This window comes from Pseudomonas sp. B21-056 (genome assembly GCF_026016325.1).
GTDB lineage: Bacteria > Pseudomonadota > Gammaproteobacteria > Pseudomonadales > Pseudomonadaceae > Aquipseudomonas.
Genome location: NZ_CP087203.1, coordinates 805167 through 862837, shown reverse-complemented (window position 1 = coordinate 862837; position 57671 = coordinate 805167). Strand labels below are relative to the sequence as shown.

Here is a 57671-nt window from a genome sequence, read left to right as displayed (position 1 = left end):
CAGCAGCAACGTCAACACATCGTCGACGGCATACACCAAGCGCTGATAGAGAGCATCGGCATGCCTGAGGATGAGCTGTTCAACCTGGTCACTGACTATGACCCGGAGCAGTTTTTCTACAGCCGCACCTTCAATGGTGTCGCCCGTTCAAACAAGCTCGTCGTGATTGAAATCACGATGCGCAGAGGTCGCAGTGACGCCATGAAACGGGAGTTGTACAAAAAAATCGCTGACAATCTCGGCGCTCAAGCCCAGGTTCGTCCGCAGGATATTTTCATCTTCATGCATGAGAACGACTATTCGGATTGGTCGGTGGGCCTGGGCAAGTTTGCAATGGCGTTGGTGCAACAAACCGGTGATGTCTCTGCCGTGTAGGGGCCAGGTTTCGGTAGCCCCTGACTCAGGTTGTGCGACCAGGACAATGTCGCACCGGTGGTGCGACTTTTTCCTCGGTGCGAGAGTCAGATCCCAGGCCCTCTCACCCGCGCCGACAACCGCGCCAATCGATCCCACCCCTCTCCACTGATCTCCGAGCCATTACGCAACGACAACCTCTCCAACGGCAGCCGCTCCAGCACCGACACCATAGCTGACGTAAGCCGCGACTCCCCCGGCCCCGCCTCAAGCGTCAAATCCCGCAACGGCAACCCCGCAAGATGGGCGACGCCGGCGTCGGTCAGCCAGGGGCTTTCATACAAGCCGAGACGTTGCAGCGGCAAGTCACGCAGACAAGCCAGGTCGGCATCGCGCAGGTCCAACCCACTGATTTCAAGTTGCTCCAACGGCAGGCCCAGTTCTGTCAGCTTACGCAACGTCTTGCCATCAACGCCCTCGCAGAAACTGAGATTCAGCCGTTTCAGCGGCAGGCAGGCCAGTTGTTTCAGCGTTTTCCAGCTCACCGCGTTCAACGACAGGTCCAGCGACTCCAAGCCCAGCCCTTCAAGATCACGCAACGTCTGCGCGTCGATGCCTTGCACATCGGAGAGCCCCAGGTGTTTGAGTGGAAACGCGTGCAGCACGTCCAGGCGCTCGATCATCTGGCGTGAACCTTTGAGATCCAGATCGGCAAGCGGCATGCCTTCGAGTCCCTCGAAGTCATCCTCGCAGAGGTATGCGCCATGCAGCGAAAGCCGTTCGATCGGAAGGTCGCGGATGGCGTCAAGCAGGGTGTCCGAGGCGTAGCAGTCATCGAGGCTCAGCGAGCGCAAGGCGGTCATATCGGTAAGCCAGGAAGGGTCCCGCAGGATGGCGCCGCTTGAGCTGACGGTCAGTTGTTCGAGTGGGTGCGCGCATAGGTGCCGCATCCCCGCTGAAGTGAGTTCTCCTGCGCGTTGCAGCGTGAGTGAGCGCAACTTGAGCGGCGACAGCGCCCGAAGGCCGTCGTCGGTGATGTCATCGCAACGGTTCAACGACAACTCTTGTAACCCGCTGCTGCCCAGTTGCCTGAGGAAACTGTCGTCGAAGTCTTCGCCGTAGGTTTCCAGCTTGAGGCGGCGCAGGCGTTCGAGTGACGGGAGACTGGTCGCGTTATCGTCGCGGGAAAAGCTGCTGACCTCCAGGTTTTCCAGGGCAATGCCCGGTAAACGTCGCCATACATCCGGGCCACAGATGAACCTCGGGCTGTTGAGTATCAGCGTGCGCAACGGCACCCCGGCCAGGGCGTCGAGCCAGTGTGGCTCGGCGTTGTCCAACTCCACATGGTCCACTGGCAGGCCGCGAAGCTGCGGCAACAAGGGGCCGGGGCGATTCCTGTGGGGTGTAGTGTTCAACTGGGCAATCACAGCCATGGCGGCCGGATCGCAGAGACCGGCAGCAACGCGCAAACCCTCCAGCGAAACCTCTGCCGTGTCGAGCAGATCACGATAAAGCGCGGCACGTACGGCAATGTCATCGGGGGCGGCGGAAAGTTGGGCCAAGAGGGCGCTGCGGTTGGGGGTCTGCACGGTCTACGCGTCCGAAGTGAGCATGGTGCGTATGCTGCCGTAAAAAATGGGTTTGATCATCGACCAAACCCGAATTTTCAGTTTCTATCTGGGATCAACCGTATCCAACGCCCGGTTTGCCAAGAGCTGACCCAGTTCGATCAACTGCTGCAGCCCCAGGGCAAAATGCCGCCGGGAACCTTCCAGTTCGAATGCCAGGTCACCAGCCATGACATTGGCGGAGGCCAGGGTTTCGCTGAGGTTGGCAAGCAGGCTTTCGGCATCGACACCTTCCACGATGGTGAAGAGCTGATCGGGGAGTGGTTTCTCGTCGGGCTGGGCGGGTTTGGAGTTCAGGTAGGAATCGATGACGCGTTCGGCGTTGGCATCGGCAGCGATGTCCAGGTGCAGCGGTGGGACGGGTGGGTCTGGGATGAGTTTGTCCATGGGGCACTCCTAACGTAAGTGGGAGCCGCCACGCTCGCTGCTAAACGAGTGGGTGGCAGCCATGCGCAGGTTAGCAGACCGGTACGTTAGGAAACCGGCGCACCCGAAGATGCCCTGCGCACAGCCGCCATAAGAATTCGGACGATAAAAGCTGCCCGCACTCATGGTGATTGCCATGCGCCTAACGTGATTTCCGAGCTGCTAAACCCGACCGCTGAATTGGCAGCGGTGGACGAAGACTAGGCACCGAAAACGGCAGGCGCAAGGGGTTGGGATTTTCTAGGAAATGTCCTGCAAGTCAATGGGAAAGGTCTCTCCACAAAGTGTTTAGTTCTCTTCGGCTTTGCCAATTTATATGGCTATCTCGGACAACGCGACACAAACGGGATAGGCTACGTCGGCATGTCGAGGCGCTTTACCACGGACACGCTCACCCTTTGTGACCATTTCTGTAAAATCCAGGATGGGCAGTTGCTGCCCGATTAAAGAATGACATTGAGGCTTCAAGCAGTATGGATACCAAGCGACTCAACGAGACCAGCAAGTTTCTTAGCTATGTCCTCAGGCATGAACCACAAGCGATTGGTTTGCAGTTGGACAGCGAAGGCTGGGCCGATATCGAATCTTTGATAGCCGGTGCGGCTGAAGATGGCCGGCCGTTGGATATGGATCTTATTCAAGCCGTCGTCAGCAGCAGTGATAAAAAGCGCTTCAGTCTCTCCGACGATGGCCTGCGCATTCGCGCCGTGCAGGGGCACTCAACCGGAACCGTCAGCCTTCAACATGTAGAGAAAGAACCACCGGAGTTTCTTTACCATGGCACCGCCACGCGCTTCTTGGAGTCGATCAGGGAAAAAGGCCTGATTGCCGGCTCTCGTCACCATGTGCATCTGTCGCAGGACATGCAAATGGCTATTGCTGTTGGGCAGCGTTATGGAAAGCCTGTGGTACTGAAAGTTGACGCTCTTCGAATGCACAAACAGGGTTTCAAGTTCTTCCAGGCCGAAAATGGGGTTTGGTTGACGGACCATGTGCCAGCCAGTCTGATTTCAGAGTGAGTCATTTCAAAAAATAAGACAGGGCTTCATTCAAAGTGCCGGACGACGAGGAGGGTACACCTTGGCAGCAGTAGTCATATAGACAGCTGAGGGTGAAGGCATAGCACGCAGCCTGTTAGCAAAAAGCCCCAAGAGCATAGTAGTGGTAGCTATTACGAAAAATACAAGCAGGCAAGTAGCCCCAGTAATCGGGTTCCGGAACATATACATTCTCATTACTTGGTCACTAATGAGATCTTTCTCCTTCCCTCCATCTGTGCTGATCATGCGCTTTGAGAGGGTCCTTCCCACAATCACGGGGAGCGCAAGAATCGTCATGAACGGTAGAAAGAACCAATAGCCCGCGAAACGGTAAAAGAATTCAGCGGCATCTTTGTCACGTTCACTGACGCCTCTCTTCTCAAAAAAAGCAACCAGTAGATCTGCGGCCTTCTCCCGGTGAATAAGAGAGCGGCGACGACAAACGATCCAATACATCACTATCAACAGTGCTGACGCAAACACTACCATTGAGTGTGTCATGTTCGAGATCCTCCGGTAATTTTCTTAGCGCCTTTCTTTGTTGCCTTTCTGGCGTCTTTGACACGCAAAGTGGATTGTTTCTCCCGGACACTGATCCCCATGTACCGGCAGATAAGCCCGAAGAACGGTAAAAGTGCCACCAGTATGACTAAGATGTCAGCTACGCCAGGCGACATCGCAGAAACGGCATTATAGAGATTTGCAATGGCGTCAATTATCGCCGCCACTCCATCTCCCCAAGATCCTGATGATTCTTTTTCTGAAATCGCCATGCTACTCCGTTAGTAGGCTACTTATTGCTTTCCGTTATCCTAACGCAGAGCTCGGACGCTGACGGAAGATGAAAAAAATGTTACCTACCGATTCGAGGACCAGCATTGAGCATTTTGAGACGGTGCGAGGAGGTGATAGCTTTGGCACTGGTGAGGGGGCGGCGGGATAGCTGGAGGGCGCGGTAGAGACGGTGGGACGAAAAAAAGGGAAAAAAGGGAAAAAAGGCTGACCTTGGTCTACGGTGATAGTTGCGAACACACACCGATCAAGCAAGGACACAGCCCGAGTGAATCGTAGACGCCAAATCGTCCAGCATCAACAGCTCCGGGAAAAACGGGGACAGACCCTGAGGAATCCCCACTATTTCCTACATGAAATCAAGAAGTTGGAATATTGAAGAAGCCTGCATGAGTCGGCAGCTTGGTTTGCACCACACAAAAGCAAGATCCCGAACTCATGCAAGCCATCCAATTTTTACACAATGCACTCACCCAAGCACTGCCCACGCTCCATTCTCGCCGCCTGACCGCCCTGATGTGTTGTGTCAGCGCATTGCTGCAAGGCCGGCGCCTGACCTTGACCGGAATCGGTCGTGCCATGCGGGGCCAGGCGTATCCCAAACACTCGATAAAGCGAGTGGACCGATTGCTTGGAAATGCTCGCTTGCAAGCTGAGCGACCGCTGTTCTACTGGGTCATTTTGCGAGCCCTGTTAGGGACATTGAAGCATCCGCTGATTCTGGTCGACTGGTCCAGAATCGATGCGCCTGGCAAAGCATTTTTGTTAAGAGCTGCCATTCCTTTTGCCGGGCGCTCATACCCAATTTATGAATCCGTTCACGAGCGCGAGAGCTGTCCGGCCCACCAGAAGCGGATGTTGCAAGCATTGGCGCTGATGTTGCCTGCTGACTGCATTCCAGTGCTTGTGTCTGACGCTGGTTTCCGACGTCCCTGGTTCAAAGCCATCGAGGCCCAGGGCTGGTATTACGTGGGGCGAATCCGCAACCGTGAGTTATGCCGTCGCGACTCTCAAGCGTGGAAACCGGTGAAAAAACTTTACGCCTTAGCGACGGCCTCACCCAAATCCCTGGGCTTGATCGAAATGACTCAGAGTGCCCCGCACTTCATTCATTTGTATTGCGTCAGGCACCCGGCCAAGGGCCGCAAACACAAGCGCGTTACAGGATCAATCGCCAAAAACAAACTCAGCCGCCAGTCAGCGCGGCGTGAACTGGAGCCGTGGTTATTGGCCAGCAATCTACCTGAGCTGGAATGGAATCCAGCGAAGGTGGTAGCGCTTTACAAGAAGCGAATGCAGATTGAGGAAGGCTTTCGGGATGTCAAAAGCGAGCACCTGGGCATCGGCCTGAACCTGCATCGCAGCCGTTGCCCGAAACGCATTGAGGTGCTGCTCCTGATCGCAATGCTCGCCCATTACATTATTTTTCTAACCGGCTTCCAGGCCCGCGAGGCCGATCATGAGAGGCGTTTTCAAAGCAATAGCGTTAAAAACAAACATGTCTTGTCCCTATGGCGCCTGGGTCTGGAGTACTGGCGTTATCGGCCACCATCGGAGGCTCAACAGGTGCTGGAGGAGACCGAGCAAATGTTACGCTCCGAGGCGATGCGACAGATGCAGGGCCTGGGATAGATTTGTGGGGATTCCTCAGGGACAGACCAGCTATGAAACTGAATGCTTTACCGGCTTCCTTGAGTATTCTTCTTGAACTCGACGTTCGATCATAGCCTCGGCTTCGCAGTAAATCGTGCATTACAATGCATATAAATATCATTAACTGCAAACCTAATTAAAAACGTGGTCTGCCCCCGTTTTCCTCGCGATTAAAGATGAGCTGATTTCCAGCCAGTTCCTAATCGTGGTCTGTCCCTGAGGAACTCTGAGGAACTGAGGAATATCCTAGGAATCCCGGCTCCCAAAAGATTATCCTTGAGCTTGCAACTTCAATCAAAAAGGAGACGGATTTATTTTCCACCTCAAAGTTAAATAAATCCGTCCCCTTTTCCTTTTGTCCCCTTTTCCTTCTTTGAACCGGTTGGACATGGGGTTCAGTATCCCCCGGCGCAGACATCCGCAACCGACAACCAATACTCCACTACTGCATCGAAGCCTCTGTCGTTGCTCCGTGTCTGCAACGCCACAAGCGCCTGCCGCGCATCGGTTATCGACCAACCTGTGGAGTTCAGGGTCAGCCACGCATGGTCCAAGCGTCCGGCTTGCAAGAAGCTCTCAAACAATGGCTTTTTCTCTCGATCAGGATCAAACCACGCCGGCAATTGGCTACCTTTCGGCGCGGGCACATCCCTGTCGATGATTTCGAAGGAGCAACTACTTTCCCACCATGGCCCGAGGTCGGACGGGTTGGGAAAGTCTCCGCTGTAGGGTCCAGAGCCTTCAGCGATGCTCTCCAGCGGCGTCTGCTTGCTGAACAATTCGACGTTGGCGAAGCCTTGGGGATCGTCACCGGTATTCAGTGACTGCGCCTCCAGCGCTTCCAGACAATCAAGTCCAACCGCTTGGGCAAATTGCTCAAGCTTTGGGGTGGCACCGTCTTCGACACTGATGGACATCATTGCCATAACACCCATCAACTGGGCGGGAGTGCGGGCAATCTCGATCGTCATATGCTCGGACGCTACATACATCTTGACGAAGCAGGGTTCGCGGTCGACAAACCAGTGCTTCCAATAGCCTATATAAGTCGGCCGCGATCCATCGCTCCACAGCGGGATCAACGCTGGTGGAAACCCATACCACTGCGCCGGAGCGTCAAGCGTGCAGATGGGCGGACGGATGCTTCCATCCGCACATGCACCCAGCACTGCCGGCAATCCTAGTACCTGAAATGTCTTTTTGAGATTCATACCTTCACCGTTTTGGCGCCAGGGGCGTTGACCAATCGGGGATCTCTATTCTATGCAACGGAGAAATAGGCCCCACCCAGACTTTGGAAGTTGCACTGGTTTGCTGGTGTATCAGTTGATGAGTTTCGCCGAAGGTACGGGTACTAAATGCCGGGGGTCAACGATCTGCGTTGGAAAATCTGTCTTACCGTGAAAACGTGGTCTGTCCCTGAGGAATCCCCACTTTTTCCTACATGAAATCAAGAAGTTGGAATATTGAAGAAGCCTGCATGAGTCGGCAGCTTGGTTTGCACCACACAAAAGCAAGATCCCGAACTCATGCAAGCCATCCAATTTTTACACAATGCACTCGCCCAAGCACTGCCCACGCTCCACTCTCGCCGCCTGACCGCCCTGATGTGTTGTGTCAGCGCATTGCTGCAAGGCCGGCGCCTGACCTTGACCGGAATCGGTCGTGCCATGCTGGGTCAGGCATACCCCAAACACTCGATAAAGCGAGTGGACCGATTGCTTGGAGATGCTCGCCTGCAAGCTGAGCGACCGCTGTTCTACTGGGTCATTTTGCGAGCCCTGTTAGGGACATTGAAGCATCCGCTGATTCTGGTCGACTGGTCCAGAATCGATGCGCCTGGCAAAGCATTTTTGTTAAGAGCTGCCATTCCTTTTGCCGGGCGCTCATACCCAATTTATGAATCCGTTCACGAGCGCGAGAGCTGTCCGGCCCACCAGAAGCGGATGTTGCAAGCGTTGGCGCTGATGTTGCCTGCTGACTGCATTCCGGTGCTCGTATCTGACGCTGGTTTCCGACGTCCCTGGTTCAAAGCCATCGAGGCCCAGGGCTGGTATTACGTGGGGCGAATCCGCAACCGTGAGTTATGCCGTCGCGACTCTCAAGCGTGGAAACCGGTGAAAAATCTTTACGCCTTAGCGACGGCCTCACCCAAATCCCTGGGCTTGATCGAAATGACTCAGAGTGCCCCACACTTCATTCATTTGTATTGCGTCAGGCACCCGGCCAAGGGCCGCAAACACAAGCGCGTTACAGGATCAATCGCCAAAAACAAACTCAGCCGTCAGTCAGCGCGGCGTGAACTGGAGCCGTGGTTATTGGCCAGCAATCTACCTGAGCTGGAATGGAATCCAGCGAAGGTGGTAGCGCTTTACAAGAAGCGAATGCAGATTGAGGAAGGCTTTCGGGATGTCAAAAGCGAGCACCTGGGCATCGGCCTGAACCTGCATCGCAGCCGTTGCCCGAAACGCATTGAGGTGCTGCTCCTGATCGCAATGCTCGCCAACTACATTATTTTTCTAACCGGCTTCCAGGCCCGCGAGGCCGATCATGAGAGGCGTTTTCAAAGCAATAGCGTTAAAGACAAACATGTCTTGTCCCTATGGCGCCTGGGTCTGGAGTACTGGCGTTGTCGGCCACCATCGGAGGCTCAACAAGCGCTGGAGGAGACCGAGCAAATGTTACGCTCCGAGGCGATGCGACAGATGCAGGGCCTGGGATAGTTTTGTGGGGATTCCTCAGGGACAGACCACGATTAAAGACGAGCTGATTTCCAGCCAGCTCCTAATCGTGGTCTGTCCCTGAGGAGTTTTTCTACGACATCGAAGCGAATTGCTGTTGCGTACAAGCGCTTCGGGTCTTGCCGGGAGGCCGACTTAATTTAGGCAAAATTAAATAAATTCCTCCCCTTCCCATTCCCTCACACAGAACCAAAACTTAAGAAAAAACTTAGTAAATACACCAAAAAAGAAACCCCTGCTAATGATGCGCGACCGATGGGATTGACATGATTAGCGAGACCTCCAGGACCTATCGATACCCAGCCTCCCCTTAAATAGGAGAAAACCGCTTGCCCAAACCAAAACTGAAGTAATAACGCACTAAAGAAAGGCCTCCACTCTCCAAAAAATCGTAAAAAACAGTTAGCCAGCGCCCCAACCAATAAAAGCCCACCTAAAAAATATCTATACCTATACAAAATTTTATTTGCATTAGTCACCTTCAAAAATCTCACTAGCTTTTTCGACCAAGGCATCCCAAACCTTTGCAGCCCTATGGCATTCGATGCTTTCGACACGTTAGCGGCGGATATCCCTGCATCAGGGTTCCTTCCCAGGGGACTATCGGGACAGATCACGATTAAAGATGATCTGATTTCCAGCCAGTTCCTAATCGTGGTCTGTCCCTGAGGAGTTCCTTCATCCTAGCAAGATATCCTGAGTATCGACGGCTTCCACGGCGCCGTTGGTAACCAGAACCCCTAAACCAAGTTGGGGGTCGAACATCGCATCAAAAATAAATCCAATTTGACGTGCTCCTGCGTCAAAAGGAGACATTATTTTTATACATCTTAGAGAAATCAGATCCCGCATCTCACTAATTGCATGGACCTTGGGCGCGTTGATATCAACCTCATCAGCATCAAAGCACTCTCGATACTCCTCAACCCGACATAAGTAATAATCAAATACAGCTTTTTCTACCATCGAAGAAATAGCAGCCTTATGCAAATTGAATTCTCGAAACGCAAGCCGTTGAATTTCAGAGATAGAAGCATTATCAAAAGTCTGAACGACAAGCTCCACCTCACATACGCTTCCAAAAATAAATATTTCACATACTCCTATCCAAGCCCCATCAAAATGCAACTTACCAAAATCCCCATCTAACACAACAGTCATTTTTTAAGCCCCTCCAACAAATTTTTCTCGGCCACTCCGCCCAAATGACCATACTTTACACCAAAATCCATCGAACCAACCTTGCCAGTATGGATAAACGAGGGAACCAACTGCATCGTTCGCATATCTTCAACTTCATGCCATGTATATTTCTGCTCTCTCATAAAGAGAGCCACATCAGACTCTTTCACACCAAGCTTACTAGCCAGCATCTGATTTGCAGCACGAAAATTAGAGTCTCGATTTGTAGATATCAGCCCCGGAAGCCTAATTTCTTGCACAGCAACGGGAGAGAAGTCCGGGTAGCCATTTTTATACGCAATCCCATCAGGTAAAATTGCCTTTAGCTCAGGGTTATCGAATACAAATTTTGATTCACCTCTGGCTCCTGACCACGAGCCTCCGTTAATTGGCGTCAGTTTAATTCGATCTTCATACCGACTGAGCTGAGGTACAAAAGGCCCCATCTCCCCGTAGGCTATATCGGTGGTCCCAGTTGGTTTTGCCCCACCCCCCTTAACCCCCGAAACCAGGACCGAAGCCCCACTCCCATCCAGATACTTCCCCACCCCCTTGAGCAGCGCTATTTCCAACGCAGCCTTGGCGGCCTCTGTTCCATAGTCACGAAGCGGGTTTACGTCACCCGGGTAGGTAGCACTACTGAAGGACGCGAGAACCTTGCTTCCTTGAGTGTAGTCGTAGGGAGCAAACAGCTGCCCGGTGGCCTGCCACCCATCAGCAAACGCCGCCGCACCTGCTAAACCGGAGAAGGCTGGTATAGCGCAACCGACACCGGTGACACAAGCCGGCGTGCCGGCTATTGCGCCGCCAAATCCTGCGGCGGCAGTCATCGCGCCGATTACCGCTCGGCTCGTGAGGGCTGATTCCCTGGCTTCCTTATCATTAAGCAGCAGATCATCATTGACTCGATCCCAGTTCGAATATTCGTCGAAGGCACCGGTAGCGAAAAGCTTACCCTGAGCATCCTGGAAACCCTTCCCGTCCGCTTCAAGTGCTTTAACGTCTTGGTAGTGAGGATCATCCACAGGAACCGAAGCAGAGCAATGAACCAAAGCACACGCAGCAGCTTTAAGTTCATACGCTTTTTCTGGTGATTCCTTTTGCAGCTTTTCAAGCGCAACTGTTTCTTTCTGGTGAAGCTGACGGTTGTATTCGTCAGCCATCAACGCAACCCATGAGGCTTTCTCGACGTCACCGCCAGCAAGTCCGGCGGCCGTCAAACCGACAACCTGAGAAAACGCCTGCCGTAGATCAGGTTGTGTATCGAAGGTGGTGTTGAGAGCTTGAGCCATGGCTTGACTGGCACCTGCCGCGATAGCGCCGGTCTTGAAGTCTCCACCCGTTGCGCTGGAAATCGCCCCTCCCGCCAATGCGTGCATGGCGGTACGAGCAACGCCACCTTCGGCCCACATGGCCATGCCCGTAACATCACCGGAGTTCTTCGCAGCCTGCCAATGGTCTTGCGCATAACCACCGACAAAGTTGAATGTTGTGGCGGCTGCGACGTTACCCGCCTGATAAATCAACCCGTCACCGAGGTTCTCGCCGAAACTCCCTCCATTGATGGCTGTTTTGATGACACCGCTCGCAACACCTTGAGCCCCGGCATGCAGTGCAAAACCACCAACGCCTTGAAGCGTATTTAAATCAAAACCTTTTGTGAGGTTATTGAACGGCACTGTATTGCCACCAAGCGCGGGGTCGATAACGCCCTTAGTAAAACCGGCCGTGATCCCAGCAATGACATAGCCCTTCAAGCTTTCTGATGAAAAGACATCCTTGAAGGTCGCGCCCAAATTACCCTTGTTATTGATTGTGCTGACCGCAGTTTGCGCCACTGCTGCTGAAAAACTCGCCGTTGCGGCGGCCGATGCAGCAGCACCTACAGTCGCTGCCGTGGCAGCCGATGCACCGGCCGCCGCTGCCGCCCCGGAAGCTGCGGTGCCGGCAGATGCGCCTACAGTCGCCGCGGTTCCTGTACCAGCCGTCAGCACGGTAACGATGATAATGATCGCCAACATCGCGCCCTGGCCCAAGCTCGAGTGGCTGTATTTAAACGACTCGTGAGTTTCCTTGATCAACCGCCAATCCACATCGCCACGCTGCTCGGCTTCCTTGAGCCACGCCAGCTTCGGATCAGCCTTGACCATGGCGTCGATGGTCTGACTGACGGTTTTCTGATTGATGTGTTTAACGTCGATGTGCAAGCCATCGGCGGCTTTGATTGCCAAGTTCCCATGAGCCTGCAACTGGCTCTGAATCAGCGTCTCGTCGGTGTGACCTTTACCCTTCATCGAGTTCCAGGCCAGGCTGGAATCGCTCTTTGTGTGGCTTTCCTGATTAAGGTTCTTGACGCCTTCGAAGGTAATCGAACCGCCACTCTGCAAAGTCAGGTCATTTCCACTTGTCAGTTTGGCCGCCTGATAACGCTGATCATCTCCACTGAGCAATATCAAATCGCCCCCGGTAGCGATCTCACTGCCGATATGCCTTACATCAGTCACCTCGTCACGCTGCGTCTTCTTACTCCCCCATCCGCCCTTCTTCTTCATGTCATACAGCGAATAGTGGTAGTTCTGCGCAGCCAACAGCTCAAGCTTGCGCCCCGCCACCAGATAGGCTTCCTGCTCAGCCTTCACCTTGCTGGACACCAGCGTCAGATCCTGTCCGGCACTCAGCGCAACGCGGCCCCCAGCAGTCACGGTCGAAGACACCTGATCGACGTGATCTTCCTGACGGGTGACCTTTTTGCTCTTGCTGTAGGAGTGCTGTTCATCCGCCGCCGAGGCCAGGATCAAGCTGCTCGTGGCGGCCATGGCGATGTCGCGTTTGGCATCGATCTGGCTGGCGACGACGTTGAGGTCGCGTCCGGCGTTGGCGGTCAGGTCGCGACCGGCCTCAAGGCTGGAGCCGTATTGCTTGATGTCTTCGTCGCGATGACGGCCGCGGGTGCCGTTGGTGATGCGTTCGGCGGCGACGAGATTGACGTCGCGTTTGGCGTCGAGAATGGTGTCGTTGCCACTTTTCAGCACACCACCAACGTTGTTGATGTCGCGCCCGGCGCCGACGGTGAGGTTGTTGGCAGCCTCGATACGGGCGGCGCTGTCGATGAAGTCGGTGCGCTCGGTGCGATAGCCGCTGCTGCTTTCGTGAGTGGTGACGGTGCGCTCGTTGATCACGTCGCCCGTCAGGGCAACAACGCTGACATCTCGGCCAGAAATAACCCCACCCGCCCGGTTAGTGAGATTGTTACTCGCCAACGCATCCAGCCGATTCCCCGCCTCCAACAACCCACTGTTGACCAGGCTGTCATTCGCCGTAGCAACAAGGTTATTCGACGCCCGCAACGTCCCAGCGTTGTTCAGGTTCTTGCCGGCAATCAACGTGACATCGCTGCCCTGGATCAACGCCCCATTCGCCGCCAGCCGATGGTTGGCGTTCGCCAGGTAAAGCACCGGCACCAGCACCTGCTGGCCGTTCACTGTCTGGTTTTCCATCCAGACGATGTCGTGGGTCAGCGCCGCGACCTGTTCGCCGGTCAGGCTTACGCCCAAGGACAGGTTGAGCGCGTCCTTGCTGGCGATAGCGTTGTTCATCAGGTACTTGAACATGCCTTCGTCAGAGGTCTGGCCGTCGAGGAAACGCTGGCCGGTGCGGGCGATGACGGCTTGCTGGATCAGGCGTTGTTCGTAAAAACCGTCGCCCAGGCGTTTGGCCGCGTCGTCCGGGTTGTAGCCCAGGTTGGACAGCAGGTAATCCGAGCTCATGAACCGGCGCATGTCGGTCAGCGCCGGGTTGGTTTCGATCAGGTATTTCTGTGGGTTGGCCTGGAACGAGCGGTCCGGCAGGCCGCGTACTTGGATCAGGCCGCTGCTTTGGGTCGGAGTGCCGTTGCCTTCGTTCAGGCGGAACAGGCCGTTCTGGCCAGTGGGCAGGTCGAAGCCGGGCAGGGTTACCGGGTTGACCTGCTGCTGGGCGAGGTTTGGCGGTAGCTGTTGGTTGACGGTGATGCGGGTTGAGAATGCGCCATCGGCGCCCGTGTCGGTGCGCGGGCCGGCGCCGACGTAATTGTAGCCACCACGGATGACTCGGTTGTCGGCAACGCCCTGGACGCGGACGTCGACGGGGCCGCCGGACTGGATGATGGCGGCGTAGGTCTGGGTATCGTGGGACAGGGCCCGGCTGCTGCCGAATTGCAGTAGTTCGCGTTCGGTCGTGCCGATGAAGCGGCTCATGTCAGCTTCCAGGCCGCCGAGGTTGGCAGGGTTGTAGCCGGGGCTCTGGAACCAGTATTTGTTGGTGAAATTGTTGGCGAGGGTACGCCAGCCGCCGGGGTTGCGCGTGCGCTCGGACATGAAGGTGCGCGAGGTTTCGGTGTCGTGGGTTTCGATGCCGATGTTGTCCAGGCTATCGAGTCTGGCGGTGAGGGTGCCGCCCGCGCCGATGGTGCTGCTTTGGTTGGTCAGGCTCTTGGCCTGGATATTCAGGTTGCCGCCGGAGGTGATGCTCGACCCGGCCGAGGCCTCGGTCACTTCGAACTTGTCACGCTGGATAATCTGCCAGACGTGGTTTTCCTTGCCGCCGCTGCAATCCCCGGCGTTGACGCCTTCAATGCAGGCGATTTCCCTGATCGACGCGGTGTAGATGCCGGCGTCGTTGGTGTTCAACACAGTTCGCACGTTTTCAATCGTGCTGGCGGCCAGGCTCATGTCGCCGTCGCTTTGCAGCGAACCGGAGCTGTTGACGATGCTGGAAGCCAATGTGCCCAGGCCGTCGCGGTCGATGCTCAGGTTGCCCAGGCTGTAGATGTCGGCGTTGAGGTTGGTCAGGCTGTCGACCTTCAGGGCCATGTCGGCGCCGCTGAAGATCAGGCCGTTTTCGTTGCGCAATGCACCGGTGCCAACACTCAGCAATCCGGCGCCGCCCAGGGTGCCGTAGTTGTTGATGCCCTGCGCCGTGACATTCACACCCGCCGCCGAGGTCACGCGGCCACGGTTATTGAAGACGCCATCGGCGTGCACGGTGGTGGCTGCGCCGCCGGCAATGCTGGCGTTCTTTTCCAGATCGATCAACGCGGCCCTGAGACCCAAGGTACCCAGGCTGCTCAAGCGGCCGTTACCCGCGTATTGGCCGGTGAGCTGCACATCGATCAGGCCGTCGCTACCGATCAGGCCATCGTTGCGCCAGTCGATCCCGGTGCCGGTGAAACTGTTGGCGCTGAGCAACTGGCCGGTGGCGGTCTGGGTCAGGTGGTCGACGTTGACGGTGAGGTGTTCAGCCTGGATCGAGGTGCTGTTGGTCCAGCTGTCGGCGTCGAGTACGAGGGTGCCGTAGGTCACCAGGCTGCCGCCGACCGCGCCCAATTGCGTGAGGTTCAGGCCGAATGCGCCGGCACCGATGTGGCGCAGCTTGCCGCTCTGGTTGTTCAGGCTGCCGAGGGTGAAGCCGACGTCACTGCTGACGGTTTCCAGGGTGCCGTTGCTGTTGTCGAACAGGCCGCCGATGGAGAACACGGTGGTGCTGTTACGGCCCAGGGTGCGCAGTTGGCCATTGTGATTGACGAGGCTGGCCGCGAGGACATCCAGGCTGCTGTCGCCTTCGATGATGCCCTGGGTGTTGTCCAGGGTACCGTTGAGGTTGAGATCGATCTGCCCGGCGCTGATCTGGCCGCTGCTGTTGTCCAGGTTCAGCGCGTCGAGCTTCACCTTGCCGCTGGCATAGAGGCCGCCGTTGCTGTTGTCGAAACTGGCGCTACCGGTATTGAGCACGGCATCCCCAGCCTGCGCCGCGATGCGTCCGCCGTCGTTGAACAGCCCGGCGAGGGCGTCGAGGGTCAGGCCTTGCGCCTGGATCGTGCCGCCCTGGCCGTTCATGTCATGGCCGTTTTTCAGCACGCCAGTGACACGCGCCTCCAAGGCGGCCTTGACGCTGGACAGTACACCGCCGCGGTTGTCCAGATTGGTCGCAAAGACATTCAGGTTCGCGTCCTGGGCGATGATCGAGCCGACCTGGTTATCGATGTCGCCGGCGATATCGACCGTCACCAGGCCTTTGCCTTGCAGCGTGCCCTTGGCGTTGTCCAGGCTGGCGGCGGTCACCTTCAGCTCGGCGTTGCGACTGGCAATCAGGCCATTGTTGGCGTTGTTGATCGCCCCTTTCGTGGTAGTCACGACCAGATTGCCGTTGGCGGCGACGGTGCCCTTGTCGCGATTGTTCAGGCTTCCCGCCTTGAGGGTCATCAGGCCCTGGGTCGACAGTTCGCCGCCCTGGTTGTTGACGGCGCCGGTCGCCGTGATATCCAGCTGCTTGCCGGTCATCACCAGGCCGGTGAGGTTGTCCAGGCTGCCGAGTACCAGCGTCGCGGTGTTCAGGCTCGACAGTTCACCGGCGCTGTTGTCCAGATGGCCCGCCGTCACCTGCAAGGTGCCCTGGCTATTGATCAGGCCGCCGCTGCCGTTGAGTACTTGATCGCCCTTAACGTTCACCTCGGTGTTGCCCAGGATGCGACCTTTGTTGCGGTTATCGACAACGTTGGCCGTGACCGTGGTCTTGCGCTGCCCGCTGAGGGTGCCGCCCTGGTTGTTCAGTGCATCAGTGGTGGTGACGCTCAGGTCGTGGCTGGCAGCGACCGTTTTGCCGCCGTTGTTCAGTTGTTTTGCAGTGAGGGTGATGTCGCCGCTGGTATTGCGCGTGTTATCCGCATTGACCCCGGCTTCGATGATTCCGTTGTTGCGGAGGGTGCCGCCGCTGTCCAGATGAATGCTGTTGCGGGCCACCAGGTTGTTCTGGCTGGTCAGGTCGCCTTGGGTTTTCACCGTCAATGCGGTGCCGGCATAGACCGGTCCTTGGGCATCGAGACTGACAGCGTTGACGTTGACGGCGCCGGCGGCAGCCGTCTGGGCCAGGCTCAAATGGCCGTTGGCGTCGAGCTGGATGTCACCGCCGCTGGCGATCATCTGACCGTCCAGCTTCACGCCGACACCGGCCTCGGTGCCTACCAGTTTGATGGCGCCTGCGTACATGCCGCCCAGCGCCGAGGAGTCGATGGCCAGTTGCGGTTTGGTGCTGCCGTCATCGGCGCGGGTGGTGGCGTTGAGTGTGGCGGCGTCGACGTCGTTGCGGCCGGCGACGATGGTCAGGTTTTTCGCCTGGATCTCGGCGTTGATCTTGGCGCTGCGGGTGATGATTTCGAAGCGGTCGACGTTGTTGGCGTTGAGGCCCGCACCTTCGATAGCGATGCTGCCCTGGTCGACCTGGTAGCGACTCACCTGGCCGTTTTCAACAATGGGTTTGCCAGTGGTCAGGGTCGCCTTCGGGGTGTTGATGAAACCGCAGCCGTTACAGGTGATGCCATAGGGGTTGGCGACGATGACATGGGCCGACTGCCCCGCCACTTCGGTGTAACCGCGTAATTGGCTGGGGCTGCCGCCGTTGACTTCGTTGAGAATGACCCGGGCGGCCGTGCCCTTGAGGTTCGGGTTGCCAAGGATGATTCCGCCCAGTTGCGTGGCTTGGGCGGGGTTGGTGGCGTTGTTGAGGATGACGCCGTTGCTGCCGACGTTGTAGTCCTTGAACTGGTTGTGGGACAGACCATTGCCGTTGGGCTTGGCGATATTGACGATGGGCACGCCGTTGCCCGCCTGGCCGAGGCTGGTGCCCGGTGCGCTGACGACGATGCCGTCGGCCTGGGCCCACATCGGTTGCCAGAGCATGACGTTCGCCAGCAGGAACGCCAACCCACGCTTGGGCATGCCCCAGAACAGCTCGCGGGGTTTCAGGGCAGCAGAGGGTTGGCGGTCGTCCATGATCAGGTCTCGTTGCAGCAGCATTAAATAGATACGTCTATGCGGAAGTAGATCGGCGCTTCACGCTCGGTCAGGGCATCCGGGCGTTCCAGGGAGTGGGCAAAAGTGACACTGGCGCTCAGGTGCTCGCCGCGGGCAAACAACTCCAGGGAGTTGCTCGACATGCGCCCGTTCGGTTCTTTGTTGTAGTGATTACCGCGTATTACGCCCTGGTCATAGCCCAGGCTGGTGCCGTACTCGGCGAACACCGGGCGCAACCATTCCAGGGTTACCGGGCGACTCCAGCGCAGGTCGTTGCGCCAGTAGCCGCCGCTGTCGCCGGCCAGCGACTGGTCCTTGTAACCCCGAATCGAAGACTCCCCGCCCAGGCTCATGCGCTGCGGCCCGAACAGCGCATCCTCGCTGCGCTGCCCGGTCATCAGGCTGCTGAAGCTGAAGGACTCACCCCATAGCTGGAACGGCTGCAAATAGCTGACGGTGGCGGTGTATTTGCGGTAGCGCGCGTTCGGCAGCCCGGGTCCCGGGTCATGGTCGCCCTGGGCATCGAAGGCGCCGATGCCTTGCTGCATGCCCAGGTCCAGGTTGACGAAGGCATTGCCGACCCGACGGCCGTGGTTGACGCCGAACTGCACCTCGCTGATGCGATTGCTGCTGCCGCTGAGTTTGCTATCTTCGATGAAGTTGTTGCTGCGCAGGTAAGCCAGCCCCGTGTTGAGGGAGGTTTTGCTCACGGCGTCGCGATGAATCACCCGCTCGACCCGCAGTTGATGATTCTGACTGTCGCCGGTCTGCTTGAAGTTGAAACCATTGGCCGCGATCTGCGAGCGGTACTCGCTCTGGCTGTAGGTGTAGCTGACGTTCCACCAGCCCCAGGGCACGTTGTAATAGAGCATGGCGTTGCGCGAGGTGTGCTGGTGATCGCTCATCGCGTCATGCCCGCCACGCAGCATCAACTGATCGGCCAGGCCCAGTGGGCTGTCCCACTCGAAGCGGGTACCCCACTGCTGCTCGCCGGTGCTGTGCTGGCCGTCGTTGCTGCGGGACAGGCCGACGCGCCAGGGCTTCTGCGGGGTATTTTTAACCAGCACTTCACTGCCGCCGACGTTCTGGCCGGGGGTCAGCTCCATCTTCGCCTGGTTCGACGGCAGGCGATTGAGCTGGTCGACCATCTGCTCGATTTCCCGCAGGTTGACCAACTCGCCGGTCTTGCCGGGAAACGCCATCGCCAATTCACGGTCCGACAGTTTGCTGTTCTCGGCGCCTTTCAAGCCTTCGAGGCGTCCCTCGACCACCAGCACCTGTAGGTGCCCGCTGGACAGGTCCTGCTGCGGCAAGTAGGCACGGCTGGTGACCAGGCCTTTCTCGATGTAGTGGTCGGTGATGGCCTTGAGCAGCTCATTGAGCTGGGGCACGCCCAGGCATTGGCCGAGGTAGGGTTTGAGCAGACGCTCGCGCTCGCTGGCGGAAAGGCTGTCGGCGCCTTTGAGTTCAATGGTCTTGATGGGGAAGCAACGGGTATCGGCCGGCGCGGTCGGCTGGGTCGGCTTGGCCTCCTGACCGGGCAAGTCCTTGAGTTCTTCCAGACGCCGGCGCTGCTCTTCGAGCAAACGATTCTGGCGCTCGCGGATCAGGTCGGTTTCACCGGGAGTGGGGGCGGCATGAGCCGGAGTAAGCGAAGACAGCCACAGCAAAGCCAGGCACAACCTCGCCCAAAGGGCGGGTGGAAACATGTTCGATCCCTCGATACGGAAATGACAGCGCGCCTCGAAAACCACTCACGCTGTTAATACGCAAAACCACGCGCACACCAGACCCGGCACATCGATTTCGGTTCAAGGGGGAGGGAATTTTCTGTTGAAAAAAGCGACGTGTCTCACAAGACGCGTCGTAAACCTCGACTGTAGATGAGCCCACAAAGAAGGGCCGCTGCGCAGCCCAGCGGCAGCAAGATCCCTCGCCACGGAGTTGTCGAGAGACCAGACACCACCGAACCTGTGGGAGCGAGCCTGCTCGCGATGACGGCAGATCAGTCAACATCAATGCTGAATCTCAGTCCGCCTTCGCGAGCAGGCTCGCTCCACAGGGATTTTCGACGGCCTGCGCCAAGGAAAGGCCGAGGCGAGAAATCGCATGAACTTTTCTTCACCCTAAGCACTTCTGTTATTCGGTAAAGTCCCCTCGCTCATTCAAGAAACTAAGGTTTTAGCCCGCTCTCCCGCGGGCTTTTTTTTGTCCGCGATTCAAGCGGAGGGCTGTGCGTCACCGAGCTCAGACAGGCCATCCGGCCCCTTCAATGAAGCCCTGGTGGATAAAGGTTGTTCCAAGGCCGTTCGCCCATAGAAAGCCAATGCCATCACCCAACAACTCAACCAGACGAAGATCCCAGCCCAAAAGGTGTGGGACATGTAGTGCCAACCCTGTAGGACTCGCGTTGTGCCATAGACAAACCCCAGGACCAGCGCTCCATACATCAGCGCTTTCGAGTGACGCCAGCGATAGCGGCGTGCGACGAAATACAGCGCCAGCATGGTGAAGCCACCGGAAGCATGACCGCCGGGCCAGCAGCGGCCGTCACCGGCGACTTTCAGCAGGTCGAAATTCTGATACCACTCTTTGTGTTCGATCTTGCCGGCGTATTGGGTGGTTTCCACCGGGCAGTACACACTGGTGTGGCCCTTGAGGTAATGAATGACCCCGGTACTGAGGGAAAAAGCGAAGACGACGTAGAGGAAATCTCGACGATGCTTGTGGGCAAAACGCAGCGGCTCGCTCAGCCTGAGCGTGTCCAGTAGACGAAGCAGTCCGGGGCGTTTTTCCGGCTTGAATAGGGGCCAGAAAAACGACAACAGTGCACCGATAATGGCCACCTCGCCGGTCCAGTTCGGAATGACCCTGGCCCACTTATGGGTGATTTTCTCGAACAAGTGCACATGTTCCAACGGAAACACCTGCTGCAGCGGGTCGTAGAAGAAATCGCTGATGGCGATGTCGATGCGGGTCATGTCGAACAGCAGGAACACCACGGCGGCACAGAGCAGTGGGACTCCAAGATTGAGCCCGTAGAAACGGGCGCGAGCAGACGTCAGCATGGGCGGTCCTGATCGTGGGAAAAGTTACTGAAACGTCACCGAGCGCCAGTCAGACGCTTCGATAAAACCGAGCAACCGAGGCGCTTGTGGCTTGGCGGTGGAAACAAACAGCGACGCACCATAACCAAACGTCGAGGTCGGTCGCTTGAGCGCGGTTTCCATTGCCTGCATGCATTCGCTATGGGTAACGAGGATCAGATTGCGCCCGGCCACTTTGTGGGCCAAGGCATTGCGCAACAGGTCATGCCGGCAATTGATCAACCAATCGTCGCCAGCGCTCACCTTGTTGAACATGTATCCCGCCGTTTGGGCTGTGCGGGTGGTCGGGCTGTTGTAGATGTCGGCATTGTCCAGGCCCAGTTGCTCGAACCGGGCACCGAGACCAACGGCGACGGCACGGGCCCGGTCAGTGATGCCAGAAGGATCATTCAGGCACGCCGCCTTGGCGTGATCGCACCGCTCGACATGGCGCACCAGCACGATCATCTCGCCCTTGGCCCAACCGTCGGCCAGGCTCCGGGCCCCGGCGAGGTTGCCATGGGCCAGGTCCGGCAACGCCGCCGGGCTCAGCAACCAGAGAGTCAACGGAAACACCAGCAGCGCCGAGGCCAGGACGACTGCGGCGTTTCGGTATCGGGCAAACCGGCTTGTCTCGATCGAGCGCGTCAGGCCGAAAAAACTCAGTCTCAGTTCCACATCAAGCCGCCCCGACGGCATCCATCCAGTCATTCAATGGCGTGACAGTAGAGAGGGCTGCGTAGGTAGCCAGTGAAATGGATGTGAAAAAAAGCTTGGGACATACGCCTGAAAATTCGGCGAGCAACCTGAAGCCGGGAAAAAATCTTTCAGATATCGAGTCGGCAGCCGATACAGGCCTGTTCCCTATTTTGCTGGCTTAACAACAACAATCTTCCAGCCAACCGACGATCAAGCAGCACAACGTTCCTGGAGGAATTTGATGAATAGCTGGTTTGGCAATATTAGCGTCAACATGAAACTGGGCCTGGGCTTCGGCCTGGTACTGCTCCTGACCTGCATCCTGGCCGTGACCGGCTGGAACAGCCTGGGCGGGCTGATCGACCGCAGTAACTGGATGAGCGACATCACCCAACTCAACGCCGGGCTGACCAAGCTCCGAGTCACCCGCCTGCAATACATGCTGACCAATGGCGACGAGACGGCCGCACAGAATGTGCAGACCACCCTCGATGGTTTCGTGACGCAACAGAACGCGCTGCTGAACAGCTTCAAGAGCCCGGAAAACGTCAAGCTGCTCAAGGAGCAGAGCGCAACCATCGGCGCCTATCAGACGTCTCTGAACAAAATGCGCAGCGCCTACCGCACCGGCAACACGGCCCGCGATGCCATGGGTGCCAACGCCGAAGCTGCCTACAAGCTGATCGAAGTGATCGGCGCCGATGTGGCGCAAATGGCCCCGGGCGATGAGCGCTTCGAACAGTTCCAGGCGATTACCCAGGCGAAGCAGGCGTTCATGCTGGCCCGTTATGAAGTCCGTGGCTACACCGCCAACAGCAACGCCGATACGGAGCACAAAGCCGTCGCCCAACTGGACGCCGCCATCGCTTCGCTCAAACCGCTGAACCTGCATTTCGCCAGCACTCGTCAAGATGAGCTGCGCCAGCTGGAAAACGCGCTGACCCAATACCGCAGCGCCTTGCAGGCCTTCAAGCAGGCCACTGCCGACGCCGTGCAGGCGCGCAAGGAAATGACCGAGCAGGGCGCGACCATCGTCAACCTGAGCGAACAGCTGTATCAGATCCAGCTCGACCGCCGCGACGCCGAAAGCGCCCAGGCCCGCACACTGCAACTGATCAGCACGTTGCTCGCCTTGCTGGTGGGCATCATTGCCGCCGTGATCATCACGCGACAGATTACCCGGCCGCTGAGCGATACCCTGGCCGTGGTCGAGCGCATTGCCAACGGCGACCTGTCCCACACCGTCATCGTCACCCGTCGTGATGAGCTGGGCGTGCTGCAGCAGGGCATCGCTCGCATGGGCGTGACGTTGCGCGATCTCATCAGCGGCATCCGCGACGGCGTGACCCAGATCGCCAGCGCCGCCGAGGAACTGTCCGCCGTCACCGAGCAGACCAGCGCCGGGGTCAACAGCCAGAAAGTCGAGACCGATCAGGTGGCGACCGCCATGCACGAAATGACCGCCACCGTGCAGGAAGTGGCCCGCAACGCCGAAGACGCCTCCCATGCCGCAGCCGCAGCAGACGGCGAAGCCCGCGCCGGCGATCAGGTGGTCAGCGAAGCCATCGCCCAGATCGAACGCCTCGCCAGCGAAGTGGCACGCTCCACCGACGCCATGACCGTGCTGCAACAGGAAAGCGACAAGATCGGCAGCGTCATGGACGTGATCAAGGCTGTGGCCGAACAGACCAACCTGCTGGCCCTCAACGCGGCGATCGAAGCGGCGCGCGCGGGTGAAGCCGGTCGTGGCTTTGCGGTCGTCGCCGACGAAGTCCGTGGCCTGGCCCAACGCACACAGAAATCCACCGAGGAAATCGAAGGCCTGGTGGCCGGCCTGCAGAACGGCACCCAGCAAGTGGCGACCGTGATGAACAACAGCCGCAGCCTCACCGACAGCAGCGTGGCCCTGACCCGCAAGGCCGGAGCATCACTGGGGAACATCACCCGCACGGTGTCGAACATCCAGTCGATGAACCAGCAGATCGCCGCCGCAGCCGAACAGCAAAGCGCCGTCGCCGAGGAAATCAGCCGCAGCATCATCAACGTGCGCGACGTGTCCGAACAGACCGCCGCCGCCAGCGAGGAAACCGCTGCTTCCAGCGTCGAACTGGCGCGACTGGGTAATCAGTTGCAGATGATGGTGAGCCATTTCCGGGTCTGATCATGAAAAAACGCCCGTTTCCGGCAGGAGATGGGCGTTTTTTTGTGAGGCACGACTCAAGCGTTCCAGGGGTTGATGATTTCAATTCCTGGGACTTTTTCATCGCGGGCAAGCTCATGTTATGCCCGAACACAAACTTCTGACATGCCCGACTCTTTGTGGCGAGGGGATTTATCCCCGTTGGGCTGCGCAGCAGCCCTGAACCCAGCCACCGGGCCGGGCCGAGCTGTTTGCACCCAGCCTTTTTAGGGCTGCTGCGCAGCCCAGCGGGGATAAATCCCCTCGCCACAGGTCGATCTACGTCCTTAAGTAAATAGCATTACACCCTACGTATCGCCCTTTCGTACAATTCTTCCCCCCTCGTCCTACCGCTCTTTTTTGTCCGTTCCTGTACGGTTTTCTCCTGAACACGCACCTTCCGTTCAAACAGGAGATAGACCGCAAATGGATGTCAGCAACGACTCGCTGTTGCACAGGCTCGTCGCCTTCCCCGACGACAACGGCAGCGCAAAAGCCAACTTCAGAACCGCCATGCAACAGATGGGGTTGACGTCGGTCTTCGACATCGTGCGCATGGGCAAGGCGCAGTTCGCCCTCGAACTTGCCAGGCACAGCGACGTGGATGCCGGGCAAGCCTATGACAACGCTGCCAGCTATGCCGGACAAATCAGTCGCCTGTACCAGGAGCATCGCGTCTCGCCCAAGGGGGATACCCCGCAACGTGTCCGGCGCAGCCTGGATTCGGATTCGTCGTCAACGTCCGCCGGTTATCAGGCGCTCTTTGAAGAAAACTGGGATCAGTTCTGCAACGAAGGCGATATCGCTGCGATCGACTCGCCCGTGGCGTATCTGCGAGCCCTGTATCTATTTGCCAGACAATTGGAGCAACTCCCGGCGGCGCCCGCACTACCCGCCAGGATCCCCCTGGAGGAGCGGCGCCCGGACCTCAAGGAACTGAGACTCGACCGACAAAGCGCCTTCACTACACGTCCGATGCTCGACATCGTCAATGACACCCTGCGCAGCAACATCGGGGCGTACCTGAAAATTCAAAACGAGGGCAGAACCGTCCAGCAGGTGCTGGCCAACGAGCGCTATCCCTTTTCGCTGCCCTACAACCTGCACCATCACCAGTGCCTGCTCGGGCTGGGGGCAGGCAAACCCGCATTGGGCGAACTGAACTATCGGATCAGCCTGCAAATGCCGTTTTCACGAGGCCGCTCAACCTACGGAAGCGTAACGACGTCTCATCTCGACGCGCAGAAACTGCTGTCCGGGCTCAGTCCGGAGCAACAGAACCTGCTGCTCGCGCCGATTGCCTCGAGCGCCAAGCCTGAGGCGCTGAAGAGGAGCTACGGTACCCGCAACCTGACGAACCTGGCTCAGCTGGAGTTTTTCAAGGAACGCACTGAACTGACGACTGAGCAGGTGGAACAGCTACTGGCGCAAGGCAGCTACAGCCCTCGGAGCTCGATCAATAGCCCCGACGCCGAGAAGACTGTTTATGGCGCCAGTTACATCAACGGGCCGGAGAAGACTTCCGCCCTGGGTGTTGAAAGCCAGGGGGAGCAGCAGGTGTTCACCCACCACTCCCACGATCGTTTCGACCGTACCCAGCGAATGATCCGCCTGCATCGCTGGACCGGTATCCCCGTTGCCGAGCTCGACACACTGATCGTCAATGCCCAGCGCTCCGAGGGGAATGACACACCCAACGTCAACACATTGCGCACACTTGGCGTCTATCGGTACCTGAATCAACGCCATGGCATTGCCCCGGAAGAGTTTGCCTCTTTGCTGCACGACATGCCGGTTGATGCTTGCGGCGACCGTATGCCGTTGTTCGATCAAGTGTTCAACCGCACCCGCTTGTTTGAAGGCCCCGTGTGGCAACTCCCCCAGAGCCCACTGACCACCACGGACCAGCAAACCCTCAGCTATCTAAGCGCCGGTCTCGCACTCCCCATGACCCAGGATTCGCTGCTGTTGCTTGTGCGACAGAGCGAAAAATACCTGGGGTCGGTGAAACACGATTTACCTACGGTCTCTTCACTTTACCGCCAGGCCCGTGTCGCCCGGATGCTGGGCCTATCCCCTCTGGAATGCACCGAGCTGGCCCGGCTATTAGGGGGGGATGGCTTCTGCAAGGCGCTGGTAACAGGTCGATTGCACAGCTCGGAGTCCACAGGGCCGGGCATTCTCGACGTGCTGATGGCATTGGATTGGGCCGTCGACTGGCTCAGGCAAAACGAGCTTGATGTACTGCCGTGGTGTCGTCTGTTCGATGCATCAGGAACGAGCTTGCCGCTGAATCAGAAGCTGGAGGAACGACTGGCGAGACTGCGAACGGACGCCACCACGGCCCAGGACCCTCAGCGCCTGATTGAAACCCTGTTGCATGACATTGCGGACCTTCCGGCCGAATACGTCCATTGCGTGACGCAAATGGCCGGTACCGACGCAAAGGCGATCGTCACGGCCATCAAGGCCGCCCCGGGCATCATGCCCCCTGTGCTGGCAACCGTACTTCGCACCGCCGAGGCTTGTCAGCGTCTGCACCTGGGCAGCAGCACGCTGAATGCCTTGATGGAGAACCCGACATGGCTGTCCTCGACCCCCTCTAAAACCCTCACACCCCAGATGCTGTACCTGCTCGAGCACTTCAGTCATTGCGCCCGCCATCAAGCGAAGTCGGAAGAGAACCTGCTGCACTACCTGCAAGTGGCCAATCAGGACGGGCAACACTCGGAAAAAGACACCAATAGCCTGCTGGCCAACCTCTTGGAGTGGAGCGCTGAGGAAGTCAGTCGCCTGACGGCGCAGCTGGCGCCGGGACGTGCGACGTCAATGGAAGCGGTGGATTGGCTCATGCGCTGCCAGGCGTGCTGCGTCAGCACAGGGCTGTCGGCAGACCTGTTGCTTCAGGCAACCGCATTGAACACCCAAAGCCCGGTATCGGACTGGAAAACCGTTGGCGAAGCACTGATCGCAGCCTGCCATTGACCGGCGCCCTCACTTCAACATTCAAGGATCGAACATGACCGTTGCCATTAAAAAGCAGCTGGATGAAAGCCTGCGCGATGCACTGCTGGCGCTCTACCTGAACAAGGTAGCGCCTGACCAGCACAGGTTGAGACCCTACAAGATCAAGACGACCCGGGACCTCTACGAATACTGGCTGCTCGATGTACTGGTCAGCCAGGACGTACCCACCACGCCCGTCGCCTGCGCCATTGCCAGTTTGCAGCAGTACATCAACCGCATCCTGATGAACCTGGAGCCCGGTTACGACCCGGCCAGTATCAGCGCCGGGCTTACGCAAACGTGGCGCGATGAGATGCATCAGTACCCCACCTGGGCCGCCCATCAAAAGCTGCTTTACTTCCCTGCGACTTATCTCGATCCGACCCTGAGGGCCAATAAAAGCGCCAATTTCCAGCAACTGGAAAACGCCCTCAGCCAGAACCAGATCCAACCCGATGCCGTTCAATCGGCGATCATGGCTTACCTGGCGCGCTTCGAAGAAGTCGCCAACCTGAATATCCTCAATGGCTACATCGACGGCGAAGACTTCGCCAACGGCACCTACTATTTCATTGCCAAATCCCGCACCGAAAACAGTTATTTCTGGCGTTCGCTGGACATGGCCCAGCGCCCGCTCGATGGCGCGCCGCCACAACCGCCGGCCACCTCGCCCAAGCTGGACCAGCCGGCTCCATACGCTTGGTCGGACTGGGAAAAAGCCGACGTGCCCATCCCCGAGCATGCGGCTGAACACTCGGTACGGCCGGTCTGGTTCAACAATCGCCTGTTCGTTATCTGGGCCGAATGCATCCATCAGGAGCCGTCTGCCTCGAGCAGCGCTCCTTCGGATGCCGATACCCATCCACCGGACCAGAGTCACCCGCTATTGCGTTTGAGTTACTGCTTCAAGAAACAGGATGGCAGCTGGAGCACCCCACGGGTGGGGTTGCAAGGTTATTGCGAGGACAAGACGCTTGGAAGAAAGGACGTCGGCGCGATCAAGGCGTTGATCAGCACGGTGGCCGTGTGTCAGCGCGACGCATTGTTTTTCGCCTTGTGTGTGTATGAGCCCAAGACAGAGTCGGCCATCAAGACCGGCAACCACCTGGCTTTCATCAAGATGACTTGCATCGATAAGAATCTCAGTCCTGCGCCGGGTGGCTCAGACACCTTTTCCACCGGGAGCGCCCTCCTGGACGTTGCCGCACAGCGTATCCAATCAATGCCTTCCACAGATGTCGAACTAATAGAAACCGACCTCCCCAGCGACATGGCACCTACCATGTCGGATTTCGAAGGCGCCTATCGCAATAGGATCCGCATCACCGACGCCAAGAACGGGCCCACGTTCACACTGCGCATGACTGCAACCATCAACCTTACCGGCCTGGGAGCCGGAGACAATGGTTTTATATCGCGCAATTCAATGCGTCTAAGAGTATCTAACGCCCCCAGTAAATCTCCTCACGTGACCAGCTTTTTGGTACTTCCTGCGCAGAGCCTGCCGCAAACCCCTTACATGAAGCTTCATGGAGGGTCATTCCTTCGTTTCCAAAAAGCCCCGTTCAATTTCGACAAAAGCGTCAACGTTTTCCTCACAGACACGGCCGATGCGCTTAGAGACATTGAACACTCGCCCGGTATCAAGCTATCCCTGGATACCAGTCTTGAAGGGAAATTCATTTCCACAGAAGCCGTTAGACACCTGATCAAGGTGGGTCGGCAAACCAATGACAGCTCCCATAACTCGGGAACAGAAAAAATAACCCTGAAGGCTGAGGGTTCCGAGTCGCTTGAAGTAAATGGGGTCACCGTTTTCCGTGACGAACCGTTAGACAAGCAATATGTCGTCTTCCGGCAACCACCCGTGTCAGGAAGCCGGCCGCTGACCTACGAAGACCTGGTCGTCATGGCAGAGTCCGTCCCCTCGGAGCATCTGGCGGAGTCCTTTGAGTTCACGTGGCCTTGTCCTGATCTCGGCAACGACGACGCCACCTTCTTTTTGGGTGTGGCATTTGTCCATCCCGTCGAACCGGCAACGAAGATCTATTCCGTTCTCAAGGCTTTCAGGCTGAAACGCCCTGAGAAGCGCCGGCAACCTCCGACCATTACCCACGTCACGACACCTGGCTTGGGAACCACCCAGTTCATTGACCTCACCCAGTCCGCAATCAAAAACAGCGACGCCTCCAACCGACTACGCTCGCCGATCAGATTGAACACCATATTCGCCGCCGAACTGATCCGTCGCACCGAGAACAGCCTGGATGAACTGTTCGACTGGACCACACAACACCTGCCGGAACCTCCGATACCCGGCGACTCGGCCAACGTAATGGATTTTCACGGTGCCTATGGCCGTTACTTCACCGAACTGTTCCTCCATGTGCCATGGCTGGTCGCCCATCGCTTGAATGTCGAGCATCAGTACGAGGAAGCCGAACGCTGGCTGCGCTACACCTTCGATCCGGGTCGCAACAGGGATGAGTGCTGGAGGAGCGCCCCCCTGGTCGATAACAGCGTGCCGTCATACGCCAATCAGGCGCCTCATGATCCGTACCAGATTGCCCTTAGTCATCCCGTGCATTTCTGCAAGGCCCTGTACTTTCTGTATCTGGACATTCTGATCAACCGAGGCGATGCCGCGTACCGCGCAATGACGACTGACGGTCTCAGCGAAGCGAAACTCTGGTACGTGCGGGTGCTCGACCTGCTGGGCCCACGTCCGGTCGTTCAACTGGCCGATCCCTGGACGGCTGTCAGCCTACAGACGTTGGTCGATACCCCCAATGACGACCTGCGCACCTTTGAATACTCGGTGACCCGCTTGACCGCCAACCGCGCGCTGGTCCTTAGCGAAGGCAGCTCGCGCTCGACCCTGCCGGCTATCGATAGCCCGTACCTGCATCTGCCGTTCAATCCGCAGTTGCTCAAGTACTGGGACATGGCCGAAAGTCGCCTGCATAACCTGCGACATAACCTCGACATCGCCGGCAAGCCGCTGCACCTGCCGGTCATCGCGGCGCCGCTGGACCCTCGCACCCTCCTCCGCACCAATGCACTGAGCCTTTCGGACAGCGCGTCGACAAGCCTGCCGAGCGTCGCCATTCCCCACTATCGCTTCACCGTCATGCACAGCCATGCCCAGAACGCCGTAGAAAGTCTCAGCCAGTTCGGCACCCTGCTGCTGTCGCTGATCGAGCGCAAGGAACAGACGCAGTTGCAGGAGTTGCAACAACAGCAAGCCTGGGATCTGGCAAAAATCTCCCTGGACTTGCAACGCCAGACCTTGATTATCGAGCGTCAAAACCGCCAGGCATTGCTGGCTAGCCAAGCCATTGTTCAAAACCGCAGCACCCACTACAAAAAGCTGCTGGACGATGACCTTAGTGACACCGAAGTAAAGGCCAGTTACTTCTACGTGACCAGCGGCACCTTGGAAGCCGGCGCAATGGCCTGCCAAATCGCGGCAGCGGGCCTGATGATGGCGCCGAACATGGCGGGGCTCTGCATTGGCGGCAGCCGTTGGGAAGGGCCGGCGCTCGCAGCCTCTGCCGCCGCCCATAGCGCCGCGATTATCAGCCGTACGGTAGCGGCCCAACTCGACCGTCAGGCCATATTCGATCGCCGTCAGGATGAATGGCATCACGCCTACGATCAGTCGCGGCTCGAACTGGCCCAGATCGACGCACAACTGGCGCATTTCGCCGAACAGGAAACCGCCACCCGTCTGCAATTGCGCCTGGCGGAAGCGACCCTGGGCCAGGCCAAGGCCAACTACGACTTCCTCGGCAAGCGCTTCACCAGAACGCAACTGTACCAATGGCTCAACAGCCAGTTGGCCACGGTGTATCGCCAGGCCTACGACGCGACACTGAGCCTTTGTCTGGCCGCCGAGGCAAGTTGGCAGTATGAGACCGCCGACTTCAACAGCCGATTCATTCAACCTGGGGCATGGCATACGACCTATCGAGGGCTCGGTGCTGGCGAGTTGCTGAAGCTGAACCTGCTGAACATGCACGCCGGGTACCTGCAACGTCACGAGCGGGAGTTGGAGATCCACAAAACGGTATCGCTGCGACAACTCAAGAGCCAAACCGCTACCAGCCACCTGAACAAGGAATGGCCAGAGATGCAAAACGATCTAAAGAAAGGAGGATGTGAGTTCGAGCTGACCCATCAGTTATTCGAAGACGATTACAAGGACCAACAACACTACCTGCGGCGCATCAAGACCATCAGCGTGACCTTGCCGGCCGTCGTCGGTCCTTATGAAAACATCCGAGCCACACTGACCCAGACCGCCAGCAAGGTATACATGTCTGCAGGTGAGCACGGCAACGCCATGGAGAGCTGGCGCGCCAACCAGCAGATCGCCCTTTCGACAGGGATCGACGACAGCGGCCTGTTTACCCTGAACTTCAACGATGAACGCTACCTGCCATTCGAATACACCGGCGCCATTTCCAAATGGCAGCTGACCTTTCCGAACCCCGAGGCACAAAAGGACCTGCTTGAATCGCTGACCGACATCATCGTGCACGTGAGCTATACGGCCAGGGTCGGCGGAGGTGTGCAATGAATGAACAATCCCCATTGCCAGTCACCCCGCCCTCACTGCCCAAGGGCGGTGGCGCCATTCAAAGCATCGGAAAAGGATGGAACCCCGTCGGCGCCCACGGTACGGCTTCCTATGAAATAGCCTTGCCCATTTCACCGGGGCGCGGCTTTGCGCCACCCTTGTCCCTGGACTACGCCAGCTCGCTCGGCAACGGCGCGTTCGGCATCGGTTGGGGTCTGTCGCTGCCCAGCGTGGCGCGACGCACCAACAAGGGCGTGCCGGCCTATACCGAGGATGACGAAATCGTCGGCCCCGCCGGAGTGATATGGCTACCCGAGCGCAATTCGCAAGACGTCATCGTCTCGACCCGCATCGACCATTACAACGATCTGGAGCTGGGCACGGCCTACACTGTCACCCGGCATTTTCCCAGGACCGAAAGCCGCTTCGACCGCATTGAACATTGGTCCTCGCAAGGCGATAAAGCAGGCTTCTGGCTGGTACACGACGCCGATGGCAGTCTTCACTTGTTTGGAAAAGACCCGGCATCGCGTCGGGCCGATCCCCAGAATACGAGCCGTGTCGGCGAATGGCTGCTGGAGGAGAGCCTGAACGCCCACGGCGAACACATCCTTTACCGATACAAATCAGACACCACCGCTCAGCGTTATTTGAGCCAGGTCAGCTATGGCAACTTCAAGGCCGACGCACATCTCTACTCATGGACCGCGGATCGGCTCGCCCCCGTGCAATGGCACTTCGAACTGGTATTCGACTATGGCGAACGGACCACCGCCTACACAGAAAAACCGCTGTATGAGGGCCAGCAGTGGCAAGCCCGCGGCGATGGGTTTTCCAGCTTCGCCTACGGTTTTGAAGTCCGCACCGAACGGCTGTGCCGCCAGGTCCTGATGTTTCACCGTTTCCCCGATGAGTTGGGCGTGGCTCCCGTCCTGGTGCGGCGCCTGCTGCTGGATTATCGTCAGACGCCCCTGGGCTACCAGCACTTGAGCTCCGCCCATGAGCAGGCGTTCGGCGAAGGTGAAACCGCCAAGAGCCGCCCTCCCGTCGAGTTCAGCTACAGCGAGTTCAGGCTTGCGCCTGAGCCCCTCGCCTGGCGGCGTTTCCAGGACATGCCGGGACTCGACGACGGTCAGACTTTTCAACTGGTGGATTTGTACGGCGAAGGTCTGCCGGGCGTGCTCCATCGAAACGACAACGGCTGGCATTACCGCGAACCCGTGCGGGCCAGCACCAAAGGCAACGAAGTGACCTACGCACCGTGGCGAACGCTGCCCAACGTCCCGGTTAGCGACACCGCTGTGCCGGTACAGCAGACACTGAGCGATCTCACCGGTGACGGTCGTTTGGACTGGCTCGTCGCCCGGCCGCAAGTGAGCGGCTTCTTCTCCCTCGGTGCCGATCGAAGCTGGTCGGACTTCGCCACGTTCAATGCATTTGCCCCCGAGTTTTTCAGTCCTCAAGGGCAGTTGGCCGACCTGATGGGCGACGGGCTCGGCGACCTGGCGTTGATCGGCCCGCGCAGCGTTCGCCTGTATGCTAACCAGCGCGAGTACGGTTTTTCACCTCCGTTCGAGGTGCCTCGAGAGGAACATGAAGACGCCCTGCCCGTATTCACCGGCTCTCCCGGCGAGCTGGTGGCGTTCAGCGATGTACTGGGCAGCGGCCAACAGCATCTGGTGCGCATTCGTCACGACGAAGTGAAGTGCTGGCCAAACCTCGGCCGTGGTCGCTTCGGCAAAGGCAAGCGGCTGGACTTCCCCGGGCTTGCCTACGAGAGCTTCGACGCCTCGCGTGTTCGCCTGGCGGACCTGGATGGCTCCGGCGCCGTCGACCTGATTTATCTGCAAGCGGATCAGGCACTGATCTTCATGAACCGCTGCGGCCAGGGTTTCGGACCTGCGGTTGCGCTGCCTTGGCCGCAAGACCTGCGCTATGACCCTTTGTGCCAAGTGAGCATCGCCGACCTGCAAGGGCTCGGTTGTTCCAGCCTGATCCTGAGCTCGCCGTACATGCGGTCGCAACATTGGCGCTACGACTTCGTCAGCGCCAAACCGTATCTGCTCACTGGCACCAATAACAACATGGGCGCCGACCATCGCATCCGCTATCGCAGTTCGGTACAGGAGTGGCTGGACGAAAAGCTGGAGAGAACAGCGGCCGACAAGCCCCTTACCTGTCGCCTGCCCTTGGCCCTGCACCTGGTTTGCAGCCAGACCCAACTGGATGAAACGACTGGTAATCGACTGACCCAGGGGTTCTCCTATCGCCAAGGCTATTACGACGGCATCGAGCGGGAGTTTCGTGGCTTTGGTCTGTTGCTGCACACCGACACTGAGGCAAGCCCCGGCGAAACCGCCCCCCAGGGCTTCACGGCAACGTGCCTGAAAAAAACCTGGTTCCACACCGGGCGCAAGGTGGATCTGCCACGTAACGGTTACAGCCGCGTAGACAAGGAAGCCCTCCCCCTGGGCAAGACACTACTTTGCCAATACCCGCCGGAGTCACAGGACGACCGGATCATTGCCCCGGCAGACGCGACAATGAATCTGGAAATGGCCCGCGCCTTGAGCGGTCGCGTGTTGCGCAGCGAGGTCTTCGGCATCGATAGACACCTGAAAAACGCTCGCCTGTATTCGGTCCAGGAAAACCGTTATGGGCTCCGTCTGCTGCAAGCACCCAACCGCGTTCGGCGCCATGCCAGCCTCCTGCCACTGCTGCTGGAGACCATCACCTATCAGTACGAAGGCATTACCGATGACCCGCAATGCCGGCACAGCCTGAACCTGCAACACGACCTGTACGGCGCACTGACCCACAGCGTGGACATCCATTACGCCCGACGAAAAACCGCCAGCGATACGCCACCGTTCAGCGACGCCGACCAGCAACAGTGGTGGCGCGATGCTCATGATCCGGCGCAGCAGCTCTACTGCCTGAACGAGACCCGCACCGAGTTCATCCACCTGCAAGCACCTCAGCAATGGCGACTTGGCCTGCCTTATCGCCAACGCACCCAGGCGCTGCAACGACCCAAGGCCCCTGAAAACCGGGGGCTGGCCCCACAGGACCTGTCTTTCGAGACATTCCGCGAACGCGTGAAGCAATCAGACTGGAATACCCAGGGCGTGCTGACCGGCCTGTCCGTACAGCGCTACAAAGATGCGTCGAACGCAACAACCTTGCCGGATGGCGTCGCCGATTTGCAGGCCCTGGCCGACCACCTGGAAAGCGCCGAGCTGGATGAAACGGCCCTGGACGCTTTCCAGTTACTGCCACAGGACAGCCGCCCCAACGAAGAAGAGCTGGAACACATGGGCTATCACCGAATGACCGCCTTTCTTCCCGCGACCACGCCCCCGAGAAAACTCTGGTCAGTGAAAAGCGGTTTCGCGACCTATGCGCCACTGGAGGGCTTTTACAGAACCAGGACCGTCCAGCCGAGCAAAAGCCAGGGAGTGTCCGAGGTCAGCTACGACAAATACGCCTGCTTCGTCACCGCCTTCAAACTGCCCGATGGCTGTAGCACCCAGGCAATCCACGATTACCGCTCACTCCAGCCCCTGCGCATCATCGATCCCAACGGTAACGTACAGGAAGGCCTGTTCGATGCTTTCGGTCAGGGACTGGCCACCTCCTTTTATGGCGATGAGCACAACAAGCGAGTGGGCTTCAAACCTCTCGCGCAGTTCAAGCAGCCTTCGTTTAGTAACCCGGCACACGCAATCAGCCAGGAGAGGAACGCTTTGCAGGACGCCGCCACGGCCAGCTATTACGCGCCCTTCAGCTGGATGGGTTGCGTATCGAAGGCGGCCTTGGCCGACACCGATTGGCTAGCGCGTTGCGTGGCCAGGGGTGACCTGCTTCCCAGCGGACATGTCTGCGCGTCGGCCCGGACCAGGCTGCTCGTTGCTCAAGCGCTTTCGGTCGATGACCTGAAGCTGAAAAACGAACTTGAGACCTCGACACGTGAACCCGTGCATGTCGCGACCTTGGTCGCCGACCGTTATCCCGACGACGAACTGCGACAGATCCGCATCGCCATCACCAGCTTCGATGGCTTCGGTCGAACGCTGCAAAGCAAGCAACGGGTCGAGTCGGGGCTGGCCTATGTCGTCGATGTCAAAGGCGACCTGACGCTGACGGATGGAAAGCCGGAAGAGCAGATCGCCGCACTCCGCTGGCGGGTCAGCGAACGGGTGGAATACAACAGCAAAGGGCTGACGGTCCGCGTCTATCGCCCTTACTTTGCCGATCGGCACACCCACATCAACGATGCGTCGTTGCGCCAGTCCGGTCATTTCGACCAGCAGTTCTACGACCCGCTCGGGCGCCCTACCCACACGCTGCTCGCCAGACGAGATGGCCTCTGCTACATGCGTCGCCACGCGCGCCATCCCTGGTACACCGTGGACGAGGACGAGAACGACACCCTGCAAGAGGTCACATCGACCGCCGGGGGTGAAGCATGAGCGCCCGCCTTCACCACAGGACACCGACCCTCAGCGTCATCGACAACCGTGGCCTGCCCGTGCGGCAGGTGGCTTACTGCCGACGCAACGCAGATGAGCAACCCCAGGCGCGCATTACCCGGCAACACCACGACGTGGCCGGACGCCAGGTGGCGCAGTGGGACCCGCGACTGTTTGGCAACGCATCCGAGGCCAATCTGCAAACCGTCTACAGCCTGTCCGGCAAGACGCTGCGGGTGAGCAGCGTCGACGCCGGATGGCGCCTGAGCCTGCCGGGTGACGCCGGGCAGTTGCTGCGCAGTTGGGATCAACGGGGACACCATTGGCGCACCACCTATGACGATCAATTGCGGCCGACTACCCTGCGCGAGCAACCCCCAGGACAACACTCACGCACGGTCGAATGCCTGCGCTACGGCGACAGTTCACCAGCGTCTGCCGCGCTCAACCTGTGCGGTGCCTTGGTCCGTCACGATGACAGCGCAGGCAGCCTGCTCACCCATGGCTATGCGCTCTGCGCCAAACCCCTCAGCCAGACGAGGCACATGCTGGCCGACGCCGGAACACCTGACTGGCCCACGGACGAAAAAGGCCGTGACCGACTGCTGGAAAAGGGCGACGGCCATGCCACGAGCTGGCGCTATGACGCACTCGCGCAAGTCATCCAGCAGTCCGACGCCGCGCAGCACCAACGGCGCTACTCGTTCGATGTCGCAGGTCAGCTCAGCGCCGTGAGCCTGAAGACCAGAGACGCCGCCATCGGAAAAACCATCGTCAGCCACCTCACCTACAACGCGTCTGGTCAGGTCGAATCACAGACAGCCGGCAACGGGGTCATCAGTCGCGCCGTGTTCGATCCGGCCAGCGGGCGACTGACCGCACTCAGCACCTCGCTGTCGGCAAGGGCCTTGCAGGACCTGCGCTACACCTACGACCCGGTGGGCAACGTGACGCATATCGAGGACAGGGCCCAACCGGTGCAGTTCGGCAGCAACCAGCGGGTCGAAGCCACCAGCACCTTCACGTACGACAGCCTTTACCAACTGACCAGCGCCACGGGGCGCGAAGCCGCAGGCCTGGCCGTCGCGACTTTCAGCACTCCGACCGACGCCGGCCAGTTGTTCAACTACACCGAACACTACCAGTACGACGCCGGCGGCAACCTGACCGAACTGCGCCATGTTCGCGATCGCAACCACTACACGCGGACACTGAACGTCAGCCCCTCAAGCAATCGCCTCCTGTCCTGGAACACGGGCAACTCGGCGGCCGACATCACGGTGGACTTCGATGCCAGCGGCAACCAGCAGGCGTTATCACCCGGCCAGGCACTGGAATGGAATACCCGCAATCAACTCGCCAAGGTGACGTTGGTCCGCCGTGAAGACGGGCGCGATGATGTTGAGCGCTATGACTACGACAGCAACGGGCAGCGGGTGCGCAAGATACACACCACCCACGCCTCCACGGTGACGCACTCCCGGGAAGTCCGTTATCTGCCGGGGCTGGAAATCCACACCCGCCCTAATGAACGCCTGGAAGTCATCACCCTGCAAGCCGGTCGCTACAACGTGCGTTATCTGCATTGGACCGAAGGTCGTCCGTCCGGTATCGCCGCCAACCAGGTGCGCTACAGCCTCGGCGACCACCTGGGCTCCAGCTCATTGGAACTCGACGATCAGGGCGGGCTGATCAGCCAGGAAAGCTACCTGCCCTACGGTGGAACCGCTTGGCTGGCATCCCGTTCGGCCGTGGAAGCCGACTACCGGACTATCCGTTACTCCTGCAAGGAGCGTGATGCCAGCGGCCTGTATTACTACGGGCAACGCTACTACGCGCCGTGGTTGCAACGCTGGATCAGCCCCGACCCGGCGGGGGCGGTGGATGGGTTGAATCTGTATTGCATGGTGGGGAACAACCCGCTCAGGTTTGTCGATCATCTGGGATGGCTGAAGGATGACGTCGTCGAATCGGTGCGGCGCGATGGTCATGCTCGCTCCCAGAGGATGATGCAGGATCCTGCGGCGCCATCCAGGAGAGCGGCCAGGAGCGCTCGAGATGACTCCGCTCCCGGACTCGCCCTCAGCCCCACCCCCAGCTTCAGCAAAACAAAGCGCAAGGACTTGGTTGTCCACTCGTTTGGCGTGGTCAAGGATCGCACGGAGGGTAAACATAGGGGGCTGTACGAATCCTATAATCTCACCGGCCCCAAATCCGGTCCGGCGGGTTATCGCGGCGTAGACAAGAGCTACGAAGGCGGCGCCAAAAGCGAGAGTTTCTACCTGAATTTCGGCAGCTACAGGATCGGCAATACGAATGAATACCTGACAGACCTGGCCGAACGATACCGCGCCACGAAAAGCGACCCGACTCATAAACTCGAGATCGATCCCGAAGTGCTGAAGCTCGAGCCAACGCTGAGTAGAACCATCGACACCCTGTCCGAACTCCAGCAACACACCCAGCATCTCATCGCGAGACATATCGAGGAAGCCAACGCAATCATCCCCGTGCGCACCGGGGGGCCGGGGGCGCATGGGGAAGTCCGGATGCTGAACACAGTCGTTGCGCTCTATCCGGGCCAGGCAGAAAGGGTACTTTCGGATACCCATCTGTTTACTGAAAAATTGACCGGCGTGATCCAACCGGAACCTTTCATTGCCTGCTTCAACTGCAGCGGCATTATCCCCGACAGCGTCAACATCGAGACGGGGCGCCACCCCAGGAACTATGAGGCGTACAACGCCCATGTCCTGACAATCAATCGACGTCAGCGTGATGACGTCAGGCCCTGACTGGAAGCTCGGTTCATACCTACCCTATGAACCGAGCCCCTCTCGCCAGGAACCGCCCTTCCCTGCGTCCGTTCGCCTGCCCATCGCTGTAGCTCAGAACGCCGTTGATCCACACCCCATCAATGCCTTCGGCAGCACGTTGCGGCTCAACGAAATCGGCAACATCACGAACGGTGTGCGGATTGAACAGCACCAGGTCCGCCCAATGTCCCTCACGAATTTCACCACGCTCTTTCAGGCCGAAACGTGTCGCGGAAAGACCGGTCATTTTGTGCACGGCGGTGTGCAGCGGAAAAAGCCCGACGTCACGACTGAAATGTCCCAACACCCGTGGGAAAGCGCCCCACAAGCGCGGATGGGGAAACGGGTCTTCGGGCAAACCGTCGGAGCCGACCATCGACAGCGGATGGGCAAGGATTCGTCTTACATCAGCTTCGTCCATGCCGTAGTACACCGCGCCAGCCGGTTGCAGGCGGCGCGCCGCCTCCAGCAGCGACACGCCCCATTCGTTGGCAATGTCGACAAGTTCGCGACCGCCCATCAATGGATGAGGCGTCGACCAGGTGATGGTGATGGGATGGGCATCGGTCACTTGCTTGAGATCCAGCGTCGAAGAGCTTGCCGCGTAGGGGTAGCAGTCACAGCCGACCGGATGATTTTTCGCGGCGTTTTCCAGCGCCGCAAGCACCTGCGGACTACGCCCCCAATTACCGACGCCGGCACATTTGAGGTGGGAAATAATCACCGGGCTTTGTGCATGACGGCCGATCTGGAAGGCCTCGCTCATGGCCTCGAGCACCGGTTCGAATTCGCTGCGCAGGTGCGTGGTGTAGACCGCATCGAATGCGCTCAACTCTTCGGTCAGTTGCATGACTTCGTCGGTGGAGGCGGAAAACGCGTTGGCGTAGGCCAGGCCGGTGGATAAACCCAACGCACCGCCCTCCAGGCTTTCGCGCAGTTGCTGACGCATGGCGGCGATTTCTCCCACGCTGGCCGTGCGCAACAAATCGTCCATGTGGTTACTGCGCAACGCGGTGTGGCCTACCAACGCGGCGACGTTGACCGCCGGAGCAGCCGCTTCTACCGCGCCGCGATAATCGCTGAAGCGCGGGTACACGAACGCCTGGGCCGTGCCGAGCAGGTTCATCGGATCCGGAGGATCGCCCCGCAGGCACACCGGTGAAGCACTGATGCCACAGTTACCGACGATCACCGTGGTCACACCCTGGCTGAGCTTGGGCAGCATCTGTGGCTGGCGGATGACCATGGTGTCGTCATGGGTATGTACGTCGATAAACCCCGGCGCCAGCACGCGGCCGGCGGCGTCGACTTCGGCAGTCGCCCGGGCAGCGCCCAGGTCGCCGATGCGCTCGATGCGCCCGGCATGAATCGCGACATCGGCGGTGTAGCCGGGCGTGTCGCGGCCATCGATGACTCGCGCATTACGGATAAGGGTGTCGTACCGCATGTCAGTCTCCCAGCGGCAGATCATCGTCGCCGCCGCGGTAGTCGTCCAGGGCGAGTTTGACTCGCCGCAGGCGCTCTTGATTGTCTTCAGGGTTGGCCAGTGCGAGCTCGGTGGCGAGCACATCGATGGCCAACAGCATGCCGTAGCGCGCCGCCGTGGGTTTGTAGATGAACGAGGTCTCGGCGCCTTGCAGGGGCAGTACCACATCGGCCAGGCCGGCAAGCGGTGAGTCGGCCCGGGTGATCGCCAGGATCGTCGCGCCGTAACTGCGGGCCAGCTCAACCGCACCGAGCAGTTCGGGAGTGATGCCGGTGAGCGAGCAAGCGATGACCACATGCGCCTCACTCAACGAGGTGGCGGTGATGCGCATCATCACCGGGTCGCGGCACACGGCAATCGGATAGCCGAAACGCACCAGCCGTACCTGCAACTCTTCGCTGCACAACGCCGACCAGCCTCCGAGTCCAAATGCATGAATCATCCGCGCCTTGCCGAGCATCCGCACGGCATCGGCGAAGCGCGTCTCTTCGAATCCTGACAGATGCTGACGCAACGTGGATTCGATATCGCCGACAATCTGCCCATAGAACGCCGATTGTTCGGGCGCGCCCGCCGGGTCGAGAAAACGGCTGCCGACACCGCTGGCCTGGGCCAGTTGCAGGCGCAGGTCCCGCAGGTCGCGACAACCGACGGTACGGGCGAAACGCGACAGCGTGGCGCTGCTGACTTCAGCGCGCCGGGCCAGGTCGTCCAGGCTGGCGGAGGCGGCAAATCCTACGTCGTCGAGCATCAGCCGGGCGATTCTTCCTTCGCCGGCGCTGAAGGAATCCTGACGGGCGCGGATCTGATAGAGGATGTCCATGACGGTTCCTGTGTGGTTGCGTGGCACTCAGAGCAAACGCGCGAGCCCGAGGGTCAGGCCGAAGGCGACCAGGGAGATCAGCGTTTCCAGCACGGTCCAGGTCTTGAAGGTTTGGGCAACGGTCATGTTGAAATATTCCTTGATCAACCAGAAACCGCCGTCGTTGACGTGGGAAAAGATAACCGACCCGGCCCCGGTTGCCAGCACCAGCAGTTCAGGATGGGGGTAACCCAAGCCAATCGCCACAGGTGCGACGATGCCCGAGGCGGTGGTCATCGCCACCGTCGCCGAGCCGGTGGCGACGCGCATCAATGCGGCGAACAGCCAGCCCATGAGCAGTGGCGACAACTGGAATTCCTGGGCCAGCCCGACGATCTGTTGGGTGACCCCGGCGTCCACCAGGATCCGGTTCAAGCCACCACCGGCCCCTACCAGCAAAGTGATGCTGGCGGTGGGTGCCAGGCATTCGTTGGTGAACTTGAGGATCGACTCACGGTTGAAGCCCTGGGCGAGGCCGAGGGTCCAGAAGCTGAGGACGGTCGCCAGCAGCAGCGCAATCACCGAGTTGCCGATGAACAGCAGGAACTGGTTGAAACCGCTGCCCGGCGTAGAGATCAGGTTGGCCCAGCCACCGATCAGCATCAGGATTACCGGCAGCAGGATGGTCCCCAGGGTAATGCCGAAACCCGGCAGCCTGGCGCGGGGTTCTCGGTCAAGAAACTGCCGTTCCAGTGGGCTTTCCGCCGGCAACTGGATGCGTGGCACGATGAACTTTGCGTACAGCGGACCGGCGATGATCGCGGTGGGAATACCGATCAGGATGGCATACAGCAAAGTCTGCCCCACGGAAGCCTGGAACGCTTGCACCGCCAGCATCGCTGCCGGATGCGGCGGCACCAGGGCATGGACCACCGAGAGCCCGGCGACCATCGGCAGCCCCACCATCAGGATCGACACGCCCACGCGCCGGGCGATGGTGAACGCGATGGGCACCAGCAGCACAAAACCGACTTCGAAGAACAGCGGCAGCCCGACCAGGAAGGCGATGCACACCATCGCCCAATGGGCGTTTCGCTCACCGAAGCGCTCGATCAGCGTCTGCGCCATCCGCTCCGCCCCGCCGGACTCGGCCATCATCTTGCCGAGCATCGTGCCCAAGGCCACCACCAGCGCAATGTGCCCCAGCGTCTTGCCCACACCGGCTTCATACGCCCCCACCACACCCGCCGGCGGCATCCCCGCCAACAACGCAAGACCGATGGAAACCAGCGTGATCACAATGAACGGATTGAGTCGGTAGCGGGCGATCAGGACGATCAGCGCAATGATGGCGATGGCCGCGTAGACCAACAGCCAGTAACCGAAAGCAGGTGCCATGCGGTACTCCTTGAACAGGGTCACGTCTATGAGTTGTGAAACTCATAAATCATTTCAAGGAATAATCTTCAAATGTTTTGAAAGTAAATTTCGTGCACGGACAAGACGTGTCGCTGACGGGCATTGCGCCCCAGCACCGATGAAAATCCCACAGCAAATTTTCATCCCTTGGCACCGGTCCCTGTGGGAGCGAGCAGGCTCGCTCCCACAGGGGAATTTCCGTACTATCGCCTTCTGCTTTTGCATCACGTCCCCCGGCCCCCTCAACCGGCGCCCAGTCAGGTAAACCATGAAACCAGCACGCCTTCGCGCCGACGTTCTCGCCGGCCTCACCACCTCTTTCGCCTTGCTCCCCGAATGCATCGCTTTCGCCCTGGTGGCCCACCTCAACCCGCTGATGGGGCTCTATGGCGCATTCATCATCTGCACCCTGACCGCCCTGTTTGGCGGACGGCCCGGCATGGTGTCAGGCGCGGCGGGGTCGATGGCCGTGGTGATTGTCGCGCTGGTGGTGCAGCACGGCGTGCAGTACCTGCTGGCTACGGTGTTGCTGGGTGGGCTGATCATGATGGCGTTCGGGCTGTTGCGGCTGGGCAAGCTGGTGCGCATGGTGCCGCATCCGGTGATGCTCGGCTTCGTCAACGGCCTGGCGATTGTGATTGCGCTGGCGCAACTGGAGCATTTCAAGAACGGCGAAACCTGGCTCAGTGGCGCCCCGCTGTACTGGATGGCGGGCCTGGTGGCGTTGACCATGGCCGTCGTCTATTTGCTGCCACGTCTGACCCGCAGCGTGCCGCCGGCCCTGGTGGCGATTCTCGGGGTCGGCCTGGCGGTCTACCTGCTCGGCCTGCCGACCCGTACCCTGGGCGACATGGCACATATTGCCGGCGGTTTGCCCGACTTGGCCTTGCCGGACATTCCCTGGAACCTGGAAACCCTGCAGATCGTAGCGCCCTATGCGGTGATCATGGCGATGGTCGGCTTGCTCGAAACCCTGTTGACCCTGAACCTGACCGATGAAATCACCGAGAGCCGTGGTTACCCGGATCGCGAGTGCGTGGCGCTCGGCGCGGCCAATATTGCCTCCGGCCTGTTCGGCGGCATGGGCGGCTGCGCCATGATCGGCCAGACGGTGATCAACCTCAGCTCCGGTGGCCGCGGCCGCTTGTCCGGCGCGGTGGCCGGGGTGATGGTGTTGCTGTTCGTGTTGTTCCTGTCGCCACTGATCGAGCGCATTCCGCTCGCTGCGCTGGTGGGCGTGATGTTCGTGGTGTCGCAACAGACCTTTGCCTGGGCCTCGCTGCGAGTGATCAACAAAGTGCCGGTGAATGACGTACTGGTCATCGTTGCCGTGACTGTCATCACCGTGTTCACCGACCTGGCCGTGGCGGTGCTGTGCGGCATCATCGTCGCAGCGCTCAACTTCGCCTGGCAACAGGCCCGGGAGCTTTACGCCGATACCCACCTGGAGGCTGACGGCAGCAAACTCTATCGCCTGCACGGCACACTGTTCTTTGCCTCGACCACACCCTTTCTCAACCAGTTCGACCCGGCGAACGATCCGATCCAGGTGACCCTGGACTGCCGCCACCTGAGCTTCGTCGACTACTCGGCCATCGCCGCGCTGAAGACCTTGCGTGAACGCTACAGCAAGGCCGGCAAACACCTGCGGGTCTTCCACCTCTCGGAGCGCTGCAAGCAGATGCTCAAGCGGGCGGGCGTGCATCACGATTGAAAAGAAAAAACCTGTGGGAGCGGAGCCTGCTCGCGATGGCGGTGTATCAGCCAGCCCAGGATTGACTGACCCGACGCCTTCGCGAGCAGGCTCGCTCCCACAGGGGGTCTGTGCTGAACCGGGATCTTGTGGGCGCTGCTGATCGAGGGTGGGAGCGAGCCTGCTCGCGATAGCGGTGAATCAGCCAACCCAGGATTGACTGACCCGGCGCCTTCGCGAGCAGGCTCGCTCCCACAGGGGGATCGTGATGAACCGGGATCCTGTGGGCACTGCTGATCGAGGGTGGGAGCGAGCTTGCTCGCGATAGCGGTGAATCAGCCAACCCAGGATTGACTGACCCGACGCCTTCGCGAGCAGGCTCGCTCCCACAGGGGGATCGTGCTGAACCGGGATCCTGTGGGCGCGGATGATCGAGGGTGGGAGCGAGCCTGCTCGCGATAGCGGTGCATCAGCCAACCCAGGATTGACTGACCCGGCGCCTTCGCGAGCAGGCTCGCTCCCACAGGGGGATCGTGCTGAACCGGGATCCTGTGGGCGCTGCTGATCGAGGGTGGGAGCGAGCTTGCTCGCGATAGCGGTGAATCAGCCAACCCAGGATTGACTGACCCGACGCCTTCGCGAGCAGGCTCGCTCCCACAGGGGGATCGTGCTGAACCGGGATTTTGTGGGCGCGGATGATCGAGGGTGGGAGCGAGCCTGCTCGCGATAGCGGTGCATCAGCCAACCCAGGATTGACTGACCCGACGCCTTCGCGAGCAGGCTCGCTCCCACAGGGGGATCGTGATGAACCCCAGGAGCCTGGGAGTCACGAATCAGCCTGAGCGCGAAGCGTATTCGGCGAGCTTGTCCTGGATGAAATCCAGGAAACACTGGATGCGCAACGCCAGTTGGGAGTTGCGGTAGTAAACCGCGTTGATCGGCTGGCGGTACCCGCTATTGGCTTCGGCCAGCAGCACTTTCAACCGGCCGGCACGGATGTCGTCGCGGGTCATGAAGTCCGACAGGCAGGCGATGCCCTGACCTTGCAGCGCCAGATGTCGCACCGTTTCGCCACTGGAGGCACTGATGGCCGCCTGGATGGGCCAGCGGTCGCCGTGAAGATGGCGCAGGGGCCATTGGTTGAGGCCATCGTTCTGAGCAAAACCCAGCAGCGCATGCTCCGCCAGTTCAGCGACGGTTGAAGGCGTACCGCAGCGCTTCAGATAGGCGGGGCTGGCCAGGATGTGCAACGGACTGCAACCCAGGGGACGGGCATGCAACGTCGAATCGGTGAGGGTGCCGATGCGGATGGCGATGTCCGTGCTCTGCTCCAGCAAATCAATGATCAGGTCGTTACTGTTGAGCTCGAGCTGGATGTCCGGGTAGAGCCTGCGGAACTCGTCGATGTGCGGCACGATGGCATGCAGCATGAACGGCGACGCCGCGTTGATCCGCAACCGCCCGGACGGTTTTTGCTGGCGGGACGAGAGGCGCTCTTCCAGCGCTTCCATCTGGTCAAGAATGCCTTTGGCCTGTTCGAAGAAATACCGGCCCTCCTCCGTCAGGTCCATGCGCCGGGTGGTGCGATTGATCAGCGTGGTGTCGAGCTTGGCTTCCAACCGCGACAAGGTGCGGCTGACCGCCGAGGGCGTCTGCCCGACCTGCTCGGCGGCGGCGGAGATCGACCCGCACTCGATCACGCAGACGAAGATCTGCAATTCGTCGGATCTGGCTTTCACAAATGTTCCTATCGATTGTTCTCTTGTGGCGAGGGGATTTATCCCCGTTGGGCCGCGAAGCGGACCTTGAGTCAACACGCGATGTGCCTGGATGGTCGCGTTATCAACTTCGGCGCCTGCTTCGCAGGCGAGCGGGGATAAATCCCCTCGCCACAAGATAGTAGCGGCATGTGCGCTGAAATATCATGCCTCCAGACCGAACACCTCGATCAAATGCTGTTCATACCGCGCCACATCGGCCTCGATGTCGGGGCGCTTCATCACGTCCACGCACAGGAAGGTCGGCAAGCCGGTCATGCCCAGGAACTGGTTGGCCTTGTGGAATGGGAAGTACACCGCGTCCCCCCCCTTGCCTTCGAAGAAGTCGGTCGGGTCATCAAAGGCCTGTCGGGGGGCGTTCCAGGTCAGCGACAACATGTATTGCTTGCCCTGCACCAGGCCACCGCTGCCGTACTTCTGCGAGGCATCGGAGCGGGTGCGGCCGTCACTGGCGTAGAGGCTGCCATGGCCTTCGGTGAACACTTCGTCGATGTACTTCTTCACGGTCCATGGGGCGCCCATCCACCAGCCCGGCATCTGATAGATGATGACGTCGGCCCAGAGAAACTTGGCGACTTCTTCCTGGATGTCGTAGCCGCCGTCGATGAAGGTGCTTTTGACGTCCAGGCCACCCCGGTCCAGCACACTGAGGGCCGTGTCGTGGAGGGTCGCGTTATAGCGACCGTCGGAATGAGCGAACTGTTTACCACCGTTGAGCAGCAGGACTTTTTTCATGGGGAGCCTCATCGGGTTCCACAGCAGGCACCGTCGAAGGGCTGCCGAATGGAAAGGTTGAAATGATGGGGCGCAGACTACCGATGAGCCTCACGTGGAGTAAGCGCTGCAACGGCAAAAATGATTTGACCTATACGCACGAATCAACAACGGATTGTTGCCGTAGAATTCAATTCACTTTCATTCAGGAGACACGCGATGAGCGAGTTGCACGGCTTCATCCTCCACGCCAAGACCCGCCCGGAAAAAGCCGAAGCCTTTGAAGCACTGTTTCGTGCCTACGTCGAACCGAGTCGCGCCGAACCGGGCTGCATCGAATATCACATGCTGCGGGACCAACAAGACCCGACGCTGTTTATCTTCTATGAAATCTGGCAATCCCAGGCCCATCTGGACGTGCACTCGAATCTGCCGCACATGAAACAGTTCCTCGAGCAACGCATGAATTACCTGGAACGCGACTTCGAAATCCGCCGCGTCGATATGCTCAGCCCATCGTCTAGCCGCTGATCAGCAAGTGGGCACCGAGCCCGCCAAGGCCGATGAAAAACACCCGGCGAAACAGTACGGCGCTGATCCGCCGGCGCAACCACTGCCCCAGCCACATCCCCAGCAGCGCCGGCACCAGCGCCAGCATCGACGCACTCAGTTCCCCTCCGCCCAAGGCGCCGCGCCACAACAGGCCGGCCGCCAGGGCCAACGTCGAAACGGTAAAGGACAGACCCAGGGCCTGCACCAGTTCGTCCTTGCTCAGGCCCAGTGCTTGCAGGTAAGGCACCGCCGGGATGACGAACACGCCAGTGGCGGACGTGATGACGCCGGTAAGCAGCCCGCAGACCGGCGCCAGCCACAACTCAACACGGCCACCGACCCGCAGCGTCGGCAGCGCCAGCCCGCTCAGGGCATACACCAATAGTGCGCCGCCCAAGGCCCGCACCACCCAGGGCCCGCCGGCCATGCCGATCCACAAGGTGCCAAGGCCGGTGCCGATGAAAATCGCCAGCAACAGTGGCCACAAACGCCGGATCAAGCTGCGCAGATGCCCGCCGGAGGCCAGTTGCCAGAGGTTGGTGAGGGTGGCCGGAATGATGAGCAACGCGGCAGCCTGCACCGGTGCCATAGCCAGCCCGAGCAACCCCATGGAAATGGTCGGCAGGCCGAGGCCGATCACACCCTTGATCGTGCCGGCCAGCAGGAAAGTGGCGACGACCAATAGGGATAGCGCTGGGCCCAGGTTCTGATAGAAAGCGATGAATGTGTTCATGGGGTTATCCTGAGCCCATGAGGGGTGTTTTGAAATCTGCCATATACTGAGGCTGCCTCTCGGATAACAAGAGGCTGGACAATTTATGGGCTACTGACGCCATCGCGAGCAGGCTCGCTCCCACAGGGGGTTGCTGTGAACACAGGTCTTGCGTACACCGAGAATCCCTGTGGGAGCGAGCCTGCTCGCGATGACGATCGATCAGACGCAACAGAACCCGGTACAGGCCCCCATACCATGCATTTCGACCTCACCGACCTGCGTCTCTACCTGAACATCCTCGACACCGGCAACATCACTGCCGGTGCCGCCCGCAGCCATCTGTCCCTGGCGGCGGCGAGTGCGCGGGTGCGTGCCATGGAGGCGTCCCTGGGAACCGACCTGCTCGAACGCGGGCGGCGGGGCGTAACGCCGACACCGGCCGGCAAGGCCCTGGCGCAACATGCCCGGGTATTGCTGCAACACGCGGAGCACTTGCAACAGGATCTGGCCGAGTACGCCCGCGGCGTGAAAGGCCGGGTACGGCTGCTGTGCAACACCAGCGCCATGAGCGAATACCTGCCCGAGTTGCTGGCGACCTTCCTCAAGGCCCACCCCAACCTCGACATCGACCTGCAGGAGCTGCCCAGCTCGCGCATCACCCATGCCTTGCGCCAGGGTGCGGCAGACCTGGGTATCGTATCCGGCGCCGTCGACACCGATGACCTTCAGACCCGGCCCTTTCGCAACGATCCGTTGGTATTGATCCTACCGTCCGAACACCCATTGGCTGACGGTCGCACGGTAAGTTTCAGCGAGACGCTGAGCCACGACTATGTCGGCCTGAACGCCTCCAACGCCCTGGCGGTGTACCTCGAGGAGCAGGCCTTGCACACCGGGCTGCGCATGCGGATCCGCATTCGCGCCGACGGTTTCGATGGGGTGATTCGCATGGTGGCCCATGGCGCAGGTATCGCCGTCGTGCCAAGGGCTGCCATCGAACGGCGCCCGGCGGAGCCTTCGTACCGGTGCGTGCCGCTGCACGAAGCCTGGGCACAACGGGCCCTGTTGTTGGCGGCGCGCAATTTCGAGGCGTTGCCCGTCTACGCCAGGGCCCTCGCCCTGCATCTGTCCGAGCATTGATTTGCGTTTCTGGGTAGCTCGATGTCGAGCACAGACAACTGGAAGAATGCAGACGCCTATAGGGTGCCTCTTCAGCTTACGTCCATTGCCCGGAGTCCACATGACCGCACCTATCACCGTCCTGCGCGATACCCATCCGCTGCCCGTACTCGATGCCTGCAAATGGGAAAAGCTCGAAGGCGACCCGCACACCGTCAACCTCAACGCCTATACCAGCGAAGATGGCAGCAAGATCATGGGCACCTGGATCTGCACGCCGGGCAAATGGTACGTGGAATACGTGAAGTGGGAATACTGCCACTTCCAGGAAGGCTACTGCATCATCACCCCGGAAGGCATGGAGCCCATCCATCTGCGGGCCGGTGACATCTTTGTCATCGAGCCTGGGATGAAAGGCACCTGGGAAGTGGTTGAAACCGTGCGCAAATACTTCGTCTTTGCCTGATTCGGTTCGATACGCCTGCGGCCGGTGCGCTGTGCTCGCTCGATGCGAACACAGCGCAGTGCCGCAACCCGCCGCTACACCGTGACGTTGATAGCGCTGATCTTGCCGCTTCGATACGCCTCGAGTATCTGATGGATGCTGGACCTGGCATCTCTCCTCGCCGTAAAAATCCCACCACAGCCGCGATTGGCGGCCGCATAGCTCTCATCCTCCATCAATACCTGGTGTGCCTGCTTCAGGTTCCAGAATGGAACGCCCGCAAACAGATGGTGCGTCAGGTGATAGTTGTCGCCATGCATACCAATGAACAGTCTTTCGGGCAGGGTCGGGAAGCGATTGCGCGTCAGTTTCACCTCCTCCTTGTAGACGCCGAACATGCCAAAGTGCTCGGAAATCTCGGAGAACCAGCCAATCACCTGGAAGGCCGTGAAGTAAGGAATCAACCAGAACAGGACATAGCCCCATGGACCGACGAAATAGCTCAACAGCAGCAGGATGACCCCATGCACTGCCAGGAGCTTCACACCTTGTAGCGGGTTGGCAAGGATGTCACCGGCCCGATTCTTTACCAGGTAGAGGAAGTACTTGTAGGTATTGACCAGCGTCACGCTCCTGAACAGATGCCGGAACAGGAAGTCCAGGCGATCCTGCGCTTCATACAGGCCGGATTCGATGTAGAAGCGATGGTCGGGGTCCTTGTCCTGATCACCCAGGTGGTGGTGATGCATCTGCACATGGGAGCGCCGGTACGCTTCGTAGTTCTGGAAGATGGGATAGGCCAGCAGGTACTCGCCGACCCACTTGTTGACTACTTTGCTCCGGGCCAGGGTCATGTGCGCCGCTTCGTGCAGAAGCGATGCGAGGGCTCGTTGTCGGGAGCCAATGAAGAGCAGTGCCAGCGGATACAAGACGTTGTAGCGATTGCTCAGGTAGATTGCCGAGGCAATGACCAGCAAGTCTGCGCCAAGGGCAACCAGCCAGTGCCAGTTATCCTTGTGGTACAGGGGTCGCAAGCGCTGCCTTAGTTCAGCTGAAGGATTAAACCTGGTCATATCGTTCATCAGAATTCCCTTTCGTGATTCAACGTGATCAATACAGACGCCCACGGTCCTTGCCTTGAAGTTTCGTGCCCTGCGTCGGGTTATATCTGCGCCAGCAAGGCGATGAACTCATCCGCCTCACGAACGCTGTTCCGAGCGTTGATGGAGATCCGCACGAAACGCTCATGCCCCTGCTTCAACATAAAGTACGGCGTATGGGAGGCATACCCCGGCCAACTGTTGACACCTCGGGTGCGCAGGTAGCCGACGACTTCCGTCGCCGCACAGCGGGCATGAATAAAAGCGATGATTCCCTGATGCTGCGTACCTGGCGCAATCAAGTGGATGTCAGGCATCCGGGCCAGACGCTGGAAAAGATATTGGTAGAGGTCGGACTCTTCACCGTAGGCATTCGACAGGCGTTCCTTGATCGCCTGGTTCAAGCCCAGCACTGCCGCATTGTTGCGTTCGGCAAACTCATAACCACGGGCATCATCGATACGCCGATGGACCACGCCGGACAGATCGACACTGGCCCGGCCGAGGTCGCTGAAACGCGGTTGTGCAGACGCCAGGAAGCACTCGGAAAGATAGGCGAATCCCGTGCCTCTCGGTCCACAGAGGAACTTCCTGCCGGCCGCCGTCAATACATCGCAGCCGATGGCCCGCACATCCAGTGCGAGCATGCCCGCCGACTGACAGGCATCGACAAAATACAGGCAAGGGTAATCACGCAGAATGTTCCCCACCGCGACGACGTCATTCACGATGCCGCAACAGGAAGGCACATGGACGAGCGAGACCAGCTTGACCTCCGCGCTCATGTGCCGGGCCAGCCATTGCAGGTCCAGGTTGCCGTCGGCCAGCAGCGGCATCACTTCGACCACCACCCCATGCAGACGCTGCAACGTCGACAGTGCAATCAGGTTGCCCGCGTATTCGTAAGGCGTGACCAGAACCCGTGCGCCCTCGGTCCAGGTCAGCGACTCCAGCGCGGTCACCCAGGCCTTGGTCGCCCCATCGAACAGGGCAATGTTGCGTGCATTGGCACCCAGCAATCGGCCAATGCTTTCATAGACTTCGGTGTCCAGCACGGGCGAATGATTCAGTTCGGTTTCATAGGCGCCCAACTCGAACTCTTCCTGCAAGTAACGCTGCATCCGATCCAGCGTCTCGCTGGACATGAGCCCCGAACCCGCCGTGTTGAAATGAATCATGCATTCCCCCAGCGCCTGGAACCCAGGAAATAGAACAGGCTGGCGGCGACCACGCACAGCGACAGGACGTAGAACATGGTCTGCGGCGCATACAACGACAACACCGCGCCACACAATACCGGCCCCAGTGCCGCCCCCAGGTTGGACAGGTTCTGCGCGCCGTAGTACACGCCTCGCATGTCTTCCGGTGCGATGTAGTCAATGAACAGATACTCCGCCGGGATGATGATGATTTCCCCCACGGTGAAAATGATCATGGCAACCACCCAGACCATCCAGGCCTGTGCATAAGCGAACCCCATGAGCCCGGTGATGAAAAACAACATGCCCAGCAGCAACATGCGAAACAGGTTGTTCGGGTGGATCCTGGAGCCGATCAGGTATTGCAGGCCGATGACGACGCAAGCGTTGGTGGTGACCAGGTAATTGATGATCCGATAGGTATTTTCCGGGTCGCTGGTCACGATCAGGTATTGCGAGAGATAGGCGGTGAACTGTCCGAATACAATCGCACTGAGAACGCCGCCGATCGTAAAGCAGACCAGTCGGTAATGACGCGCCAGATGAACCAGTACACGGACAAAGTCATTGTTCGGACGCTCCGCGCTTGCTCCCCGGGGAAGGCGCTCGCCCAGTACGCTGTACAGTCCCACGAACACCACGCCGATCAGCGCCGAAACGGCAAAGGGCAGGCCGGGACTGATCTTGGCAAACAACACGCCCAGAAAGGGACCGATGGCGTAACCGACATTGGTCAGCGTGTATTTCATGGAAAATACACTGCCCCTTTTATCGGGAATCACCAGCAAACCTATACCTGACTTCACGGCGATATCGATCACCGCATAGGACAGGTTCACCGCCACGATCGCAATGATGAACGGCACCAGGCTGGCAACCTGGTAGGCCACGGCAAATGCCAGGGCAAACAAGGTGGCCGCACCGAGCAGGATCCGATAGTTGGAAAACCTGTCCACCAGAAAACCGCCATAGACCCCCAGCAGCGAGCTGACGATCAGCGCGCCGCCGACCACAAGGCCGATATCCGTCACGCCCAGGCCGAAAACCTGGGAGCAATAGACGACCAGATAAGGCAACGCCAGGGCCCGGGCAACGGTCAGGATAAACGTCGCCGACAGCAGCAGCATCACAGGCCTCGTATAGACCTTGGCCCCGTCCTGCACGGCCAGCTCTCCCGACACGTCGCTCATGTCAGCATGGCCCTGTAGACGCCGGGCTCATCCTCGCGCAGCAACTCGATGCTTTGCTGGATGGCGGCGCGATCATGACCGAGGATGAAAACGTGGCCCGGGCAGTTTTCCAGGGAAACGGTTTCCTTGAGCACACCCTCATCCTGGATCTTGATGCTGTGCACCCCTGCAATCGCCTTCCACCGCGTCAGCTCGGGCGCCCGCTTGATCGGGCCGGCCTGCCGGGCGATCAGGAACACGCAACTTGAATGGAAGTAGAGCCTGGTTCTCGGCCGCTGACGGTAATCGAGAAAGGCCTGTGGATTGACCAGCGAGTCGATCCACAGACTCAACTGGTTATGCCCCAGGGCCCGGGTGTAGGCCGACAGATCGATACCGCCCGGCATGCGTGCCGCGGTTTCAAGCAGTACCGGCTCATCGTCGACAATCATCAGTTCGCTGTGACCAACCCCTTGCCGGATGCCGAGTGCATCGAGCACGGAAAAAATGTAGTGGGACAGGCGAGCGTAGACATCGGCATTGTCCACCGGGCACATCAACTGGTTGTAGTCGTGCACCGGCGAATCACCAATCCGCGTGCGATAAACACGGATGATTTCGCTGACATAGTGCTGGCCATCGACACTCACGGTGTTGACGCAATATTCGATATCCACATCGCTGGACTTGCTCGCCGACAGTTCCGAGCGGAAGTCCGAGTTGTCCAGGTACTGCTGAACCAGAACCTCTTCGTTGCTTTCGAGAAAAAGATTCCGGCTCGACTTGATCGCCTCGAAAGCCCGCTCGACTTCGCTCTCACAGGTGCAGATATGGATATTGTCGGAGCCGGCGCTTTTGATCGGCTTCAACACCACGGGCAGGATTCTCTGCTCTTTCACCCACTCCTGAATGGCCGTCAACGACCCCGACTTGAAATGCCGGATCGATCGCACGCCGGCCTGTTGCAAAGCCTCGTGCATTTCAAACTTGTCGCGCCAGCGAATGGCGTGGCGCGGATCATTGCGTCGCGTCACGTCGAACAGCTCGGCCAGGTGGGCGGCCAGCTCTACACCGAACTCGCAACCAGCGAGTACGAACTGGACCGAATAATCGGACAAGGCCTGACGCAACTCGGCATCCGAGCTGTAGAGAATATCGTCGATAAAATCGGCGGGGCGAAACCAGGGTTTGTAGAACGCGTTGACGTTGGCGGTCGAACGCAGATGCACGCAATCGAATCCACGGGAAATGAATGCAGGGGCGATCAGGCTGCCGATCGAATAGGCATCGACGATCAGGACGACATTTTTCTTGTAGATCACTTGATCGTCTCCCCGGCCTGGCTGAGCGCACGAACGGCATCCTTGATAATACCGGCGGCTTTGTGGATATCGTCGCGGGTAATGTTGATATGCGGCATGAAGCGCATTTCCCTGGCGTTATAAGGCAGCCCACCCACGCCTTGCCTGCGCAGGTAGCCCGCGAACTGCACCGGGGTGATGTCCAGCGAGGCAATATCCAGGGTCACCATGTTGGTGCCCTTATAACGGGCGGGCGCTTCGTCGATGTCGTTGAGCAATTGATGCAGCAACGCGGCGTGTTCATGGTCTTCGGCCAGGCGCTCGACATGATTGTGCATCGCGTACAGGCCCGCAGCCGCCATCATGCCGGCCTGGTGCAAGTCGCCGCCGAACCATTTGCGGTATTTCTTGGCTCGCTGTATCAGCTCCTCGGAACCCACCATGATCGAACCGATCGGCGCGCCCAACCCCTTGGACAGGCACATGGACAAAAGATCGGCGTTGTCGGTATACGACGTCACATCAATACCGGACGCGATGGACGCATGGAGGATGCGTGCGCCATCCAGGTAACGATAGGCGCCGATATCCTGGGCATAGGCAAAGACATCGTTCATCTGTTGCAGCGGGAAGATTGCGCCGCCTTTGCAGCCGAGCGTGTTCTCGATCACCACCACCCGTGGCAGGGCGTAGTTCTGGCTCCAACGGCATTTGGAGGCATGGAGTTTTTCCAGGTCACTGACGGTAAACAACCCGTTGTCATGGGTTGAAAGCGAAAAGTTGACCCCGGAAAACGCCGAGGTCGAGGCGGATTCATAGAAGTTGATGTGGTACGAGGCGTCCAGGAATATCTCGTCGCCCGGGTTCGTCATGGCCTTGATAGCCAACTGGTTGCTCAATGTGCCGCCAGAAGTGAACAGTGCCGCTTCCTTCTGGAAGTACTGGGCACAGTATTCTTCCAATGCGCGCACCGTCGGGTCTTCACCGAAGCAGTCATCACCCACTTCCGCCTGATAAATCGCCTTGCGCATGCCTTCCGTTGGCTTGGTTACCGTATCGCTTCTGAGATCGATAAACATAAATGCTCCGTTAATAACCTGCGCCAAAAACAATGCGAGAAGGATCGTAGAAGTCGGCCAGGGCCTCGAGGACGTTTACCGGCGACTCCGCCAGCCGATGCAGGAAATGCAGGTACCAGCTATCGCCATAGACCGCCGCGATACGACAGGCCAACCCTGCATCCTTGGCTTTGCGCAACGCTTCGGGTTGCACGCCGTGGAGCATTTCCAGTTCCTCGATGCGGGAGTGAAAACCTTCTTCAAAGAGGCGCTTGATCAGGTCTGGATCCTGCGTCGCGCAACTGACCGGAACCCCGGCGTCCAGGATGGACGCCAGCAGTTTCAGATAGCGTTCATCAAGTTCCGCGCCCCGGGGAAGAGCGATTCCAGGCGCTTCGTTATAGACGCCCTTGACCAATCTGATCTTGCGGCCATAACGGATAAGGGCGGGCAGATCATTCACGGTTCTATGCAAGTGTGCCTGCACAGTTAGGCCAATATTGGAATGATCGGGTGCCAATTGGGAATACACTTCCAGGATCTTATCGACCGCCGAAGAATGTTCCATGCTGATCATCACAGGAATATTATGTTTTGCGGCGGCGGACAAGATTGCAGTGGCGTTGCGATAAGCGGTTTCCTGGGATATCAGCATCCCTACCGCACTTAAATCGAAACCTAACTGGGGCGTTAATCCGGCTTTGGCGAAAGTCTGGATGGACGCCAGGTATTCATCGACAAAAGACTGTACGACGCGCGGGTCATGGTTTTCTTCGCCGACATATTCGACGCCGAGCTGATAACCCTTGTCGCAGAGCAGTTTCAGCTTATCGGGGAGGCTTTCCAGGTTCGACGAGACTATATAGCGCTGAGCGGCTCGCTCGAATAATTTGAAGAACAGCGAGTCTTTGTTGAAAGCCTCTCGACATTCTTGATTCAGCGCCAACTTTTTAAGGCCGGCAGAGGTAAGTACGCATGTTTCCTGCGAAGGCATGGGTATCGCTCCTTGATATGTGTCGCTCGTCCTGAGCGCCGAGTATTGTGCAATGATTTATTTCTGTCAACACTCCATAAACACGATAAACCGGGTTAATTCACTAAAGTTCCATTGATATGAAACTCAGGAATAACCCGGGTGCGGTGTACATTAAACAGGGTTTATTACAGCTTCAATAAAACAGACACAGCCATTGTGGCGAAAGGACTCATCCCCGCCACAATGGCTGCCTTACGCAATTATTGTGGCTTGCGATAGCTGTTAACGATGGCCGAAAAATCCTTGCCGCCCTCGCCCCTCTGGCTCATCGCCTGATACAGCTGCTGCGCCACAGCCCCCAGCACCACCGGCTGATGAACCTGCCGCGCGGCTTCGGTGGCCAGGCCCAGGTCCTTGAGCATCAGGTCGGCGCCGAAACCACCGGTATAGCCACGGGAGGCCGGTGCCGTTTCGATCACGCCCGGCCAAGGGTTGTAGGTATCCGAACTCCAGCAACGCCCCGTGGAACTGTTGATGATGCCGGCCAGAACCTGGGTGTCGATCCCCAGGGCATCGCCCAGGGCCATGGCCTCGCTGACGCCTACCATCGAGATTCCAAGTAGCAGGTTGTTACAAATCTTGGCGATCTGGCCGGTGCCGACTTCGCCGCAATGGACGATGTTACGGCCCATCTGCGCCAGCACCGGCTGTAAGGTGGCGAACAACTCGGCGGTGGCGCCGACCATGAAGGTCAAGGTGCCGGCCGCCGCGCCGCCAGTTCCGCCCGAAACCGGCGCATCGGCCATTGCCACGCCTTGCCTGGCGGCAGCAGCGGCGACGTCGCGGGCGGTCTGCGGGTCGATGGTGCTGCAATCAACCGCCGGCGTACCGGCGGCAATGCCGGCCAGCACACCGTCTTCACCCAGCCAGACACTGCGCACATGGGCGGCGGCCGGCAGCATGGTAATCACCAGCGCCGCCCCTTGGGCCGCATCGCGAGGCGAGGCGCTGACCGTGCCGCCCAATGCCGCCAGCTCGGCCAGCACGGTCTGGTTCAAGTCGAACAGGTTCAGCGAATGGCCGGCCTTGAGCAGGTTGCGCGCCATGGGTGCGCCCATGTTGCCCAGGCCGATAAATGCGATGTTCATGTCCGACTCCTTAACGCAGGTGGATGGTGGTGTTCACACCGTCATTGACGCTGTCATCATCGAACCAGCGTGCGGTAACGGTCTTGGTCTGAGTGTAGAACTGCACCACCTGTTTGCCGTACGGACCGAGGTCGCCGAGTTTCGAACCCCGGGAACCGGTGAAGCTGAAGAACGGCACCGGTACCGGAATCGGGATGTTGATCCCCACCTGGCCGACGTCGATTTCACTCTGGAACTTGCGCGCCGCCGCGCCGCTCTGGGTGAACAGGCCCGTGCCGTTGCCAAACGGGTTGGCGTTGACCAGGGCAATCGCCTCGTCGAGGGTGTCGACTTCCAGCACCACCAGCACCGGTCCGAAGATTTCTTCGGTGTAGATACGCATGTCGGTGGTCACGCCGGAAAACAGCGTCGGCCCGACAAAGTTACCCTGTTCGAAACCCGGCACGCTGGCGCCACGGCCATCGAGCTCCAGCTTCGCCCCCTGCTGCACGCCGCTCTCGATCAACTCGAGGATC

The 57671-nt window shown here is 59.1% G+C and carries 38 protein-coding genes and 1 pseudogene (2 of these 39 cut by a window edge); 15 read left to right on the top strand and 24 right to left on the bottom strand.

The annotated features are described in order from the left end of the window. On the top strand, positions 1-375 hold the 3' portion of the coding sequence (locus LOY67_RS03650; protein WP_265065988.1) for a tautomerase family protein. Its footprint begins 39 nt before the window's first position; the window shows 375 of its 414 coding nt (coding positions 40-414); its start codon lies off the left edge, out of view; the stop codon is at positions 373-375. An 86-nt stretch (positions 376-461) separates the two neighbouring features. Here the strand turns inward: LOY67_RS03650 and LOY67_RS03645 are convergent, their stop codons facing one another. After that, the gene (locus tag LOY67_RS03645) at positions 462-1943 is read right to left on the bottom strand and encodes a leucine-rich repeat domain-containing protein (RefSeq protein ID WP_265065987.1); all 1482 of its coding nucleotides are present in this window, start codon (positions 1941-1943) and stop codon (positions 462-464) included. Between the two features lie 84 nt (positions 1944-2027). Then, complete coding sequence (locus LOY67_RS03640) at positions 2028-2369, bottom strand: DUF6124 family protein (RefSeq protein WP_265065986.1); 342 nt, start codon at positions 2367-2369, stop codon at positions 2028-2030. A 512-nt stretch (positions 2370-2881) separates the two neighbouring features. Here LOY67_RS03640 and LOY67_RS03635 point away from each other — a divergent pair. Next, positions 2882-3427, top strand: coding sequence for an RNA 2'-phosphotransferase (locus LOY67_RS03635; RefSeq protein ID WP_265065985.1), 546 nt, complete (start codon positions 2882-2884; stop codon positions 3425-3427). A gap of 30 nt (positions 3428-3457) precedes the next feature. Here the strand turns inward: LOY67_RS03635 and LOY67_RS03630 are convergent, their stop codons facing one another. Further along, complete coding sequence (locus LOY67_RS03630) at positions 3458-3949, bottom strand: hypothetical protein (protein ID WP_265065984.1); 492 nt, start codon at positions 3947-3949, stop codon at positions 3458-3460. Then, complete coding sequence (locus LOY67_RS03625) at positions 3946-4221, bottom strand: hypothetical protein (RefSeq protein WP_265065983.1); 276 nt, start codon at positions 4219-4221, stop codon at positions 3946-3948. The genes LOY67_RS03630 and LOY67_RS03625 overlap by 4 nt, the downstream gene beginning before the upstream one ends. 457 nt (positions 4222-4678) lie before the next feature. Here LOY67_RS03625 and LOY67_RS03620 point away from each other — a divergent pair, with 457 nt between their 5' ends. After that, on the top strand, positions 4679-5872 hold the full coding sequence (locus LOY67_RS03620; protein WP_320110006.1) for an IS4 family transposase: 1194 nt from the start codon (positions 4679-4681) through the stop codon (positions 5870-5872). A gap of 416 nt (positions 5873-6288) precedes the next feature. Here the strand turns inward: LOY67_RS03620 and LOY67_RS03615 are convergent, their stop codons facing one another. Then, a complete protein-coding gene (locus LOY67_RS03615; RefSeq protein WP_265065982.1) occupies positions 6289-7104 on the bottom strand; it encodes a hypothetical protein in 816 nt (271 codons plus the stop codon). Positions 7105-7422: 318 nt separating this feature from the next. Between LOY67_RS03615 and LOY67_RS03610 the strand changes: the two genes are divergently transcribed. Further along, entirely contained in the window at positions 7423-8616 is a 1194-nt protein-coding gene (locus LOY67_RS03610) for an IS4 family transposase (RefSeq protein ID WP_320110005.1), read from the top strand. Between the two features lie 696 nt (positions 8617-9312). On the opposite strand, the gene LOY67_RS03605 is transcribed toward LOY67_RS03610, so the two are convergent. The 5 genes from LOY67_RS03605 to LOY67_RS03585 all read right to left on the bottom strand — a co-directional run bounded on the left by LOY67_RS03605 (position 9313) and on the right by LOY67_RS03585 (position 21406). Continuing rightward, a complete protein-coding gene (locus tag LOY67_RS03605) occupies positions 9313-9795 on the bottom strand; it encodes a DUF6985 domain-containing protein (RefSeq protein ID WP_265065981.1) in 483 nt (160 codons plus the stop codon). Beyond that, entirely contained in the window at positions 9792-17621 is a 7830-nt protein-coding gene (locus tag LOY67_RS03600) for a DUF637 domain-containing protein (RefSeq protein WP_265067692.1), read from the bottom strand. The genes LOY67_RS03605 and LOY67_RS03600 overlap by 4 nt, the downstream gene beginning before the upstream one ends. Before the next feature lie 23 nt (positions 17622-17644). Then, positions 17645-19351: a ShlB/FhaC/HecB family hemolysin secretion/activation protein gene (locus tag LOY67_RS03595; RefSeq protein WP_265065980.1), complete on the bottom strand. Its 1707-nt coding sequence runs from the start codon at positions 19349-19351 to the stop codon at positions 17645-17647. Between the two features lie 510 nt (positions 19352-19861). Beyond that, on the bottom strand, positions 19862-20710 hold the full coding sequence (locus tag LOY67_RS03590) for a phosphatase PAP2 family protein (protein WP_265065979.1): 849 nt from the start codon (positions 20708-20710) through the stop codon (positions 19862-19864). Positions 20711-20734: 24 nt separating this feature from the next. After that, positions 20735-21406, bottom strand: a complete 672-nt coding sequence (locus tag LOY67_RS03585) for a histidine phosphatase family protein (protein WP_265065978.1) — start codon at positions 21404-21406, stop codon at positions 20735-20737. Between the two features lie 77 nt (positions 21407-21483). On the opposite strand from LOY67_RS03585, the gene LOY67_RS03580 reads away from it, so the two are divergent. The 7 genes and pseudogenes from LOY67_RS03580 (at position 21484) to LOY67_RS03555 (ending at position 38461) form a co-directional block, all read left to right on the top strand. Further along, on the top strand, positions 21484-21609 hold the full coding sequence (locus LOY67_RS03580; RefSeq protein WP_265065977.1) for a hypothetical protein: 126 nt from the start codon (positions 21484-21486) through the stop codon (positions 21607-21609). A gap of 59 nt (positions 21610-21668) precedes the next feature. After that, positions 21669-22682, top strand: a pseudogene (locus LOY67_RS28405) (methyl-accepting chemotaxis protein); the annotation flags it as partial. A 42-nt stretch (positions 22683-22724) separates the two neighbouring features. Next, entirely contained in the window at positions 22725-23588 is an 864-nt protein-coding gene (locus LOY67_RS28400) for a methyl-accepting chemotaxis protein (protein ID WP_413776195.1), read from the top strand. 444 nt (positions 23589-24032) lie between these two features. After that, positions 24033-26591, top strand: coding sequence for a Tc toxin subunit A (locus LOY67_RS03570; protein ID WP_265065975.1), 2559 nt, complete (start codon positions 24033-24035; stop codon positions 26589-26591). A gap of 34 nt (positions 26592-26625) precedes the next feature. Further along, positions 26626-31194, top strand: coding sequence for a neuraminidase-like domain-containing protein (locus LOY67_RS03565; protein ID WP_265065974.1), 4569 nt, complete (start codon positions 26626-26628; stop codon positions 31192-31194). After that, positions 31191-35666 (top strand): SpvB/TcaC N-terminal domain-containing protein, encoded by a 4476-nt coding sequence (locus LOY67_RS03560; RefSeq protein ID WP_265065973.1) that lies wholly within the window; start codon positions 31191-31193, stop codon positions 35664-35666. The genes LOY67_RS03565 and LOY67_RS03560 overlap by 4 nt, the downstream gene beginning before the upstream one ends. After that, positions 35663-38461, top strand: a complete 2799-nt coding sequence (locus tag LOY67_RS03555; protein WP_265065972.1) for an RHS repeat-associated core domain-containing protein — start codon at positions 35663-35665, stop codon at positions 38459-38461. The genes LOY67_RS03560 and LOY67_RS03555 overlap by 4 nt, the downstream gene beginning before the upstream one ends. A 19-nt stretch (positions 38462-38480) precedes the next feature. Here the strand turns inward: LOY67_RS03555 and LOY67_RS03550 are convergent, their stop codons facing one another. The 3 genes from LOY67_RS03550 to LOY67_RS03540 are packed head-to-tail and all read right to left on the bottom strand — an operon-like array spanning position 38481 to position 42168. Beyond that, the gene (locus LOY67_RS03550; protein ID WP_265065971.1) at positions 38481-39929 is read right to left on the bottom strand and encodes an N-acyl-D-amino-acid deacylase family protein; all 1449 of its coding nucleotides are present in this window, start codon (positions 39927-39929) and stop codon (positions 38481-38483) included. 1 nt (position 39930) lies between these two features. Then, a complete protein-coding gene (locus LOY67_RS03545; protein WP_265065970.1) occupies positions 39931-40791 on the bottom strand; it encodes a MurR/RpiR family transcriptional regulator in 861 nt (286 codons plus the stop codon). Positions 40792-40818: 27 nt separating this feature from the next. Then, the gene (locus LOY67_RS03540; RefSeq protein ID WP_265065969.1) at positions 40819-42168 is read right to left on the bottom strand and encodes a GntP family permease; all 1350 of its coding nucleotides are present in this window, start codon (positions 42166-42168) and stop codon (positions 40819-40821) included. 289 nt (positions 42169-42457) lie between these two features. Between LOY67_RS03540 and LOY67_RS03535 the strand changes: the two genes are divergently transcribed. After that, entirely contained in the window at positions 42458-43903 is a 1446-nt protein-coding gene (locus LOY67_RS03535) for a SulP family inorganic anion transporter (protein ID WP_265065968.1), read from the top strand. An 812-nt stretch (positions 43904-44715) separates the two neighbouring features. Here LOY67_RS03535 and LOY67_RS03530 read toward each other — a convergent pair. Together LOY67_RS03530 and LOY67_RS03525 are read right to left on the bottom strand one after the other, a co-directional pair. Then, a complete protein-coding gene (locus tag LOY67_RS03530; protein WP_265065967.1) occupies positions 44716-45621 on the bottom strand; it encodes a LysR family transcriptional regulator in 906 nt (301 codons plus the stop codon). A 183-nt stretch (positions 45622-45804) separates the two neighbouring features. Further along, the gene (locus LOY67_RS03525; RefSeq protein ID WP_265065966.1) at positions 45805-46395 is read right to left on the bottom strand and encodes an NAD(P)H-dependent oxidoreductase; all 591 of its coding nucleotides are present in this window, start codon (positions 46393-46395) and stop codon (positions 45805-45807) included. A gap of 198 nt (positions 46396-46593) precedes the next feature. On the opposite strand from LOY67_RS03525, the gene LOY67_RS03520 reads away from it, so the two are divergent. Further along, positions 46594-46905: a putative quinol monooxygenase gene (locus LOY67_RS03520; protein ID WP_265065965.1), complete on the top strand. Its 312-nt coding sequence runs from the start codon at positions 46594-46596 to the stop codon at positions 46903-46905. On the opposite strand, the gene LOY67_RS03515 is transcribed toward LOY67_RS03520, so the two are convergent. Further along, entirely contained in the window at positions 46895-47659 is a 765-nt protein-coding gene (locus tag LOY67_RS03515; RefSeq protein WP_265065964.1) for a sulfite exporter TauE/SafE family protein, read from the bottom strand. The two genes, LOY67_RS03520 and LOY67_RS03515, sit on opposite strands and share 11 nt — an antisense overlap. Before the next feature lie 237 nt (positions 47660-47896). Between LOY67_RS03515 and LOY67_RS03510 the strand changes: the two genes are divergently transcribed. After that, positions 47897-48781, top strand: a complete 885-nt coding sequence (locus LOY67_RS03510; RefSeq protein ID WP_265065963.1) for a LysR family transcriptional regulator — start codon at positions 47897-47899, stop codon at positions 48779-48781. 100 nt (positions 48782-48881) lie between these two features. Next, positions 48882-49226, top strand: coding sequence for a cupin domain-containing protein (locus LOY67_RS03505; RefSeq protein WP_024781087.1), 345 nt, complete (start codon positions 48882-48884; stop codon positions 49224-49226). A 74-nt stretch (positions 49227-49300) separates the two neighbouring features. On the opposite strand, the gene gntB is transcribed toward LOY67_RS03505, so the two are convergent. The 8 genes from gntB to LOY67_RS03465 form a co-directional block, all read right to left on the bottom strand. Then, the gene (gntB, locus tag LOY67_RS03500; RefSeq protein WP_265065962.1) at positions 49301-50287 is read right to left on the bottom strand and encodes a guanitoxin biosynthesis L-arginine gamma (S) hydroxylase; all 987 of its coding nucleotides are present in this window, start codon (positions 50285-50287) and stop codon (positions 49301-49303) included. 80 nt (positions 50288-50367) lie between these two features. Further along, entirely contained in the window at positions 50368-51483 is a 1116-nt protein-coding gene (locus LOY67_RS03495; protein WP_265065961.1) for an aminotransferase class V-fold PLP-dependent enzyme, read from the bottom strand. Continuing rightward, positions 51480-52694 (bottom strand): MFS transporter, encoded by a 1215-nt coding sequence (locus LOY67_RS03490; RefSeq protein WP_265065960.1) that lies wholly within the window; start codon positions 52692-52694, stop codon positions 51480-51482. The genes LOY67_RS03495 and LOY67_RS03490 overlap by 4 nt, the downstream gene beginning before the upstream one ends. Then, positions 52691-53995, bottom strand: coding sequence for a hypothetical protein (locus tag LOY67_RS03485; RefSeq protein ID WP_265065959.1), 1305 nt, complete (start codon positions 53993-53995; stop codon positions 52691-52693). Before LOY67_RS03485 ends, LOY67_RS03490 begins: the two co-directional genes overlap by 4 nt. After that, the gene (locus tag LOY67_RS03480; RefSeq protein ID WP_265065958.1) at positions 53992-55053 is read right to left on the bottom strand and encodes a threonine aldolase family protein; all 1062 of its coding nucleotides are present in this window, start codon (positions 55051-55053) and stop codon (positions 53992-53994) included. Before LOY67_RS03480 ends, LOY67_RS03485 begins: the two co-directional genes overlap by 4 nt. A gap of 10 nt (positions 55054-55063) precedes the next feature. Further along, on the bottom strand, positions 55064-56026 hold the full coding sequence (locus tag LOY67_RS03475) for a proline dehydrogenase family protein (protein WP_265065957.1): 963 nt from the start codon (positions 56024-56026) through the stop codon (positions 55064-55066). Positions 56027-56268: 242 nt separating this feature from the next. Further along, a complete protein-coding gene (mmsB, locus tag LOY67_RS03470; protein WP_041022007.1) occupies positions 56269-57156 on the bottom strand; it encodes a 3-hydroxyisobutyrate dehydrogenase in 888 nt (295 codons plus the stop codon). Between the two features lie 10 nt (positions 57157-57166). Then, a protein-coding gene (locus LOY67_RS03465) for a CoA-acylating methylmalonate-semialdehyde dehydrogenase (RefSeq protein ID WP_265065956.1) crosses the window boundary here: on the bottom strand, positions 57167-57671 show its final stretch. Its footprint extends 1022 nt past the window's final position; the window shows 505 of its 1527 coding nt (coding positions 1023-1527); its start codon lies off the right edge, out of view; it ends in the stop codon at positions 57167-57169.

Coding starts and splice junctions, on each gene's coding strand:
- LOY67_RS03475 (WP_265065957.1), bottom strand. CDS start 56,026: ATGCCTTCGCAGGAAACATGCGTACTTACCTCTGCCGGCCTTAAAAAG.
- LOY67_RS03510 (WP_265065963.1), top strand. CDS start 47,897: ATGCATTTCGACCTCACCGACCTGCGTCTCTACCTGAACATCCTCGAC.
- LOY67_RS28400 (WP_413776195.1), top strand. CDS start 22,725: ATGGGCGTGACGTTGCGCGATCTCATCAGCGGCATCCGCGACGGCGTG.
- LOY67_RS03595 (WP_265065980.1), bottom strand. CDS start 19,351: ATGTTTCCACCCGCCCTTTGGGCGAGGTTGTGCCTGGCTTTGCTGTGG.
- LOY67_RS03550 (WP_265065971.1), bottom strand. CDS start 39,929: ATGCGGTACGACACCCTTATCCGTAATGCGCGAGTCATCGATGGCCGC.
- LOY67_RS03525 (WP_265065966.1), bottom strand. CDS start 46,395: ATGAAAAAAGTCCTGCTGCTCAACGGTGGTAAACAGTTCGCTCATTCC.
- LOY67_RS03565 (WP_265065974.1), top strand. CDS start 26,626: ATGACCGTTGCCATTAAAAAGCAGCTGGATGAAAGCCTGCGCGATGCA.
- LOY67_RS03490 (WP_265065960.1), bottom strand. CDS start 52,694: ATGAGCGACGTGTCGGGAGAGCTGGCCGTGCAGGACGGGGCCAAGGTC.
- LOY67_RS03505 (WP_024781087.1), top strand. CDS start 48,882: ATGACCGCACCTATCACCGTCCTGCGCGATACCCATCCGCTGCCCGTA.
- LOY67_RS03480 (WP_265065958.1), bottom strand. CDS start 55,053: ATGTTTATCGATCTCAGAAGCGATACGGTAACCAAGCCAACGGAAGGC.
- LOY67_RS03590 (WP_265065979.1), bottom strand. CDS start 20,710: ATGCTGACGTCTGCTCGCGCCCGTTTCTACGGGCTCAATCTTGGAGTC.
- LOY67_RS03605 (WP_265065981.1), bottom strand. CDS start 9,795: ATGACTGTTGTGTTAGATGGGGATTTTGGTAAGTTGCATTTTGATGGG.
- LOY67_RS03610 (WP_320110005.1), top strand. CDS start 7,423: ATGCAAGCCATCCAATTTTTACACAATGCACTCGCCCAAGCACTGCCC.
- LOY67_RS03515 (WP_265065964.1), bottom strand. CDS start 47,659: ATGAACACATTCATCGCTTTCTATCAGAACCTGGGCCCAGCGCTATCC.
- LOY67_RS03495 (WP_265065961.1), bottom strand. CDS start 51,483: ATGATTCATTTCAACACGGCGGGTTCGGGGCTCATGTCCAGCGAGACG.
- LOY67_RS03620 (WP_320110006.1), top strand. CDS start 4,679: ATGCAAGCCATCCAATTTTTACACAATGCACTCACCCAAGCACTGCCC.
- LOY67_RS03560 (WP_265065973.1), top strand. CDS start 31,191: ATGAATGAACAATCCCCATTGCCAGTCACCCCGCCCTCACTGCCCAAG.
- LOY67_RS03545 (WP_265065970.1), bottom strand. CDS start 40,791: ATGGACATCCTCTATCAGATCCGCGCCCGTCAGGATTCCTTCAGCGCC.
- LOY67_RS03570 (WP_265065975.1), top strand. CDS start 24,033: ATGGATGTCAGCAACGACTCGCTGTTGCACAGGCTCGTCGCCTTCCCC.
- gntB (WP_265065962.1), bottom strand. CDS start 50,287: ATGAACGATATGACCAGGTTTAATCCTTCAGCTGAACTAAGGCAGCGC.
- LOY67_RS03520 (WP_265065965.1), top strand. CDS start 46,594: ATGAGCGAGTTGCACGGCTTCATCCTCCACGCCAAGACCCGCCCGGAA.
- LOY67_RS03540 (WP_265065969.1), bottom strand. CDS start 42,168: ATGGCACCTGCTTTCGGTTACTGGCTGTTGGTCTACGCGGCCATCGCC.
- LOY67_RS03630 (WP_265065984.1), bottom strand. CDS start 3,949: ATGACACACTCAATGGTAGTGTTTGCGTCAGCACTGTTGATAGTGATG.
- mmsB (WP_041022007.1), bottom strand. CDS start 57,156: ATGAACATCGCATTTATCGGCCTGGGCAACATGGGCGCACCCATGGCG.
- LOY67_RS03635 (WP_265065985.1), top strand. CDS start 2,882: ATGGATACCAAGCGACTCAACGAGACCAGCAAGTTTCTTAGCTATGTC.
- LOY67_RS03600 (WP_265067692.1), bottom strand. CDS start 17,621: ATGGACGACCGCCAACCCTCTGCTGCCCTGAAACCCCGCGAGCTGTTC.
- LOY67_RS03535 (WP_265065968.1), top strand. CDS start 42,458: ATGAAACCAGCACGCCTTCGCGCCGACGTTCTCGCCGGCCTCACCACC.
- LOY67_RS03625 (WP_265065983.1), bottom strand. CDS start 4,221: ATGGCGATTTCAGAAAAAGAATCATCAGGATCTTGGGGAGATGGAGTG.
- LOY67_RS03615 (WP_265065982.1), bottom strand. CDS start 7,104: ATGAATCTCAAAAAGACATTTCAGGTACTAGGATTGCCGGCAGTGCTG.
- LOY67_RS03580 (WP_265065977.1), top strand. CDS start 21,484: ATGGATGTGAAAAAAAGCTTGGGACATACGCCTGAAAATTCGGCGAGC.
- LOY67_RS03640 (WP_265065986.1), bottom strand. CDS start 2,369: ATGGACAAACTCATCCCAGACCCACCCGTCCCACCGCTGCACCTGGAC.
- LOY67_RS03555 (WP_265065972.1), top strand. CDS start 35,663: ATGAGCGCCCGCCTTCACCACAGGACACCGACCCTCAGCGTCATCGAC.